General features: G+C 70.6%; 48 protein-coding genes, 1 tRNA gene and 1 pseudogene (1 of these 50 only partly in view). 28 read left to right on the forward strand and 22 right to left on the reverse strand.

Annotated features, from left to right (window positions below; translation table 11 throughout):
- Together ACWGO0_RS13590 and ACWGO0_RS13595 are read right to left on the reverse strand one after the other, a co-directional pair.
- Positions 1–2,916, reverse strand: the 5' portion of a protein-coding gene (locus ACWGO0_RS13590) for an FG-GAP repeat domain-containing protein (RefSeq protein WP_453532817.1). Its footprint begins 3 nt before the window's first position; 2,916 of the gene's 2,919 nt are visible here — the first part of the coding sequence; its start codon is at positions 2,914–2,916; its stop codon lies beyond the left edge, outside the window.
- Positions 2,916–5,474, reverse strand: a complete 2,559-nt coding sequence (locus ACWGO0_RS13595; RefSeq protein ID WP_453532820.1) for a S8 family serine peptidase — start codon at positions 5,472–5,474, stop codon at positions 2,916–2,918. The genes ACWGO0_RS13590 and ACWGO0_RS13595 overlap by 1 nt, the downstream gene beginning before the upstream one ends.
- Before the next feature lie 294 nt (positions 5,475–5,768).
- Here ACWGO0_RS13595 and ACWGO0_RS13600 point away from each other — a divergent pair, with 294 nt between their 5' ends.
- Complete coding sequence (locus ACWGO0_RS13600) at positions 5,769–7,163, forward strand: aldehyde dehydrogenase family protein (RefSeq protein ID WP_453532822.1); 1,395 nt, start codon at positions 5,769–5,771, stop codon at positions 7,161–7,163.
- 39 nt (positions 7,164–7,202) lie between these two features.
- The gene (locus ACWGO0_RS13605; protein WP_453532825.1) at positions 7,203–8,282 is read left to right on the forward strand and encodes a Zn-dependent alcohol dehydrogenase; all 1,080 of its coding nucleotides are present in this window, start codon (positions 7,203–7,205) and stop codon (positions 8,280–8,282) included.
- Between the two features lie 18 nt (positions 8,283–8,300).
- Here the strand turns inward: ACWGO0_RS13605 and ppk2 are convergent, their stop codons facing one another.
- From ppk2 to ACWGO0_RS13620, 3 genes are all read right to left on the reverse strand, one after another.
- Positions 8,301–9,218 (reverse strand): polyphosphate kinase 2, encoded by a 918-nt coding sequence (ppk2, locus tag ACWGO0_RS13610; RefSeq protein ID WP_453532828.1) that lies wholly within the window; start codon positions 9,216–9,218, stop codon positions 8,301–8,303.
- On the reverse strand, positions 9,184–10,173 hold the full coding sequence (locus ACWGO0_RS13615; RefSeq protein ID WP_453532831.1) for a DMT family transporter: 990 nt from the start codon (positions 10,171–10,173) through the stop codon (positions 9,184–9,186). The genes ppk2 and ACWGO0_RS13615 overlap by 35 nt, the downstream gene beginning before the upstream one ends.
- Before the next feature lie 76 nt (positions 10,174–10,249).
- On the reverse strand, positions 10,250–10,924 hold the full coding sequence (locus tag ACWGO0_RS13620) for a TetR/AcrR family transcriptional regulator (protein WP_453532834.1): 675 nt from the start codon (positions 10,922–10,924) through the stop codon (positions 10,250–10,252).
- Between the two features lie 65 nt (positions 10,925–10,989).
- On the opposite strand from ACWGO0_RS13620, the gene ACWGO0_RS13625 reads away from it, so the two are divergent.
- From ACWGO0_RS13625 to ACWGO0_RS13635, 3 genes are all read left to right on the forward strand, one after another.
- A complete protein-coding gene (locus tag ACWGO0_RS13625) occupies positions 10,990–12,141 on the forward strand; it encodes an acyl-CoA dehydrogenase family protein (RefSeq protein WP_453532837.1) in 1,152 nt (383 codons plus the stop codon).
- A 100-nt stretch (positions 12,142–12,241) separates the two neighbouring features.
- The gene (locus tag ACWGO0_RS13630; protein ID WP_453532840.1) at positions 12,242–12,532 is read left to right on the forward strand and encodes a YiaA/YiaB family inner membrane protein; all 291 of its coding nucleotides are present in this window, start codon (positions 12,242–12,244) and stop codon (positions 12,530–12,532) included.
- A gap of 73 nt (positions 12,533–12,605) precedes the next feature.
- Positions 12,606–13,226 (forward strand): TetR family transcriptional regulator, encoded by a 621-nt coding sequence (locus ACWGO0_RS13635; RefSeq protein WP_453532843.1) that lies wholly within the window; start codon positions 12,606–12,608, stop codon positions 13,224–13,226.
- On the opposite strand, the gene ACWGO0_RS13640 is transcribed toward ACWGO0_RS13635, so the two are convergent.
- On the reverse strand, positions 13,217–13,678 hold the full coding sequence (locus tag ACWGO0_RS13640; RefSeq protein WP_453532846.1) for a MaoC family dehydratase: 462 nt from the start codon (positions 13,676–13,678) through the stop codon (positions 13,217–13,219). The two genes, ACWGO0_RS13635 and ACWGO0_RS13640, sit on opposite strands and share 10 nt — an antisense overlap.
- 119 nt (positions 13,679–13,797) lie before the next feature.
- Here ACWGO0_RS13640 and soxR point away from each other — a divergent pair, with 119 nt between their 5' ends.
- Positions 13,798–14,304 (forward strand): redox-sensitive transcriptional activator SoxR, encoded by a 507-nt coding sequence (gene soxR / locus ACWGO0_RS13645; protein WP_453532849.1) that lies wholly within the window; start codon positions 13,798–13,800, stop codon positions 14,302–14,304.
- Positions 14,305–14,344: 40 nt separating this feature from the next.
- Here soxR and ACWGO0_RS13650 read toward each other — a convergent pair whose 3' ends face one another.
- Positions 14,345–14,956, reverse strand: a complete 612-nt coding sequence (locus ACWGO0_RS13650) for a hypothetical protein (protein ID WP_453532852.1) — start codon at positions 14,954–14,956, stop codon at positions 14,345–14,347.
- A gap of 159 nt (positions 14,957–15,115) precedes the next feature.
- Complete coding sequence (locus ACWGO0_RS13655) at positions 15,116–16,381, reverse strand: exo-beta-N-acetylmuramidase NamZ family protein (RefSeq protein WP_453532855.1); 1,266 nt, start codon at positions 16,379–16,381, stop codon at positions 15,116–15,118.
- Positions 16,382–16,555: 174 nt separating this feature from the next.
- On the opposite strand from ACWGO0_RS13655, the gene ACWGO0_RS13660 reads away from it, so the two are divergent.
- The 5 genes from ACWGO0_RS13660 (at position 16,556) to ACWGO0_RS13680 (ending at position 21,548) form a co-directional block, all read left to right on the forward strand.
- Complete coding sequence (locus ACWGO0_RS13660; RefSeq protein WP_453532858.1) at positions 16,556–17,320, forward strand: SDR family oxidoreductase; 765 nt, start codon at positions 16,556–16,558, stop codon at positions 17,318–17,320.
- Entirely contained in the window at positions 17,317–18,984 is a 1,668-nt protein-coding gene (locus ACWGO0_RS13665) for a class I adenylate-forming enzyme family protein (RefSeq protein ID WP_453532861.1), read from the forward strand. The genes ACWGO0_RS13660 and ACWGO0_RS13665 overlap by 4 nt, the downstream gene beginning before the upstream one ends.
- Positions 18,985–19,022: 38 nt before the next feature.
- On the forward strand, positions 19,023–19,616 hold the full coding sequence (locus ACWGO0_RS13670) for a TetR/AcrR family transcriptional regulator (protein WP_453532864.1): 594 nt from the start codon (positions 19,023–19,025) through the stop codon (positions 19,614–19,616).
- A gap of 44 nt (positions 19,617–19,660) precedes the next feature.
- Positions 19,661–19,804, forward strand: coding sequence for a hypothetical protein (locus tag ACWGO0_RS13675; protein WP_453532867.1), 144 nt, complete (start codon positions 19,661–19,663; stop codon positions 19,802–19,804).
- Between the two features lie 172 nt (positions 19,805–19,976).
- On the forward strand, positions 19,977–21,548 hold the full coding sequence (locus tag ACWGO0_RS13680; protein ID WP_453532870.1) for a class I tRNA ligase family protein: 1,572 nt from the start codon (positions 19,977–19,979) through the stop codon (positions 21,546–21,548).
- A 23-nt stretch (positions 21,549–21,571) separates the two neighbouring features.
- On the opposite strand, the gene ACWGO0_RS13685 is transcribed toward ACWGO0_RS13680, so the two are convergent.
- The gene (locus tag ACWGO0_RS13685; protein ID WP_453532873.1) at positions 21,572–22,627 is read right to left on the reverse strand and encodes a LuxR C-terminal-related transcriptional regulator; all 1,056 of its coding nucleotides are present in this window, start codon (positions 22,625–22,627) and stop codon (positions 21,572–21,574) included.
- 301 nt (positions 22,628–22,928) lie between these two features.
- On the opposite strand from ACWGO0_RS13685, the gene ACWGO0_RS13690 reads away from it, so the two are divergent.
- Positions 22,929–24,263, forward strand: a complete 1,335-nt coding sequence (locus ACWGO0_RS13690) for a M28 family metallopeptidase (RefSeq protein ID WP_453532876.1) — start codon at positions 22,929–22,931, stop codon at positions 24,261–24,263.
- A gap of 63 nt (positions 24,264–24,326) precedes the next feature.
- Here ACWGO0_RS13690 and ACWGO0_RS13695 read toward each other — a convergent pair whose 3' ends face one another.
- Both ACWGO0_RS13695 and ACWGO0_RS13700 read right to left on the reverse strand, forming a co-directional pair.
- Positions 24,327–25,541, reverse strand: a complete 1,215-nt coding sequence (locus tag ACWGO0_RS13695; RefSeq protein WP_453532878.1) for an acyl-CoA dehydrogenase family protein — start codon at positions 25,539–25,541, stop codon at positions 24,327–24,329.
- A gap of 8 nt (positions 25,542–25,549) precedes the next feature.
- Positions 25,550–26,572, reverse strand: coding sequence for a phosphotransferase family protein (locus tag ACWGO0_RS13700; RefSeq protein ID WP_453532881.1), 1,023 nt, complete (start codon positions 26,570–26,572; stop codon positions 25,550–25,552).
- A 143-nt stretch (positions 26,573–26,715) separates the two neighbouring features.
- Between ACWGO0_RS13700 and ACWGO0_RS13705 the strand changes: the two genes are divergently transcribed.
- Positions 26,716–28,005: a glucarate dehydratase family protein gene (locus ACWGO0_RS13705; RefSeq protein ID WP_453532884.1), complete on the forward strand. Its 1,290-nt coding sequence runs from the start codon at positions 26,716–26,718 to the stop codon at positions 28,003–28,005.
- A 66-nt stretch (positions 28,006–28,071) separates the two neighbouring features.
- A complete protein-coding gene (locus tag ACWGO0_RS13710; RefSeq protein ID WP_453532886.1) occupies positions 28,072–29,007 on the forward strand; it encodes an NADP-dependent oxidoreductase in 936 nt (311 codons plus the stop codon).
- Between the two features lie 22 nt (positions 29,008–29,029).
- On the opposite strand, the gene ACWGO0_RS13715 is transcribed toward ACWGO0_RS13710, so the two are convergent.
- From ACWGO0_RS13715 to ACWGO0_RS13735, 5 genes are read right to left on the reverse strand one after another with little or no spacing between them, the layout of a single operon-like run.
- The gene (locus ACWGO0_RS13715; RefSeq protein WP_453532889.1) at positions 29,030–29,341 is read right to left on the reverse strand and encodes a DUF202 domain-containing protein; all 312 of its coding nucleotides are present in this window, start codon (positions 29,339–29,341) and stop codon (positions 29,030–29,032) included.
- The gene (locus ACWGO0_RS13720) at positions 29,341–29,733 is read right to left on the reverse strand and encodes a YidH family protein (RefSeq protein ID WP_453532892.1); all 393 of its coding nucleotides are present in this window, start codon (positions 29,731–29,733) and stop codon (positions 29,341–29,343) included. The genes ACWGO0_RS13715 and ACWGO0_RS13720 overlap by 1 nt, the downstream gene beginning before the upstream one ends.
- A 45-nt stretch (positions 29,734–29,778) precedes the next feature.
- The gene (locus ACWGO0_RS13725) at positions 29,779–30,288 is read right to left on the reverse strand and encodes an NUDIX domain-containing protein (protein WP_453532895.1); all 510 of its coding nucleotides are present in this window, start codon (positions 30,286–30,288) and stop codon (positions 29,779–29,781) included.
- A 50-nt stretch (positions 30,289–30,338) separates the two neighbouring features.
- Positions 30,339–31,112 (reverse strand): glucose 1-dehydrogenase, encoded by a 774-nt coding sequence (locus tag ACWGO0_RS13730; RefSeq protein WP_453532898.1) that lies wholly within the window; start codon positions 31,110–31,112, stop codon positions 30,339–30,341.
- A 27-nt stretch (positions 31,113–31,139) separates the two neighbouring features.
- Positions 31,140–31,769 (reverse strand): TetR/AcrR family transcriptional regulator, encoded by a 630-nt coding sequence (locus tag ACWGO0_RS13735; protein WP_453532901.1) that lies wholly within the window; start codon positions 31,767–31,769, stop codon positions 31,140–31,142.
- A gap of 130 nt (positions 31,770–31,899) precedes the next feature.
- On the opposite strand from ACWGO0_RS13735, the gene ACWGO0_RS13740 reads away from it, so the two are divergent.
- Complete coding sequence (locus ACWGO0_RS13740; RefSeq protein ID WP_453532904.1) at positions 31,900–33,555, forward strand: FAD-binding dehydrogenase; 1,656 nt, start codon at positions 31,900–31,902, stop codon at positions 33,553–33,555.
- A gap of 161 nt (positions 33,556–33,716) precedes the next feature.
- On the opposite strand, the gene ACWGO0_RS13745 is transcribed toward ACWGO0_RS13740, so the two are convergent.
- Positions 33,717–34,151 carry an ASCH domain-containing protein gene (locus ACWGO0_RS13745; RefSeq protein WP_453532907.1) on the reverse strand — a complete coding sequence of 145 codons (435 nt, stop codon included), beginning with the start codon at positions 34,149–34,151 and terminating at the stop codon, positions 33,717–33,719.
- Positions 34,152–34,353: 202 nt separating this feature from the next.
- On the opposite strand from ACWGO0_RS13745, the gene ACWGO0_RS13750 reads away from it, so the two are divergent.
- The 4 genes from ACWGO0_RS13750 (at position 34,354) to ACWGO0_RS13765 (ending at position 38,357) form a co-directional block, all read left to right on the forward strand.
- On the forward strand, positions 34,354–35,340 hold the full coding sequence (locus ACWGO0_RS13750; protein ID WP_453532910.1) for a hypothetical protein: 987 nt from the start codon (positions 34,354–34,356) through the stop codon (positions 35,338–35,340).
- A gap of 35 nt (positions 35,341–35,375) precedes the next feature.
- On the forward strand, positions 35,376–36,944 hold the full coding sequence (locus ACWGO0_RS13755) for an APC family permease (protein ID WP_453532972.1): 1,569 nt from the start codon (positions 35,376–35,378) through the stop codon (positions 36,942–36,944).
- A 65-nt stretch (positions 36,945–37,009) separates the two neighbouring features.
- Positions 37,010–37,744, forward strand: a complete 735-nt coding sequence (locus tag ACWGO0_RS13760) for a molybdopterin-dependent oxidoreductase (protein WP_453532974.1) — start codon at positions 37,010–37,012, stop codon at positions 37,742–37,744.
- On the forward strand, positions 37,686–38,357 hold the full coding sequence (locus ACWGO0_RS13765) for a cytochrome b/b6 domain-containing protein (protein WP_453532913.1): 672 nt from the start codon (positions 37,686–37,688) through the stop codon (positions 38,355–38,357). The genes ACWGO0_RS13760 and ACWGO0_RS13765 overlap by 59 nt, the downstream gene beginning before the upstream one ends.
- Here the strand turns inward: ACWGO0_RS13765 and ACWGO0_RS13770 are convergent, their stop codons facing one another.
- Positions 38,358–39,755, reverse strand: a complete 1,398-nt coding sequence (locus tag ACWGO0_RS13770; protein WP_453532916.1) for a GntT/GntP/DsdX family permease — start codon at positions 39,753–39,755, stop codon at positions 38,358–38,360.
- Positions 39,756–39,766: 11 nt separating this feature from the next.
- Positions 39,767–40,276, reverse strand: coding sequence for a gluconokinase (locus ACWGO0_RS13775; RefSeq protein ID WP_453532918.1), 510 nt, complete (start codon positions 40,274–40,276; stop codon positions 39,767–39,769).
- A 130-nt stretch (positions 40,277–40,406) separates the two neighbouring features.
- Between ACWGO0_RS13775 and ACWGO0_RS13780 the strand changes: the two genes are divergently transcribed.
- Positions 40,407–41,108, forward strand: coding sequence for a FadR/GntR family transcriptional regulator (locus tag ACWGO0_RS13780; RefSeq protein ID WP_453532921.1), 702 nt, complete (start codon positions 40,407–40,409; stop codon positions 41,106–41,108).
- Positions 41,109–41,136: 28 nt separating this feature from the next.
- On the opposite strand, the gene ACWGO0_RS13785 is transcribed toward ACWGO0_RS13780, so the two are convergent.
- Positions 41,137–41,886 carry a TetR/AcrR family transcriptional regulator gene (locus ACWGO0_RS13785; protein WP_453532924.1) on the reverse strand — a complete coding sequence of 250 codons (750 nt, stop codon included), beginning with the start codon at positions 41,884–41,886 and terminating at the stop codon, positions 41,137–41,139.
- Between the two features lie 101 nt (positions 41,887–41,987).
- Between ACWGO0_RS13785 and ACWGO0_RS13790 the strand changes: the two are divergent.
- The 4 genes and pseudogenes from ACWGO0_RS13790 to ACWGO0_RS13805 all read left to right on the forward strand — a co-directional run bounded on the left by ACWGO0_RS13790 (position 41,988) and on the right by ACWGO0_RS13805 (position 47,042).
- Positions 41,988–43,504, forward strand: a pseudogene (locus ACWGO0_RS13790) (APC family permease).
- A gap of 56 nt (positions 43,505–43,560) precedes the next feature.
- A complete protein-coding gene (locus ACWGO0_RS13795; protein WP_453532927.1) occupies positions 43,561–45,210 on the forward strand; it encodes an amidohydrolase in 1,650 nt (549 codons plus the stop codon).
- A 117-nt stretch (positions 45,211–45,327) separates the two neighbouring features.
- Positions 45,328–46,413, forward strand: coding sequence for an S-(hydroxymethyl)mycothiol dehydrogenase (locus ACWGO0_RS13800; protein WP_453532930.1), 1,086 nt, complete (start codon positions 45,328–45,330; stop codon positions 46,411–46,413).
- Positions 46,413–47,042 carry an MBL fold metallo-hydrolase gene (locus ACWGO0_RS13805; protein ID WP_453532933.1) on the forward strand — a complete coding sequence of 210 codons (630 nt, stop codon included), beginning with the start codon at positions 46,413–46,415 and terminating at the stop codon, positions 47,040–47,042. The genes ACWGO0_RS13800 and ACWGO0_RS13805 overlap by 1 nt, the downstream gene beginning before the upstream one ends.
- 3 nt (positions 47,043–47,045) lie before the next feature.
- Here the strand turns inward: ACWGO0_RS13805 and ACWGO0_RS13810 are convergent, their stop codons facing one another.
- Entirely contained in the window at positions 47,046–47,981 is a 936-nt protein-coding gene (locus tag ACWGO0_RS13810) for an RluA family pseudouridine synthase (RefSeq protein WP_453532936.1), read from the reverse strand.
- A gap of 125 nt (positions 47,982–48,106) precedes the next feature.
- On the opposite strand from ACWGO0_RS13810, the gene ACWGO0_RS13815 reads away from it, so the two are divergent.
- Positions 48,107–48,946 (forward strand): pectate lyase, encoded by an 840-nt coding sequence (locus ACWGO0_RS13815; protein ID WP_453532939.1) that lies wholly within the window; start codon positions 48,107–48,109, stop codon positions 48,944–48,946.
- Positions 48,947–48,992: 46 nt separating this feature from the next.
- On the opposite strand, the gene ACWGO0_RS13820 is transcribed toward ACWGO0_RS13815, so the two are convergent.
- Positions 48,993–49,080 (reverse strand) — tRNA-Leu (locus tag ACWGO0_RS13820).
- A gap of 144 nt (positions 49,081–49,224) precedes the next feature.
- On the opposite strand from ACWGO0_RS13820, the gene ACWGO0_RS13825 reads away from it, so the two are divergent.
- The 3 genes from ACWGO0_RS13825 (at position 49,225) to ACWGO0_RS13835 (ending at position 51,893) form a co-directional block, all read left to right on the forward strand.
- On the forward strand, positions 49,225–50,589 hold the full coding sequence (locus ACWGO0_RS13825) for a M20/M25/M40 family metallo-hydrolase (RefSeq protein WP_453532941.1): 1,365 nt from the start codon (positions 49,225–49,227) through the stop codon (positions 50,587–50,589).
- 142 nt (positions 50,590–50,731) lie between these two features.
- Complete coding sequence (gene chpH, locus ACWGO0_RS13830) at positions 50,732–50,965, forward strand: chaplin ChpH (protein WP_362840617.1); 234 nt, start codon at positions 50,732–50,734, stop codon at positions 50,963–50,965.
- Positions 50,966–51,104: 139 nt separating this feature from the next.
- A complete protein-coding gene (locus ACWGO0_RS13835) occupies positions 51,105–51,893 on the forward strand; it encodes a chaplin (RefSeq protein WP_453532945.1) in 789 nt (262 codons plus the stop codon).
- Positions 51,894–51,954 lie beyond the last annotated feature (61 nt).

Consider the following 51,954-nt stretch of genomic DNA (forward strand, 5'->3'; position numbering starts at 1 on the left):
GGAGAGCGTGTTCACCGTCACCTGGGAGATGGCGGTGAACTGCTGGAGGTACCTGCCTCCGAGCAGCTCGGTCATGCGGTCGAAACCGGTCTCGTCGAACCCGAGGTTCACGAGCTCGTCGACGCCGTCACCGTCCAGGTCGCCGGAGAAGTACTCCCTGGCGCCCATGTAGGTGTTGGAGCCCACACTGGCCGGGTAGTTGCGGCCTGCCGTCAGTACGGCCGGGTCCCAGAGGTACGCACCGGCCTGGACACCCGCGACGAGCAGACGGCGTCCGCCGGGCCCGGTGAGGAAGCCGCCGGTCTCCGCCGTCGGCAGGGTGAACATGGTGTGGTCCTGGCCGTCGGCCGCGAAGGTGCGCATGCTTGCCGTGCCTGCGAGCACGAGCCCCTCGGGGCCGGTGAAGTAGTTCCCGACGCTCCAGGGGCCACCGGCTATGCCCTGGTGGAGGACCTCACCCGTGCGGCTGTCGCGGATCTCGACCACGGCGCGCAGACTGCTCGCGTCCGGCTCGCCCGACGCGGTCGTGGAGGTTGCCGCCAGCCATGTGTAGACGACGGCGTGCCCGTCGGCGTACGGGATCTCCGGCGAGGTGAAGACGGCCCGCTTCAGGACGGCCCCGTACAGCTTGCCGTCCACGCTCGCGGCGGGAGCCTTCGGGCTCGCCGTCCAGCGCACGGTGCCGGTCTCGGCGTCGAGCGCGACACCGTCCGTCGGCGGCGAATCCACGTCCAGCGCACCGACAGCGGTGTACTGCGCGTACACGCGCCCCTCGCCGACCGCCGCGTCCGAGAACACCACGTTGCCGGCGCTCTCGGGCGCCGCGTACGACCACAGCGCCGAGCCGTCACCGCGGTAGGCCCGCAGTTTGTCCGTCGGCACCACGATGTCGGCGCGCTTGTCGCCGTCGAGATCGGCGACCATGACCGAGCGTACGAACTGCCCGTTGCCCTCGATGCGGGCGATGACCTTGCCGGTGCGCCCGTCGAGGACCGCGACGGCCGTGTCCGCGGCCACCACGAAGTCCTCGTGGCCGTCGCCGTTGACGTCGCCCTTCTCGATCCGGTGCACCTGCCCGGGCACCGTGGCCTTCCACAGCAGCTCGGGCTTGCCCGCGGTCAGCGAAGGGCCCGAGTACGCCCACACGCCGTTGGACTTGCCGCCGACGACGAGGTCCTGCTTCTTGTCGCCGTCGATGTCGCTCGACTGCGCGGACGACAGGTCGCCCCGGAGCGGCACGAGCTTCTGCTGCCTGCCGTTGCCGAACGCGTAGGTGCGGACGTTCTGGTCCTGGTCGACGGTGCGCACGTGCTGTCCGGCAGCGTCCCTGTAGACCTCGTTGAACAGCGGCGACGCGCCGATGCCCTTCGACTGCCAGCGCACGGTGCCGTTGCCCGAGTACACGGTGAGGGAGCCGTAGCGCCCGGCTCCGGCGTTCTCGGCGGTGTTCATGCCGATGTCGTCCTGAGCGGATGTGACCAGACTCCCGTCGGCGACCTCCATGCTCCAGACGCTCGGTCCGTCGTGGGTGTTGTCCGCGTCGCGCTTCACGGTCGAGGACCACCGCACGCTGCTGGGGTCCGTGCCGTCGACGACCCTGACGGTGTTGGCGTTGATGTACAGCGTCGGGCTCAGCGTGGACTCGCTGACCACGTACTCGGGCTTCCGGTCGCCCCCGAGCTCACCGATCGTCATGTCGGTGGGGACGGCGTTGATCCGGGTGTCGAGCGTGGTGCGCTTCCCCTCGGCCAGGGAGTACGAGGCCAGCTCGTACTTCACGCCGTCGGTGGGGTCGGACTGCTCCAGGGCGACGAGCCGCCCTCGCGCGGAGTCCAGGTGCAGCTGGCGCGAGTAGAGAGAGGTGTCCGCCTCCCACTTCACGGAGCCGTCCTCGGTGTCGAACACGAGGGTGCGGGCCCGGCCCACGGCGGTCGCGGATGTCTTGCGCACGTTGTACGAGGCCGCGACGAGCCCGCCGCCGAGGTCCTCCAGGGAGCCCCAGGCCGTACCGGCGCGCAGACCGGTGTCGTACGACCAGGTGTCGGAGGGCGTCAGCTTCCCGTCGGCGTACGAGAAGCGGGTGCCCGTCAGAGTGGCGGTGGACGCCGCCGGGGAGTTGAGGTTGTAAACCGGCGCGTCCGCGACGACCAGCGTCTTGCCGACGAGCTTCACGTTGTAGGCGTAGGCGTACAGCTTCGACCACAGCGTCTTGCCGGTCCTGCCGTCGAGCACCGTGACGAACGTGCCGTTGGCCAGCGTCGAGCCGGGAGAGGTGAAGGGGCGGTACGGGGCCACGCCCACGCTCGCCGAGAACACCACGTCGTCCACGCCGTCGCCGGTCAGGTCGCCGGTCACGTATCCCTGGTCGGACGCCGGGGTGAACGGGCTCACCGCGTTGTAGCCCATCACGATGCGCGCCGGGTACGGCTCCGTCTGCCAGGGCCGGGTGTTCTTGACTCCCCAGTCCGCGTACAGCGAGGCGTTGTCGCGCCGCCACAGGGCGGTGCCGTCGGCCTTGCTGCGCTGGACACTGCCCAGGCTGTGCAGGGTGTAGTAGTCGCCGTCGCGGCCGACGGGCGCCGTGGCGGCCAGGCCGCGCACGCCTTCCAGCTTGGACTTGGGGGAGATGGTGACAGCGGCGTCGGTTCCGGCGTCGAGGTGGGAGCCCGAGCCCTCCTCCGCGGCGTCGGTGGTCGAGTCGGCGGTCGCGCCCTGCGGGTCGATCGTCTCGCGGTCGGCGTCCGCGTAGGCGTTCAGCTGGGCGTGGGCCTCCAGCTGCTCGGCCTGGCTGTCCGTGAGGGTGAGCAGGCCGTTGCCGTCGTCGGCGGCCAGCGCGTGCGGGGCGGCGCTCAGCGCCAGACCGGCCGCGACCAGCGCGGAGGCGAGCCGCAGTGCCCGCCGGGAGTTGGTTCTCATCACTTGGTCCCCTGCGCGATGCGGATGGCGGACCGGTCCTTGAGGACCGGCTCGTTGAAGGAGTACTGGAGGGCGTCGGTGCCGGCCTGGTTCTCGATGCCGACGGTCGCGCTCGCGCCGTTCTCCGGCGAGGTGGCGGCGAGGCCCTGGTACTGGAGGGTGACGGAGCCGGTGGCCTCGTCGAAGACGGCCTCGAAGGAGACGCGGGCCGAGGTGTTGCCGGCGAACGAGGCGTTGTTCCAGACGATCGCGAAGGTGCGGTTGCCCGTGCTGCCCGTGGTCGCCGTCTGCACGCTGGACTTCCTGTCCAGGACCAGGTCGTCCCAGAAGACCGCGATCGTGCCGTCCGGCTTGCCGGCCGACGGGAGCGCCACGTTGTCGTAGTCGCCGAGCCGCGGCGCGAGGAAGTTGATCAGACCGTTGGTGGTGATGCTCGCGCTGGAGTACGGGACTCCGTACAGCTTCACCGGGAACGGCAGCGCGATCGTCTTCACGTCCTCGTCACCGCTGAGCGCGACCTTGGTGCTGCCGCCGACCCAGGAGTACGTCGCCGGGGCGCAGCTGTTGCCCGCGGCGTCCGTGCGGTTCGGCAGCTTCGCGGTGACCGTCTCGTCGCCGTCGATCGCGACGGTGGTGCCGAAGACGCCGTTGCACAGGACGGGAGCGGTGGGCGTCGCGGTCAGCGAGAAGGAACCCTCGGCGACCGACGGGAAGCGGAAGACGCCGTTCGTGTCGCTCGTGACGGTGTCGAGAGGCGCGTCGGTGAAGCGCACCGTGGCGCCGGCCAGCGGCTTGCCGGTGACATCGAGAACGGTGCCGGAGACCGCGTGCACGGGGACGGCGTCGAGCGCGAGGTCCTTGGTGACGTGTTCGCCGGTGGAGACGGTGAAGTCCTGCACGGTGCCTGCCGCGTAGCCGTAACCGCTCACGGTCAGGGTGTACGTGTCCGCGTTCAGGTTCAGCTTGTACGTGCCGTCCGCGGCCGTCGTCACCGAGCGCTTCGCGGTGCCCGCGTGGGCCTGGACCGTCACGCCGGAGAGCGGCTTGCCGTCGGCCCTGTCCGTGACGGTGCCGGTCACCGTGGCCGCGCTGCGCGGGGCCGAGTCCACCGAGGCCAGGATGTCGAGCTTGCCCTCACCCCACACGTTGTTCATGTCGGCCGAGCCACCGCAGTGGGTGTCGTCGACGTCGATCGCGCCGTCGTTGAGGATCGCCCGGGTCTCGTCGATCTTGCCGATGAGGGAAGGGGCGGCGGACCACAGAAGAGCCGCGGCGCCCGCGACGTGCGGGGTCGCCATCGACGTACCGTTGATGGCCTTGTACGTGCTGCCCGGCCACGTCGAGCGGATGTTGACGCCCGGTGCCGAGATGTTCGGCTTGGCGGAACCGTCGACCAGCGAGGGGCCGAAGCCGGAGAAGCCGGCGATCTTCCCGTTCACGTCGTAGGCGCCGACTCCGTACGCAGGAGCCTGCGAGCCCGGGGCGTGCGCGGTCGAGCAGCTCGTGCCGTTGCCGTCGTTGCCCGCGGCGAACGCCTCGAAGATCCCGGCCGCGTTCCACGCCTCGACGATGTCCTGGTAGAAGGTCGTGTCACCGCCGCCCCAGGAGTTGTTGACGATGTCGGGCGCCAGCTCGGGCTTCGGGTTCAGACCGTTGTGGTCGGTCGGCGCCAGGATCCACTGACCGGAGGCGAGCAGCGCGGAGTCCGAACAGCTGCTGGACTCGCAGCCCTTGGCTGCGATCCACTTGGCACCGGGGGCGACCCCGACGCCGTCGGCGCCGACCATGGTGCCCATGGTGTGCGTACCGTGGCCGTTGTTGTCACAGGGATTGCCGCTGGTGCCGCACTGACCCGTGGGGTCGTACCAGTTGTAGTCGTGGCTGAAGGTGCCGTCGCCCAGGTTGCCCCGGTAGTTCGCCTTCAGCGCCGGGTGGTCGTACTGCACACCCGAGTCGACATTGGCGATGACGATGCCTTCACCGCGGTCGTCGTACTGCGACCAGACCTGATCGGCCTTGATGTCCTTGATGCCCCACTCGGGGTCGGCGGCGGTGTCGAGAGCGGGACCGGCGACGGCCGTCTGCTCCAGCTCGTCGAGCACGTAGGTGCGTTCCTGGCGGATGCTCTCCACGTCACCGCGTGCGGCGAGCTCGGCGACCAGCTGCTCGTCGCCCGTCACCTTGATGGCGTTGGCGATCCAGAACGGCTCGTAGCCGACCTTGGCCTTGTCCAGGTAGGACCGGATCGAGGTCTGACTGCGGGCCGCCTCCTTGCGCAGGGAGGAGAAGGCCGACTTCGCCTTGTCCTCGTGGGTGCGCTTCTCACGCGCGGCGGAGAGATCGGCCTGCTTCTTCAGCGTGACGAAGAAGGTCGACTCCTTGCCGTTCCCGACGGTGTCGAGAACGGCGGAGTCGACCTTGGCGGTGGCGGATCCGGTGACGGAGTCCGTGGCCGGCTGGGCGACGGCGGGGGCAGTGCCGGTGAGGACGGCTGCCGCCGTGATCGCGACCGCCGCCCACGCGGCGGTTCTGCGCCGGGGGGATCGGGGCAGATGCATGGGAGTGCTCCTCCAGGGGGTGGTACGGGGGAGCCCGGTCCGTGCCCGGGACCACGGGGGATGACCCGGGCACGGAGGGCTGATCCGGGACGCTAGGAGGTGGCCGTTACTGGGGAATTACTGGACGCCGGACCAACGGCGGACGAATGGCCCCCGGCGCGGTGGGGCCAGGAGTGACAGGGGTCTCCGGCAGGTCCCTGGCGCCCAAAAACTAACGGCGCTAGTTTGGGGTCGGACGACGGCCGTACGACGGACGACTTCGGCGGTACGCAGGGCGAACCCGGGAGGAAACCCATGAAGGCGCACGACGGGATGTACATCGGCGGCCAGTGGCGGCCGGCCGAGGGTCCGGACACGATCGCGGTCGTGAATCCGGCGGACGAGCAGATCATCGGCCATGTTCCGGCGGGCACGGCGGCGGACGTCGACGCGGCGGTACGCGCCGCTCGCGACGCGTTCCCCGCCTGGGCCGCCACCCCGCCCGCCGAGCGCGCCGCACGGATCGCCGCCCTGCGCGACGTCCTGGCCGCCCGGAACGACGAGATCGCAGCCACGGTCACCGCGGAGCTCGGCGCACCGCTCGCCCTCTCGCAGGCGGTCCACGCGGGGGTGCCTGTCCTGGTCGCCGGTTCGTACGCCGAACTGGCCGCCACGTACTCCTTCGAGGAGAAGCTGGGCAACTCCACCGTGCTGCTGGAGCCGGTGGGCGTGGTCGGCGCGATCACCCCCTGGAACTACCCGCTCCACCAGATCGTCGCCAAGGTCGCCCCCGCGCTCGCCGCGGGCTGCACGGTCGTCCTCAAGCCCGCCGAGGACACCCCGCTCACCGCCCAGCTCTTCGCCGAGGCCACCGAGGAGGCCGGGCTGCCCGCCGGTGTCTTCAACCTGGTCACCGGCCTCGGACCGGTCGCCGGACAGGCGCTCGCCGAGCACGAGGGCGTCGACCTGGTCTCGTTCACCGGGTCCACGGCCGTCGGCCGGCGGATCGGCGCGACGGCGGGCGCCGCGGTCAAGCGCGTCGCGCTGGAGCTCGGCGGCAAGTCGGCCAACGTGATCCTGCCCGGCGCCGATCTCGCCAAGGCGGTCAACGTGGGCGTCGCCAACGTGATGACCAACTCCGGCCAGACGTGCAGCGCGTGGACCCGGATGCTCGTCGACAGCGAGCGGTACGAGGAGGCGGTCGCCCTCGCTGCGGCGGCCGTCGCCAAGTACGTACCCGGCGAGCGGGTCGGCCCCCTCGTCAACGCCAAGCAGCAGGCCCGGGTACGGGGCTACATCGAGAAGGGCGTCGAGGAGGGCGCCAGGCTCGTCGCCGGCGGCCCCGAAGCGCCGCACGCGACGGGCTACTACGTCAGCCCCACCGTGTTCGCCGATGTCACTCCCGGCATGGCCATCGCCCAGGAGGAGATCTTCGGCCCGGTCCTGACGATCCTGAGGTACGAGGACGTCGACGACGCCCTCCGTATCGCCAACGACACCGTGTACGGGCTGGCCGGAGCGGTCTGGGCCGCCGACGACGCCGAGGCCGTCGCCTTCGCCCGCCGGATGGACACCGGGCAGGTCGACATCAACGGCGGCAGGTTCAACCCGCTGGCCCCGTTCGGCGGGTACAAGCAGTCCGGCGTCGGCCGCGAGCTGGGCCCGCACGGACTGGCCGAGTACCTCCAGACCAAGTCACTACAGTTCTGACCTGTCCTCCTTCCCTCCCGATCACCGAGGAGACCGTTCGTGGTCCGCGCCGCCGTACTGCCCGCCGTCGGAGCTCCGCTGGAGATCACCGACATCGAACTCCCGGAGCCCGGCCCCGGCCAGGTGCGCGTGCGCCTCGCCGCCGCCGGTGTCTGCCACTCCGACCTGTCCCTCTCCAACGGCACGATGCGGCTCCCGGTCCCCGCGGTCCTCGGCCACGAGGGCGCCGGAACGGTCGTCGCCGTCGGTGAGGGCGTCACGCATGTCGCCCCCGGCGACGGTGTCGTCCTCAACTGGGCACCGTCCTGCGGGAGCTGCCACCACTGTGGGATCGGCGAGGTCTGGCTCTGCGCCGACGCGCTGAAGGGTGCCGCCAACATCCATGCCCGCACCGCGGACGGCACCGAGCTCCACCCGGGCCTGAACGTAGCGGCGTTCGCCCAGGAGACGGTCGTCGCGGCGAAGTGCGTCCTGCCCGCTCCGGCCGGGATCCCGCTCACCGACGCGGCCCTGCTGGGCTGCGCGGTCCTCACCGGGTACGGCGCGATCCACCACTCCGCCCGGGTCCGCGCGGGCGAGAGCGTCGTCGTGTTCGGGATCGGCGGGGTCGGCCTCGCCGTGCTCCAGTCCGCCCGGATCGCGGGCGCGTCGAAGATCATCGCCGTCGACGTCTCGCCGGAGAAGGAGGATCTGGCCCGGCAGGCCGGAGCCACCGACTACGTCATCGCCTCCGACCGGACCCCGAAGGACATCCGCGCTCTCACCGGCGGGGTGGGCGCGGACGTCGCGGTGGAGTGCGTCGGCCGCCCCGCGACCATCCGCGCCGCCTGGGACTCCACGCGCCGCGGCGGCCGGACCACGGTCGTCGGCATCGGCGGCAAGGACCAGGAAGTCACCTTCAACGCCCTGGAGATCTTCCACTGGGGCCGGTCCCTGACGGGCTGCGTGTACGGCAACAGCGACCCGGAGCGCGACCTCCCCGTCCTCGCCGAGCACATCCGCGCGGGCCGGTTCGACCTCTCCATGATGGTCACCGAACGGATCGCCCTGGACGGCATCCCGGCGGCCTTCGACAACATGATCGCGGGCAAGGGCGGCCGGGCCCTGGTGGTGTTCTAGACCAGCACGGCCGAGGGCCTACGACCCCTGCTGCACCGCGGCCAGGCCGGGCGTGAGCAGCCGGGCGTCCATCTCGCCCTGCTCGAAGAGCCGGGAGGCCGGACCCACGATCAGCGGGTCCGGCACCCCGACCACGGACTCGTCCCTGCCCGGGTAGTCGAAACGGGCCAGGACGTGCCGCATCGCTTCGAGCCGGGCGCGCTTCTTGTCGTTGCTCTTCACCACGGTCCACGGGGAGTCCGCCGTGTCCGTGTGGAAGAGCATCAGCTCCTTCGCCTCGGTGTACGCGTCCCACTTGTCCAGCGAGGCGAGGTCGACCGGGCTCAGCTTCCACCGCCGTACCGGATCGCTCTGGCGGACCATGAACCGCTTGCGCTGCTCGTTGCGGGAGACCGAGAACCAGAACTTCACCAGGTGGATGCCGTCGCGTGCGAGCATGCGCTCGAAGCCCGGTGCCTGGTGCATGAACTCCAGGTACTCGCGGGTGGTGCAGAACCCCAGCACCCGCTCCACACCGGCCCGGTTGTACCAGGAGCGGTCGAACAGCACGATCTCCCCGGCGCTCGGCAGATGGGCCACATAACGCTGGAAGTACCACTGGGTCCGCTCGCGCTCCGTGGGCTTCTCCAGCGCCACCACGCGCGCACCACGCGGGTTGAGGTGCTCGGTGAACCGCTTGATCGTGCCGCCCTTGCCCGCCGCGTCACGCCCCTCGAAGAGGATGACGAGCCGTTCGTCGCGTTCCTTCACCCAGTGCTGGAGCTTGAGCAGCTCGATCTGCAGAGCGCGTTTGGCCAGCTCGTAGTCGCGCCGGGGGAGCTTGCGGTCGTACGGGTAGTTCTCGCGCCAGGCTTCCCCGGGCTGCACCCCGGGCGTCACCGGTACGACCGCTTTCGCCGCGCTACGGCCGCTCGGCCCGCTCTTGCTCCGCGTCATGACGAGGTCCCTCCACCGGCCGGGCCGGATTCGACGGCTTGACGCCAGTCTGGGGACGCCGCCGGGAGACCGCCACCCCGGCCAGGCAGAGCAGGCCGCCGCCGACGGTGAGCAGTGCGGGCACCTCGTCCAGGAACAGCCACGACATGAGAACCACCAGCGCGGGCACCGCGTAGGTCGTCGCGCCCATCCGGCCCGCGGTGGTGCGGGCCAGCGCGTAGGCCCAGGTGGTGAAGGCCAGGGCGGTGGGGAAGACGCCCAGATACACCATGTTCAGGGTCGCCGAGAGGGGAGCGTCGGCGGCCTCGGAGACCAGGACCCCGGTGAACGGCAGACACGCGACCGTGCCGATCAGACAGCCGAACGTGGTGATCTGGAGGGCGGAGCCGTGCCGCAGCGCGGGCTTCTGTGCGACCACACCGCCCGCGTACGCCACGGCGGCCAGCAGGCACAGCAGCACCCCGAGCACCGACGAACCACCGTGCCCCGACATGGAGAGCCCGACGACCGCGGCCCCCGCGAACGACACGCCCATGCCCGCCAGCAGCCGGCGCGGCAGTCCCTCGCCGAGCAGCCGTGCACCGAGCAGCGCGATCAGGATCGGCCCGATATTGACCACCATCGCGGCCGTCCCGGCGTCGACCTCCTGCTCGCCCCAGTTGAGCACCACCATGTAGAGACCGAACCAGAGCAGCCCCGACCCGATGATCCCGGGCCAGGCGGCCCGGGAGGGCAGTCCCTCGCGGCGTACGAGACAGATCGCGCCGAGCACCAGCGTGCCCGCGAGCAGCCGTCCCAGCGCCAGCGCGCCGGGGGAGTACGCCTCGCCCGCGCTGCGGATGGAGACGAAGGCGGAGGCCCAGAGCAGCACGGTGGTGCAGGCCGCGGCGGGGGCACGCCAGTCGCGTGCCGGCGTGGTCCCCGCGGCAGGCGGCGCGGTCGGTGTCGTTGTCATGAGCTCGACGGTAAGGCCAGGAAGCTCAGGCACCTACCGAATAGTCGCCGCACTGTGCGGAGCGGACCGGGATGCGTCAGTCACGCTTCGGTGACTGCCGAACCGTTCCGCCCCGCACCATCTGCTCGTACTGGAGGGCGAGGCCGTCGAGCAGCGCCCGCAGCCCGGTCTCGAAGGCGCCCTCGTCGACCTGCTGGCGGCGGTCGGCCAGCAGGTGGGCCTGGCCAAGGTGCGGATAGTCGGTGGGGTCGTACGCCGTCTCGTCGTCGACGAAGCCGCGGGCGAACGAACCGAGCGCCGAGCCGGTCACGAAATACCGCGTCAGGGCGCCGATGTACGTCGCCTGGGCGGGCGGCCAGCCCGCGCGGACCATGCCGCCGAAGGCCGCGTCGGCGACCCGGAGACCGGCCGGGCGGCGGCCGGGGCCCTGGGCGAGGACCGGAACGATGTGCGGATGCGCCGCGAGGGCCGCGCGGTAGGAGACCGCCCAGTCGTGCAGTGCGGCGGACCAGTCCCGGGGGTCGGACTCGTCGAACATCGACAGATCGACCTGCGCCGAGACGCTGTCGGCCACCGCGTCGAGGATCTCGTCCTTGTTGCGGAAGTGGTTGTAGAGCGAGGGCCCGCTCACCCCGAGTTCGGCGGCGAGGCGACGGGTCGAGACGGCGCCGAGCCCCTCGGAGTCCACGAGAGCGCTCGCCGCTTCGACGATGCGTTCTCTGCTGAGGAGGGGCTTGCGCGGTCGGGCCATGCGGCACATAGTAGGGCCTGCCAGCAAGAAACTAGCAGTGCTAATTTAAAGTGGAGTGGTGCGGGATGAACCTGGAGCTGAGCGAGGAGCAGGAAGCGGTCAGGCAGCTTGCCGTGGACTTCGTGGCGCGCGAGATCACCCCGCACGTCATCGAGTGGGACCGGGCCGAGAGTGTCGACAGGTCGATCGTGAAGAAGCTGGGCGCCCTCGGCTTCCTCGGGCTGACCGTCCCGGAGGAGTACGGCGGCTCCGGCGGCGACCATCTGGCGTACTGCCTGGTCACCGAGGAGCTCGGACGCGGCGACTCCTCGGTGCGCGGCATCGTCTCCGTATCGCTCGGCCTGGTCGCCAAGACGATCGCCTCCTGGGGCGACGAGGAGCAGAAGCGGCAGTGGCTGCCGAAGCTGACCTCGGGCGAGGCGATCGGCTGCTTCGGCCTGACCGAGCCGGGCACGGGCTCCGACGCCGGGAACCTGGCGACGAAGGCAGTGCGCGAGGGCGATGACTTCGTCATCAACGGAACCAAGATGTTCATCACCAACGGCACCTGGGCCGATGTGGTGCTGCTCTTCGCCCGCACCAACGACACCCCCGGCCACAAGGGCGTCTCCGCCTTCCTGGTGCCCACCGACACCCCCGGCCTGACCCGCCGCACCATCCACGGCAAGCTCGGCCTGCGCGGCCAGGCCACCGCCGAGGTGATCCTTGAGGACGTCCGCGTTCCCGCGTCCGCGCTCATGGGCCCCGAGGGCAAGGGTTTCTCCATCGCCATGTCGGCGCTGGCCAAGGGCCGGATGTCGGTCGCGGCCGGCTGTGTGGGTATCGCCCAGGCCGCCCTGGACGCGGCCGTGCGCTACGCGGGCGAGCGTGAGCAGTTCGGCAGGCCCATCGCGGGCTACCAGCTGGTCCAGGAGCTGATCAGCGACATCTCCGTGGATGTCGACGCGGCCCGCATGCTGACCTGGCGGGTCGCCGACCTCGTCGACCGCGGCCAGGACTTCGCCACCGCCGCGTCCACCGCCAAGCTGTTCGCATCCGAGGCGGCCGTCAGGGCCGCCAACAACGCCCTCCAGGTCTTCGGCGGCTACGGCTACATCGACGAGTACCCGGTCGGCAAGCTGGTCCGGGACGCCCGCGTCATGACGCTCTACGAGGGCACCAGTCAGATCCAGAAGCTGATCATCGGCCGCGCTCTGACGGGGGTCTCCGCCTTCTGAGCGCCGCGTACTCCGGCGCGCCACTCGAACGGCCGTCTGAGTACGGGGCTGAGTATCCGGACCGATGTGGTCCGCGTCACCGCCCCTGAAACTGGGGCACATGAGTGAGACAACTTCGGTCAAGCAGCAGAGCACCGCGGCCTTCTACGGCCAGGCCGTCGCCTCCTTCGGGGTGGCGATGGGCGCGGTGGCCCTGGGCATCATCTACCTCGACGCGGACGCCTGGGTGCGCGGCTTCCTCGCCATCGGCGTCCTCTACCTCGTCACGTCGTGCTTCACCCTGGCCAAGGTCATCAGGGACCGCCAGGAGGCGGGGCAGATCGTCAGCCGTGTCGACCAGGCCAGGCTGGAGAAGATCCTCGCCGAGCACGACCCCTTCCAGAAGCTCTGACCCACCAGACCCTAAGCGCTTGCTCAGGATCGGGGTATGGTGTGCGTCCTGCCGATCGAAGGGGCGAGTGACGATGAGCACGGCGGAGGACACCGGCGACGACATGCCGTGGGACGAGGTCACGCCCGAGGCGGCGCGGCGGCTTCTCGTCGCCGCCGTCGAGGCCTTTGCCGAGCGCGGTTACCACGCGACGACCACCCGTGACATCGCGGGCCGGGCGGGAATGAGCCCGGCAGCCCTCTACATCCACTACAAGACGAAGGAAGAGCTGCTCCACCGGATCAGCAGGATCGGTCACGACCGGGCCCTCGCTGTCCTGGAGGCAGCGGCCGGCAGGGACGGCTCATCGGCCGAGCGGCTCGCCGACGCGGTACGGTCCTTCGTCCGCTGGCACGCCGAGCGGCACACCACGGCGCGCGTCGTGCAGTACGAGCTCGACGCGCTCGCCGACGAGCACCGCACCGAGATCATCGAGCTGCGCAGGCAGAGCGACGCCGTGGTGCGCAGGATCATCAGCGAAGGCGTGGCCGCGGGGGAGTTCGACGTCCCCGACGTCCCGGGCACCACGCTCGCCGTACTGTCCCTCTGCATCGACGTGGCGCGCTGGTTCAACGCCCAGGGCAGCCGGACACCCGACGAGGTCGGCGCACTCTACGCCGACCTCGTCCTGCGGATGGTCGCGGCTCAGAAGTAGTAGCGCGACACCGACTCGGCGACGCAGGCGGGCTTGTCGCTGCCCTCGCGCTCGACGGTGACCACCGCGGTGACCTGTACGCCGCCGCCCGCCTCCTCGACGCTCTTGAGCACGGCGGTGGCGCGCAGGCGCGAGCCCACCGGCACGGTCGAGGGGAAACGGACCTTGTTGCTGCCGTAGTTGATGCCCATCTTCATACCCTCGACCCGCATGACCTGCGGTACGAGCGCGGGCAGGAGCGAGAGCGTCAGATAGCCGTGCGCGATCGTCGTACCGAAGGGCCCGGCGGCGGCCCGCTCGGGGTCCACGTGGATCCACTGGTGGTCGCCCGTGGCCTCGGCGAACTGGTCGATCCGCTTCTGCTCGATCTCCAGCCACTCGCTGTGACCCAGCTGCTCACCCACTCCGTCGCGCAGCTCCTGTGCGGACGTGAAGATCTTCGGCTCTGCCATGTTCCTGGTCCCTGCCTTCCGGCTCTCCGCCCTTGACGGGCCGCCTGATGTCTAAGCGCTTGCTCAGCATCCTTGGGTGAGTGCTCTCCTGTCAACGGAGGACCAGTAGGGTTCGAGGGGTGCCACAGATCCCGCAGACACTCCACGAACTCACGGTGGGCCAGCTCTCCGCGCGAAGCGGCGCCGCCGTCTCGGCCCTGCACTTCTACGAGTCCAAGGGCCTGATCAGCAGCCGGCGCACCAGCGGCAACCAGCGCCGCTACGACAGGGACGCGCTGCGCCGCGTCGCCTTCGTGCGCGCCGCCCAGCGGGTCGGTATTCCACTGGCCACCATCCGGGACGCGCTCGCCGAGCTGCCCGAGGAGCGCACCCCCAACCGTGACGACTGGGCGCGGCTCTCCGAGGCGTGGCGCACCGAACTGGACGAGCGCATCACGCAATTGGCCCGCCTGCGCGACCATCTCACCGACTGCATCGGCTGCGGCTGCCTGTCGCTGGACACCTGCGTGCTCTCCAACCCGAACGACATCTCCGGCGAGCGGATGACCGGCTCGCGCCTGATGTCCGAGGCCCGGAAGCCCCAGCGCGCGAAGGGCGCGAAGGACGCGGGGGAGGAGTGCGCGTAGAGGGTCGCGCCGCCCGCGGGCGGCGCCGCCCCCGTGCGGCTCAGGCCGCCGACGCCAGATCCCGCAGCCGTATCCGCCGGGCCTTCGCCAGTGCCCCCGGCGTCAGTACGTGCTGCGGGACCACGATCCCGCAGCCTGTGCACACCGGGCCCGACCACGGTTCCTGCTCCAGCTCCTGCAGCCAGGCGATTCCCTTCTCCGTACAGACGGGACAGGCCGTCCCCGGCGCCGATCCCAGGGCCGAGATCAGCCGCCCCAGCACCTCGGCGAGCGGCTCGGAAGGATGTACGCCCGGGTCCTCGCAGCGCGCGATCCCGTTGCCGCCCCAGGTGCGGCGGTGCCAGTCGTCGAAGGAGGCCGGGTGGCGCAGCCCGTCGCGCTTCTCCCGCCGCCGTCGCTCGGCGAATCCCGACTCGTAGGCGAGCCAGACGGCCCGCCCCTCTTCCAGTTCCTTCAGCGCGCCCACCAGGCGTGCCGGGTCGGGGGCCCTGTCCTCGGGCTCGATCCCGTGCCGGGCGCACAGATGGTCCCAGGTCGCCCGGTGACCGTAAGGGGCGAATCGTTCGAGGCACTTACGGAGCGAATATCTCCGCAATGCCAGATCGCCCCGCGGATCGCGGACCTGTCTCGCAAGACTCCGGAAACCGGCCATGAACTGCCACCTCCGTCGCTCGTACTTCGGCGTCACGTAATGGGACGTACGGCTGCCCCGATCGGATCCATTCAAAAGTGACGCGTCCAGAACGTGAGACGACGCACACGGAGCGGTGCGCGCGGACCCGGCAGACGGGCCCGCGCGCACCGGCCCGGCTCAGCGGTACTGGAGGTACTGCTTCCGGGTCGCCCGGAACTTCGCCAGGTCCGCCTGCCAGGCGCCCACGACCTCATCCGTACCGGCGCCCGCGTCGATCATCGTGCGGACCCGGGTGTTGCCGGTCAGCTTGTCGATCCAGTTGTCCGCGCGCCACGCGAAACCGCTCCAGGACTGCTTCGCCGTCACGAGCAGTGCGATGCCCGTACGGACCGGGTCGTAGACCGCCCGGTCCTGGACGTGCACCTGCACGCCGCCGACCGTCTTCCCCGCGAACTTGGAGAAGGTCGGAGCGAAGTACGCCTCACGGAACGCCACCCCGGGCAGCTCCAGCGCGTTGGCCGCCGCCGCCCACTTGCGGTCGACGCCCTCGGCGCCCAGCAGCTCGAACGGCCGGGTCGTGCCCCGCCCCTCGGAGAGGTTCGTGCCCTCGAAGAGACACGTCCCCGAGTAGACGAGCGCCGTCTCGGGCGTCGGCATGTTGGGGCTCGGCGGCACCCACGGCAGCCCGGTCTCGTCGAAGAAGTCCGAGCGCCGCCACCCCGACATCGTGACGATGTCCAGCTCCACCGGCCTCTCCGCCAGGAACTCCGCGTTGAAGAGCAGGGCCAGCTCGGTGACCGTCATGCCGTGCGCCTGGGAGATCTCCCTGCGGCCCACGAACGTCGCGAACGCCGGTTCCAGGACCGGTCCGAGCGCGGCCCGGCCGGTCACCGGGTTCGGCCGGTCCAGCACGACGAAGCGCTTGCCCGCGAGCGCCGCCGACTGCATGCAGTCGTACAGCGTCCAGATGTACGTGTAGAAGCGGGCGCCCGCGTCCTGGATGTCGAAGACGACCGTGTCCACACCCGACGCCGTGAAAATGTCGGCGAGTGCCTGACCGCTCTTCAGATACGTGTCGTAGACCGGCAGCCCGGTCGCCGGGTCGTCGTAACGGCCCTCGGAGCCGCCCGCCTGCGCGGTGCCGCGGAAACCGTGCTCGGGGCCGAAGACCGCCGTCAGGTTCACCCGCTCGTCGGGGTGCATCACATCGACGATGTGGCGTACGTCGGAGGTGATCCCGGTCGGATTGGTGACGATGCCGACCTTCTGCCCCTTCAGCAGCCGGTAGCCGTCAGCGGCCAGCCGGTCGAAACCGGTACGGACACTGCCGCGCCCGGAGCCGTGTCCCGTGAGGGCAGCCGCGCTCCCGGTCCCGGCCGCTGTGACCGCGAGGGCTCCCACCGCACCGCCGGCGTGAAGCAATCCACGTCTGGACAGGCTCATTCGTCAACCTCCATGATCGCGCCGACTGTCATGGTCACGCACGCTAGCGCGAGGGCGGGCCGCACGGAACGACCCGGACCCGCGTAGATTCTCCGTCCTGCCGCGTACCCCTTCCCCGATCACATACCGACTGGTTAGTCTGCCGGTGCAGTCGGCTGAGAGAGGCGGGATCCGATGAGTACGGTGCAGGGCGCTGGCGTAGTGGTCACAGGAGCCGGAGGGGGCATCGGGGCCGCCCTGGCCCGCAGGTTCGCCGCGGAGGGTGCGCGGGTCGTCGTCAACGACCTCGACACCGTCCGCATCAAGGCGCTCGCCGAGGAGATCGGCGGCACCGCGATCGCGGGCGACGCCTCGCAGATCGTCGACGCAGCCCGCGACGCGCTCGACGGCAGGGTGGACGTCTATTGTGCCAACGCGGGTCTGGCCTCGCCCGGTGACGTCTTCGCGGACGAGGAGGTCTGGGCGGCGGCCTGGGACGTCAACGTCATGGCCCACGTACGCGCGGCGAAGGCGCTGCTCCCGGACTGGCTGGAGCGCGGCAGCGGCCGGTTCGTGGCCACGGCGTCGGCCGCCGGACTGCTGACGATGATCGGCGCGGCGCCGTACAGCGTCACCAAGCACGGCGCGGTCGCGTTCGCCGAGTGGCTCTCGCTGACCTACCGGCACCGCGGTGTGAAGGTCCACGCGATCTGCCCCCAGGGCGTCCGTACGGACATGCTCACGGCGGCGGGCTCCGCGGGCGAGCTCGTGCTCGCCCCCAGCGCGATCGAGCCGGAGGCCGTCGCGGACGCGCTCTTCGACGCCATGGCCGAGGACCGCTTCCTCGTCCTGCCGCACCCCGAGGTCGCCGGGTACTACCGGGCCCGCACCAAGGACCCCGACCACTGGCTCGGCAATATGAACCACCTCCAGCAGAAGTGGGAGGAGACCGGCGCATGACCGAGTCCATCTACGCGGCCAAGCCCTGGCTCGCCCTGCTCAGCGAGGCCCAGCTCGCCCCCATAGCGCCGGCCGAGACGCTGGTGCACGCGTTCCGCGCATCCGTGGCCCGCGCCCCGGAGCACACGGCCCTCGCCTACTTCGACGGGCGCCTCGGCTACCGCGAGACGGACGAACTCTCGGACTCCATGGCCGGGCACCTCGCGGCCAAGGGCCTCAAGCGCGGCGACCGGGTCGCGATCATGCTCCAGAACAGCCCGCAGTTCGTCGTCGCGCTGCTCGGCGCCTGGAAGGCCGGCGCCACCGTCGTCCCCCTCAACCCGATGTACAAGTCCGGCGAGGTCGGCCACGTACTGAAGGACGCGGAGGTGACTGCGCTGGTCTGTTCGGACCGGGCCTGGGGCTCCTACCTGCGGGCGACAGCGGAGGCGGCCCCGAGCGTACGGATCGCCGTCACCGCCTGCGAGCTGGACCTCCAGTCGAAGAACGACCCCCGCGTCCTGGGCTTCGAGCGCCTCCCCGCGCCGGGCACCGACGACTGGGCCGACGACCTCGTGACCGTCGCCCGCCAGGGCCTCGACGCCCCGGCCGGCCGAGAGCTCAGTTCCGCCGACGTGGCGCTGATCAGCTACACCTCGGGGACCAGCGGCACCCCCAAGGGAGCCATGAACTCCCACGGCAACATCATGGTCAACGCCGAGCGGCAGCGCACCGGCCACCCCATCGCCGAGGGCTCCGCCTACTTCGCGCTCGCCCCGCTCTTCCACATCACCGGCATGGTGTGCCAGCTCGCCGCGTGCCTCACCAACGCGGGCACCCTCGTCCTCGCCTACCGCTTCGAGCCGAGCGTCGTCCTCGAAGCCTTCGCCGAGCACCGCCCCGCCTACACCGTCGGCCCGTCGACCGCCTTCATGGCACTCGCCGCCCACCCCGACGTCACACCGGACCACTTCGCCTCCTTCCAGGTGATCTCCTCGGGCGGCGCACCGCTGCCGCCCGCACTGGTCGAGAAGTTCCGCGCGGGCTTCGGCCCGTACATCCGCAACGGCTACGGACTCACCGAGTGCACGGCCCCCTGCGCCTCCGTACCGCCGGAGCGCGAAGCCCCCGTCGACCCGGTCTCCGGCACGCTCTCGGTGGGCGTCCCCGGCCCGGACACGGTCGTCCGGATCGTCGACGAGAACGGCCAGGAGGTGCCCTTCGGGGAGCAGGGCGAGATCGTCGTACGCGGGCCCCAGGTCGTCCGGGGCTACTGGAACCTCCCCGAGGCCACGGCCGCCGCCTTCCCGGACGGCGAGCTGCGCACCGGGGACATCGGCTTCATGGACGCGGCGGGCTGGCTGTACGTCGTCGACCGCAAGAAGGACATGATCAACGCCTCCGGCTTCAAGGTGTGGCCGCGCGAGGTCGAGGACGTGCTCTACACCCATCCGGCGGTCCGCGAGGCGGCCGTCGTGGGCGTCCCCGATCCGTACCGCGGCGAGACCGTCCGGGCCTACGTCAGCCTGCGGCCCGGTGCCGCGGTCGAGCCCGGCGAACTGGGCGCGTACTGCAAGGAGCGCCTCGCCGCGTACAAGTACCCGCGCGAGGTGGAGATCCTGACGGAGCTCCCCAAGACCGCAAGTGGGAAGATCCTCAGGCGGGAACTGCGTTCCCCCCGTTAGAACAGTTCACGCATCGTACGAAAGGCAAGGTGGCGGCAATGGCCAAGGCGACGGAGGGCAACGGAACTCCCGTCCCTCAGAGGCTGCTGGCCGCCGCCACCCGGCTCTTCGCCGAGCGCGGCTACGACCGCACCTCGGTCCAGGAGATCGTCGAGGCGGCGGGCGTCACCAAGGGCGCCCTCTACCACTACTTCGGCTCCAAGGAAGATCTCCTGCACGAGGTGTACGCCCGGGTGCTGCGGCTCCAGCAGGAGCGGCTCGACGCCTACGCGAACGCCGACGCGCCCATCGAGCGAAGACTGCGCGACGCGGCGGCCGACGTGGTCGTGACGACCATCGAGAACCTCGACGACGCCTCCATCTTCTTCCGCTCGATGCACCACCTGAGCCCCGAGAAGAACAAGCAGGTACGAGTGGAGCGGCGCCGCTACCACGAGCGCTTCCGGGCGCTGATCGAGGAGGGCCAGAAGACCGGGGTGTTCTCGACGGCCACCCCGGCGGACCTCGTGGTCGACTACCACTTCGGCTCGGTCCACCACCTGTCCACCTGGTACCGCCCGGACGGCCCGCTCGGCCGCCAGGAGGTCGCCGACCACCTGGCGGACCTGCTGCTGCGCGCACTGCGCCCCTAGGGCCACCGGGTGCCGGCCGTCGTGACATGGCCGAAGCTGGATATATGGCACACGTACCCGCCCTCTGGAACGCGGCGTACGGATCGCACCACGCGGCGGCCGTCCGCCTCTGCGCCCGGCTGCTGCTGCGCCTGCGGGCGTTTCTCAGGGAACTGGCCCTCGCGGACCACCAGCCCTTCGGCTACTGAAGCGGGCGCCGGCGGCCCGTGGCGTATCCACGTCACGGCGTGAGTCCGCAGCCTCCGCCACACGTCCGTACGCGATTCCCCTGCCACGCTGATGAGAACGGATGACCGCCAACACACGGCGGGTATCCGGGCGTTCGCGCGCCCCTCACACGACCCGGCAGAACGGACACCCATGCGAACCACAGCGTCCCTGTGGATCACCACGACACCGATCGCCACCCACGGCGAACTCCACCTCGGACATCTGGCGGGCCCCTACGTCGCCGCCGACACCCTCACCCGCTTCCTGCGCGCCGACGGCGAAAGCGTGCTGTTCACGACCGGTACCGCCGACCACGCCGCCTCGGTCGAGCTGCGGGCGCTGCGCACCGGAAGGCCACCGGCGGCGGTGGCCGAGGGGAACCGCGCCGCGATGGAGGCCGATCTGCGCCGGGCCGGGGTCGAGTTCGACCACATCGCGCGGCCCCGGCGCTCGGCCGGATACCGCCGCTGGGTCCAGGACGTCGTCTGCAGGCTGCACGCCGAGGGCATCGTCGTGCCGCGCGTACGTCCCCTGCCGTACTGCGAGCCCTGCGGGCGCTGGCTCCACGGCGCCCATGTCACCGGCGGGTGCCCGCACTGCGCGGCCCCCACATCCGCGGGCAGCTGCCGCACCTGCGGGCGCCCCAACGACGGCGGAGACCTGGCCGGACCGCGGTGCGTCCTGTGCGGGACGGCCGCACACCCCCGTCGGCTGCGCCGTCTGTATCTGCCGCTGGAGCCCTTCCGCGACGACCTCGTCTCCTACTGGGCGACCGCCGGAATGCCGCCCAGGATCGCCGCGCTGTGCGAGAGCCTGGCCGAGGACGGGCTGCCCGACGTGGCGGTGTCCCAGCCCGGCCGCTGGGGTGTGCCAGTGCGGGTGGAGGGCTTCGACGACCACGTCGTCGACGCCGCCTTCGAGGCCGTCGCGCTTCAACTGTCCGGACCCGGCTCGGGCTCCGACGCGCTGCCCGGCAGCGCGGTCCGGTTCAGCGGCGCAGGGCACGCGTTCCACGACGCCGTACTCCTGCCCGCGCTCCTGCTGGAACAGGGAGTGAAACCCGCACACGTGCACGTCGTCGGCGAGACGTACCGCCTGCCCGACGAGGACGGCACGGGCCTGTGGGCGCTGGACCTGCTCAACGAGTTCGGCTCCGACACGCTGCGCCGCCATGTCCTGGAGACCCGGGCCGCCGAGCGCCGCGCGGGGTTCCGCCGCGACCGCCTGACGCGCAGCCGCCAGGTCCTCGACGAGACCTGGAACACCTGGCTGACCGGCCTGTTCGGCGCCGTACGCGCCGAGAGCGGCGGCCGGGTCCCTGCCGCGGTGCCGGGCGGCGCCGGCTGGGACGTCCAGCTGCGCAGGCTGACCGGAGCCGTCGGTGACCTGAGACAGGCGTACGGCCCCGATGCCTTCGACCCGCGCCGGGCGGTGGCCGTGCTCGACGAGGTCGTCAGGTCGGTCGCGGGCTTCGGGGAGGAGGCGGCGTACGAGCGCTCGCGGCCGGGGCGCGGCGACGCGTACCTCGGTGTGCTCACGGCCCAGCTGAGCGTGGCGGCGGCGCTCACCGCTTGGGCGCGGCCGGTGATGCCGGAGGGCGCCGACCGGCTCGCCGCCGTGCTCGGAATCCCGCCGGGCGGCCCGGTGACCCTGGACGCGCTCGCCGCACCGCAGGCCGGAACCCCGCTGGCCTCGCTGACCGGGCCGGTATTCGGCTTTTGAAGAGGGCCGGACCGCGCGCCCGTTCAGTCCAGCAGGCCGAGCCGGGTCGCGCGGACCCCGGCCTCGAACCGGCTCGACGCGCCCAGTTCGTGCATCACCTCGGACAGCAGCCGGCTCACGGTCCGCAGCGAAACCCCGAGGCCGCGGGCGATCTTCTCGTCCTTCATGCCTGATGCGAGCATCCGCAGCGCCGCCCGCTGCTGGTCCGTCAGTCCGTCGGCGCCCGGCGCGGGGGACTGCTGCGCACCGTACGGGGCAGCCGTCTGCCAGCAGTAGTCGTACAGCGCCCGATAGGAACGCACCAGCGCCGGGCCGCGGGCGAGGACGGCGCCCGCGAGCGGGTCGTCGGGGTCGACGGGCAGCACCGCGTACCGCTCGTCCGCGACGATCATGTTCATCGGCACCACCGCCGACAGGCGTACCTCCACGCCCAGTTCGGCCTTCCTGCGCAGATGCTCGGCGACCCCGGGCGACGAGGCGAGCTGCTGGTTGTAGACCGAGCGGACCCGTATGCCGCGCTCCAGCTGGCGTTCGTCCCGGCTCAGCGAGCGCTCCGAGATCTCCCGGATCAGCGAGGTGGGGTGCATCGAGCACAGATCGTGCTGGACGACGTCGGTGATGTCCTCCAGCGCCTGCTGGATACGGCGGTAGTCGGTGATCACCTCGAACTCGACCTCGGCCTCGGATAGCGCCCCGGCCTTCAGGAAGCGGCCTGCGAGCGCTTCGAGCGTGCCGTACGCCTCGTCGGCCCGGCGCAGATGGTCGCTCAGCCTGGCCCGTTCCTTCTCCAGCAGCCTGAGCAGGGCGATCTCGGGGGCGATCACGGCGACGTCGTCGGTCTCCGCCTCCGGCCGGCCGCCGGCCTTGAGCGCGCTGCGGTCGTCGTGCTTGTTGTCCGTCTCGACGATGAGGCCCAGGGCCAGCAACTCGTCGCGGTACCGCGCGCGTTCCTCCGGAGTCAGGCCCGCGTCCGTGAGGACGGCGTCGACGCTGGAGGCGCCCCGCGCCCGCAGCTCCTGATACAGGGCGAGCGCGTGGTCGGCCGATTCGGACCGGGCTCTGTTGCGGACATTAACCACGGGCGGATTCCCCCTCGTTGATCCGTTCGCGCCCCGTCCATCCTACGGCTCCATGATCGTACGAGCCGGGCCACGGCCCGGGCCGACGGCCGGGGATGCCGCGTCGTCCGTATACCGAACGCGCATGTCCGGTTCCCGCTCTTGACGGTGCACGGTCATCTCATTGACCATCGGTCTCGCACGTCGCACCAGCAGCTCTTCGCACGTCGCACCAGCAGCTCCAGGACCCGGTCGGGCACGGCGCGGCCGGGTCACCCCCCGCACTTTCCGTCAGTCCCCGAACGGAATCCGGAGCACCGAAATGATCCCCAACCGCTTTGCGCTGCGCAGATCCCGGGCAGCCGCCGCACTCGCCTTCGTCGCCCTCCTCGCGACCGCCGCCCCCGCGGCGCAGGCCGCCGACGGGAGCGGGGCCCCGGCCCCGCTGGCCGCCGCAGCCCCCGACATCCCGCTCGCCAACGTCAAGGCCCACCTGACCCAGTTGCAGTCGATCGCCACCGCCAACGGCGGCAACAGGGCGCACGGCAGGGCGGGTTACAAGGCGTCCATCGACTACGTGAAGGCCAAGCTCGACGCGGCCGGCTACACCACGGCACTCCAGCAGTTCACCTCGGGCGGCGCCACCGGCTACAACCTGATCGCCGACTGGCCCGGCGGAGATCCGAACCAGGTCCTGATGGCCGGCTCGCACCTCGATTCCGTGTCCTCGGGCGCAGGCATCAACGACAACGGGTCGGGCTCGGCCGCCGTACTCGAAACCGCGCTCGCCGTGTCCCGCGCCCAGCTCGCACCGGACAAGCACCTCCGGTTCGCCTGGTGGGGCGCCGAGGAGCTGGGGCTCATCGGGTCCAAGTACTACGTCAACAACCTGCCGACGGCCGAGCGTTCAAAGCTCACCGGCTATCTCAACTTCGACATGATCGGCTCGCCGAACCCCGGCTACTTCGTCTACGACGACGACCCGGTCATCGAGCAGACCTTCAAGAACTACTTCGCCGGCCTGTCGGTACCCACCGAGATAGAGACCGAGGGTGACGGCCGGTCCGACCACGCCCCGTTCAAGAGCGCGGGCGTGCCGGTCGGCGGTCTGTTCACCGGAGCGAGCAACACGAAGAGCGCCGCTCAGGCCCAGAAGTGGGGCGGCACCGCGGGGCAGTCCTTCGACCGCTGCTACCACTCCTCGTGCGACACCACGGCCAACATCAACGACACCGCCCTGGACCGCAACAGCGACGCCGTCGCCCACGCGGTCTGGACCCTCTCCGCCGGTACGGTGACCCCGCCGGCCGGTGACGTCTACTCGACCACCACCGATGTGAGCGTGCCCGACAACGGGGCAGCCGTGACCTCCTCGCTCGTGGTCTCCGGACGCACCGGCAACGCCCCCGCCGCCCTCCAGGTGGGCGTGGACATCAAGCACACCTGGCGCGGCGATCTGGTGGTCGACCTGGTCGCCCCCGACGGCACGGCGTACCGGTTGAAGAACTCCAGCAGCAGCGACTCGGCCGACAACGTGATCACGACCTACACGGTCAACGCCTCGGCCGAGGCGGCGAACGGCACCTGGAAGCTCCGGGCGCAGGACGTGGCCGCACAGGACACCGGCTACATCGACAGCTGGAAGCTCACTTTCTGAGCCTTCCAGCCTTCTGAGCCGTCCGGGGAGGCGCGCACCGCGCGCCTCCCCGAGCATTCGCGCCTACAGGTACTTCTTGATCTCGCGCCGCGCCAGCGAGCGCTGGTGCACCTCGTCCGGCCCGTCCGCCAGGCGCAGCGTCCGTGCCGCCGCCCACAGTTCGGCGAGCGGGAAGTCCTGGCTGACCCCGCCCGCGCCGTGCAGCTGCACCGCCTGGTCGAGGATGCCGACGACCGCGCGCGGGGTGGCGATCTTGATGGACTGGATCTCGGTGTGCGCCCCGCGGTTGCCCACGGTGTCCATCAGCCAGGCCGTCTTCAGGACCAGCAGCCGCAGCTGCTCCACCGTGACCCGGGCGTCCGCGATCCAGTTCTGTACGACGCCCTGCTGGGCGAGCGGCTTGCCGAAGGCCGTACGGGACACGGCCCGCCTGCACATCAGCTCGATGGCCCGCTCGGCCATGCCGATCAGCCGCATGCAGTGGTGGATCCGGCCCGGGCCCAGCCGCGCCTGGGCGATGGCGAAGCCGCCGCCCTCCTCGCCGACGAGGTTCGTCGCGGGTACCCGGACATCGTTGAACACGACCTCGGCGTGACCGCCGTGGTAGTGGTCCTCGTAGCCGTACACCTGCATGGCGCGGCGCACTTCGAGCCCCGGGGTGTCGCGCGGGACGAGGATCTGCGACTGCTGGCGGCGGATGTCGGCGCCGTCCGGGTCGCTCTTGCCCATCACGATGAAGATCTTGCAGTCCGGGTTCATCGCCCCGGAGATGTACCACTTGCGCCCGTTGATGACGTAGTCATCGCCGTCCCGCGTGATCCGGGTCTCGATGTTGGTCGCGTCCGACGACGCCACCTCGGGCTCGGTCATCGCGAACGCCGAGCGGATCTCCCCGGCGAGCAGCGGCTCCAGCCACTGCTTCTTCTGCTCGTCCGTGCCGAACTGGAAGAGCACCTCCATGTTCCCGGTGTCCGGCGCCGCGCAGTTCAGCGCGGTCGGCGCCAGCTGCGGGCTGCGGCCCAGGATCTCGGCGAGCGGGGCGTACTGGAGGTTGGTCAGCCCGGCCCCGTACCCGGCATCGGGAAGGAAGAGGTTCCACAGGCCCTGCCTGCGCGCCTCGGCCTTCAGGTCCTCGACGATCCGCGGGGTGTCCCACGGCGACGCGAGGTGCTCGCGCTGCTCCTCCGCGGTCTTCTCGGCCGGGTACACATGCTCGTCCATGAAGGTGAGCAGCTTGGCGCGCAGCTCTTCGGTACGGGCGTCGAATGCGAAGTCCATGGGGTAACTCAGCCTTCCTGGAGGGTGGTGAGACCGTGCGCGATGAAGACGGGGACGAGATCGCCGATGGCGTCGAAGCCGGCGCCGACGGTCTGGCCCAGGGTGTAGCGGTAGTGGATGCCCTCCAGGATCACGGCGAGCTTGAACCAGGCGAACGCCGTGTACCAGGAGATGGCGGAGGTGTCCCGGCCGGAGCGGGCGGCGTAGCGCTCGATCAGCTCCGCGGGCGTGGGGTGACCGGCGGCGCCGCTCGTGGTGGACACCGGGGACTCGGGCAGGCCGAGGTCGGAGCTGTACATCACCAGCAGACCGAGGTCGGTCAGCGGGTCGCCAAGCGTCGACATCTCCCAGTCCAGGACGGCCTTGATCTCGTCGTCCGGGCCGATCAGGACGTTGTCCAGGCGGTAGTCGCCGTGCACGACGGTCGCCGCGGGGGAGACGGGCAGCGCGCGGCCGAGCGCGGCGTGCAGCTCGTCGATCCCGGCGAGTTCGCGGTTGCGGGAGGCGTCCAGCTGCTTGCCCCAGCGGCGCAGCTGCCGGTCGAGGAAGCCCTCCGGACGGCCGAAGTCGCCGAGCCCGACGGACTCGGGGTCCACGGCGTGGAGGTCCACCAGGGTGTCGACGAGACCGAGGACCGCGGCCCGGGTGCGTGCGGCGCCGAGCGGAGCGAGCTGGTCGGCCGTGCGGAACGGGGTCCCCTCGACGTACTCCATGACGTAGAAGGGTGAGCCGATGACCGAGTCGTCCTCGCAGAGGAGCACCGGCTCCGGGACCGGCACGGCGGTCGGGTGCAGGGCGCTGATCACCCGGTGCTCACGCTTCATGTCGTGCGCGGTGGCCAGGACATGGCCGAGCGGCGGTCTGCGGACGACCCACCGGTGGGTGCCGTCGCTGACGATGTACGTGAGGTTCGAGCGCCCGCCCTCGATCAGCCGGGCTTCGAGCGGTCCGCTCACCAGCCCCGGCCGCTCGCGGTCGAGAAAGCCGCGCAGCAGGTCGGGGTCGAGACCTGGCGGGTGGACTGAGCTCATGGTGCGCACCTCCGGGGCGGTAGGACGATCGGTGACCATGATGCCGACCAGTCGGTATGTCGTCCAGTGAACTCCCGGAATCGGGCTGTGCGAACTACGGCCGGACTCTGGCGTCGAGTCCCATCCATGAATATGGTTCACGTATGGATACAGCGCTGCTGATCGACGAAGTCCGCCTCACTCCGATCCTGATAGCCGACCCGCCACTGCTCAACACCCAGGGCGTCCACCAGCCGTACACCCCGCGCCTCGTCGTGGAAGTCGTCACGCGCGGCGGCGTGACCGGCATCGGGGAGACCTACGGCGACGGCACGTACCTGGATCTGGCCCGGCCGCTCGCCCAGGCCCTGCCCGGCCGCCCGGTCAGCGATGTGAACGGGCTGTTCGCCCTCGCCGACGAGGTGTGCGGCGATTCACGGTCCGCCGACGAGCGGGTCGACGCGGGCGGTCTGCGCGGGGTCCAGACCGCGGACAAGCTGCGGCTCTCCGTCGTCGCCGGCTTCGAGGTCGCCTGCCTCGACGCGCTCGGCAAGACCCTCGGCCTGCCCGTGCACGCTCTGCTCGGCGGCAAGGTCCGCGACACCGTCGAGTACAGCGCCTATCTCTTCTACCGCTGGGCCGCCCACCCCGGGGAAGGGGAGACGGACGACTGGGGCGCGGCCCTGGACCCGGCCGGAGTCGTCGCCCAGGCTCGGCGCTTCGCCCGCGAGCACGGCTTCTCCTCCTTCAAGCTCAAGGGCGGCGTCTTCGAACCGGACCAGGAGATCGCCGCGATCCGGGCGCTCGCCGACGCGTTCCCCGGACAGCCGCTGCGCCTGGACCCCAACGGGGCCTGGTCCGTCGAGACCTCGCTGTACGTCGCGGACCAGCTGAAGGGCGTACTCGAATATCTGGAGGACCCGGCGAGCGGTACGGACGCCATGGCCGCCGTATCCGCCGGTACGGATGTGCCGCTGGCCACGAACATGTGTGTGACGACCCTCGCCGAACTTCCCGGGGCCTTCGCCCCTGACGCCGTCCAGGTAGTCCTGTCCGACCACCACTACTGGGGCGGGCTGCACCGCACCCGGGAGCTCGCCGCGATCTGCCGCACCTTCGGCGTCGGACTCTCCATGCACTCCAACACCCACCTGGGCATCAGCCTCGCCGCGATGACCCACGTCGCGGCCACCGTCCCCAACCTCGACTACGCCTGCGACAGCCACTACCCGTGGCAGACCGAGGACGTCGTCACCACCCGCCATGTCTTCGAGGACGGACGGCTGACGGTTTCCGATGCCCCGGGGCTCGGCGTCGAACTGGACCGCGAGCGCCTCGGCGTACTGCACAGGCGCTGGCTCGACGACGACGGCACGATGCGTGAGCGCGACGACGCGGCGGCCATGCGGAAGGCCGAGCCGGAGTGGACCCGGCCGTCGTTCCCACGCTGGTGAGAGCGGCGCGCGGACCGCTGCCCGGCCCGAGTTGCGGCGACCCTGACCTGCACCGATGGTCGGAGGATGAAGGCGATCAGCTACAGCAGGTACGGCTCGGCCGACGTCATGGAGTACGGCGAGCTGCCGGACCCCAAGGTCGGCCCCGACTCGGTGCTGGTCAAGGTGCGCGCCGCGTCCGTCAACCCCGTCGACTGGAAGGCCCGCGAAGGCTACCTCCAGGGCGGGATCGAGGCCGTCTTCCCGGTGATTCCCGGCTGGGACGTCTCCGGAGTGGTCGTCCAACCCGGCGTCGCCGTCGACGAGTTCGCGGTCGGCGACGAGGTCATCGGATACGTACGGGAGGACTTCCTCTCCCGCGGTACGTTCGCCGAGTACGTCGCCGCACCCGTGCGCACCCTGGCCCGCAAGCCGCTCAGTCTGAGCTTCGAGGAGGCGGCGGGACTGCCGCTGACCGGCCTCACCGCCTACCAGGTGCTGCACCGCACGCTCAAGGTCCGCGGCGGGGAGACCGTGCTCGTCCACGCGGCGGCCGGCGGCGTCGGCTCGATGGCGGTGCAGCTCGCCCGGCACCTGGGCTGCCGGGTCATCGGCACGGCCGGCCCCCACAACCACGACCATGTGCGGCAGCTGGGCGCGGAACCCGTCGAGTACGGCGAAGGGCTCGCGGACCGGCTGCGGGCCCTGGTGCCCGAGGGCTTCGACGCGGCCTTCGACACCATCGGCGGCGAAGCCCTGCCGGCCTCGGCCGACACGCTCAAACCCGACGGCAGGCTCGCCTCCATCGCGGACGCCGAGGTCCTCGCGTACGGCGGCAAGTACGCCTTCGTACGGCCCGACGCCACGGACCTGACGCACCTCGCCGAGCTGGCCGAGCAGGGCATAGTCAGGGTCCATGTGGACCGGGTGTTCCCGCTGGAACTGGCCGCGGACGCCTACCGGCTCAACGAGGAGGGCCGCACCCGCGGCAAGATCGTCGTCGCCGTGGAATGGGAGACCTGAGCGCGCCCGCTTGCCCCTGCCTTCAGAACAGCATCGCCGCGGCGAACACCGCCAGCGCGACCGTGCACGCCGCCGACATCAGCGCGCTGCGCGACGACATCGCCTGCGGTCTGGCCGTGACCAGGGCCGTCACCCGCAGATGAGCCACCCGCAGAAAGCCCAGCCAGGCCAGCACGCTCAGCGCCACGGCGATCACCGCCGCCGGGCTCGTCCCTTCGTGCAGCGCCTGGCGTCCCGCCAGGACGGCCACCACCGTGCAGGACAGGGTGGTGCGGCGCCAGGCCAGCCTGGTCCGTTCCGGCTGGAGGCCGGGGTCGCGCTCGGCGTCGGACATCAGGAGTCCCAGCCGAACAGGACCACCACCACCATCGCCAGGGCGACGGCGGCGACCGCGAGACTCAGCAGGGTCGGGAAGCGGGACACCGGCAGATCCTCGCCGCGGCGCATGGCCCGCTCGCACCGGACCCAGTGGTTCACCGCGCGCAGCGCGCACAGCACACCCGAGGCGAGCAGGGCGAGCGCCAGAAACGTCCGCACGCCCCAGGCCAGATCCGGGAGGAACTGGTCGACGGCGAAACCTCCGCCGATCAGCGCGAGAGCCGTACGGAGCCAGGCGAGGAAGGTGCGCTCGTTGGCGAGGGAGAAGCGGTAGTCGGGGGTGTCGCCCTCTTCGCGGATCCGCTGCGGCGCGAACCACAGTCGAAGACCCTGCACAAAGTCGTTCACGTCGAGAACCCTATCTGCCGGTATGCGGCGTTCTGCCGGTCGGACTCAGCGCGCCCGGAAGTCCCTCAGCCGCCGGTACGTCTCCAGCCCGTCAGGCACCCACGTCCAGTCGCCGAGCCGCTGTTCCAGCTCGGCGTCCGTGAGGAAGGTGTGCCAGGCGACCTCCTCCACCTGCGGACGCACCGGCAGCTCGCACCGTACCTGGTAGACGTACGACCACCAGGTGTGGTGGCCGCCCTCGTACAGGAACTTGAAGAGCGGTTCGGGGCGGGGGAGTCCGCCGACCCCCAGCTCCTCCTCGGCCTCGCGCAGTGCCGCTTCGTCGTAGGACTCGCCCGCGCCCACGACCCCGCCGACGAACATGTCGTAGTGCGAGGGGAAGACCAGCTTGGTGGCGGTCCTGCGGTGCACGAACAGCCGGCCGTCCGCGTCCCGCGCCTCGATGAAGACGCAGCGGTGACGCAGGCCCCGCGCGGTCGCGTCGCCGCGCGGGGCCTGCCCGACGACCTCGTCGTTCTCGTCGACGATGTCCAGGATCTCGTCAGCAGCAGTCATGCCGCCCATCCAACATCACGCCACGGACACCGGTCACCGACGGGCTGCGACTACTGGCCCATGACGTACTTGACGGTCGGGCCGGTGGTCCAGCCGCCGTCGACGGCGAGTTCGGCGCCCGTGATGTACGAAGCGGCGTCCGAGAGCAGGAAGACCACGGCCTCCCCGATCTCCGGGGCCTCGCCGACCCGGCCCATCGGGGTGTTCGGGTAGCCGCCCTCGCCCTGCTGGATGCCGAGGGCGGCGGTCATCGGGGTGTAGATCATGCCGGGGTGGACGGAGTTCACCCGGACCCTGTCCGTGCCGAGCTCCACCGCTCCGATCTTGGTCAGCCCGCGTACGCCCCACTTGGAGGCGCCGTAGCTGGAGGTCAGGCCGAGGCCCATGAGACCGGCGGCCGAGGAGATGTTGACGATCGAACCGCCGCCGTTCGCCTTCATCACCGGGATCACGGTCTTCATGCCGATGAAGACCGCTGTGAGGTTGATGTCGATGACCTTGCGGAAGTGCTCCACGGTCTCGGTCTCCAGCGGCTGACCGGTCGATATCCCCGCGTTGTTCACCAGTCCGTCGATCCGGCCGAACTCGGCGAGCGTGAACTCGGCGACGCGCTGCCAGTCCTCCTCGGACGTCACGTCGTGGTGCTGGAAGCGGGCCTTCGCGCCGAGCGCCGCCGCGGTGGCCGCGCCCTCCTCGTCGAGCACATCGGTGATCACCACGTTGGCGCCGCCCGCGACGGCGAGGCGGGCGGCCTCGGCGCCGAGGCCGCGGGCGCCGCCGGTGATGACGACGGTCTTGCCGGTGAGGTCGGTCTTGTCGCTCATGAATATGTCCTTACGTATGTAAGTGGATCAGGTGTCGCGGCCCACGGGGGCGAGCAGAAACGCGGTGGTGGTCTCGACGAGATCGGCGCGGAAGAGTCCCTCGCCGGTCAGCGGCTCGGTGCCGTCGAGGTACTGGCGGGCACGGTCGGCCATCGCCGCGCCGATCAGGGTGAGCGCCAGATCGAGCCGCTCGAGCCGTACGGGCCGGGGGAGGGCGTCCAGGCAGTCGCCTATCCGGCCTATCAGCCGCCCGTAGGCGGTGGCGTCCAGCGCCGGGTGCGGGACTCCCGTACGCAGCCCTGTCTCATGAGTGAGCTGAGCCGAGACGCGCAGACAGCGCCGGCCCCGGTCGTCGGACAGCAGACCGGCCTCGGAGGTCACCAGCGCGGTCAGCAGCTCCCGTACGCCGGCGTCCTCGGCCAGCTCCGCCAGGAGCGGGGCCAGCACCTGTTCGGCGCGCTCCTGCCGGCCCGCCATCACGGCGTCGAGCAGCCCGGCGCGTGAGCCGAAGTGGTACTGCACGGCGGACGGGTTGCTCTGTCCGGCCAGCCGCACGATGTCCCGTATCTGGGCACCGTCGATCCCCTGAGCCGCGAAGAGCTCCTCGGCGGCGCGGAGCAGTTTGTCCCTGGTGTCGGTTCCTGACGTTCTCGCCACGACTCCAATGTAATGCTGCCCATTATTAATAATCCAGCACTGTGGGACGGAAGGTGCCGGACGGTTGACGTGGCAGCGGCCCGTACCCAAGATCTGACGCACGAGTAACTTCGTGACAAGGACGGAACCCATGGCGTACGACGCTGATGTGATCGTGATCGGGGCAGGGCTCGCGGGTCTGGTGGCCACCGCCGAGCTCGTCGACGCGGGACGTTCGGTGATCCTGCTCGACCAGGAACCCGAGCAGTCCATCGGCGGTCAGGCGCACTGGTCCTTCGGTGGCCTCTTCCTAGTCGACTCGCCCGAGCAGCGCCGGATGCGGATCAAGGACAGCCACGAGCTGGCCCTCCAGGACTGGTACGGCACGGCGGGCTTCGACCGCAAGGAGGACGACTGGCCACGGAAGTGGGCCGAGGCGTACGTCGACTTCGCGGCCGGCGAGAAGCGGTCCTGGCTGCACGCCCAGGGCATGCGGTTCTTCCCCGTCGTGGGCTGGGCGGAACGCGGCGGATACGACGCCACGGGCCACGGCAATTCCGTCCCCCGCTTCCACATCACCTGGGGTACGGGCCCCGGTGTCGTCGCCCCCTTCGAGCGCCGGGTGCGCGAAGGCGTCGCCAAGGGCCTCGTCCGCTTCGCCTTCCGCCACCGGGTCACCGGTCTCGGCCGCTCGACGGGGACGGTCGACACGGTCACCGGCGAGATCCTCGAACCGAGCAGCGCCGAACGAGGCACCGCGAGCAGCCGCGAGGCCACCGGCACCTTCGAACTGAAGGCCCAGGCGGTGATCGTCACCTCAGGCGGCATCGGCGGCAACCACGATCTCGTACGGTCGCAGTGGCCCGAGCGGCTCGGCACCCCGCCCGAGAAGATGCTCTCCGGGGTCCCCGCCCACGTCGACGGCCTGATGCTCGGCATCGCGGAGGACGCGGGCGCGCACCACATCAACCGCGACCGGATGTGGCACTACACCGAAGGCATCGAGAACTGGAACCCGATCTGGGCCAGGCACGGCATCCGGATCCTCCCCGGCCCCTCGTCCCTCTGGCTGGACGCCCGCGGCAAGCGGCTCCCCGTGCCCCTCTTCCCCGGCTTCGACACGCTAGGCACCCTCGACCACATCATGAAGTCGGGATACGGCTACACCTGGTTCGTCCTCGACCAGCGGATCATCGGCAAGGAGTTCGCGCTCTCCGGCTCCGAGCAGAACCCGGACCTCACCGGCAAGTCGATCCGCGACGTGATCGGCCGGGCGCGCGCCGATGTGCCGGCGCCCGTCAAGGCGTTCATGGACAACGGCGTGGACTTCGTCGTCGAGAACGATCTCGGCGCCCTCGTACGCGGGATGAACGCCCTGACCGGCGACACCCTCATCGACGAGGACGAACTGCGCCGCGAGATCACCGCGCGCGACCGGGAGATCGCCAACCCCTTCACCAAGGACCTCCAGGTCACGGCGATCCACGGGGCCCGCGCCTACCTCGGCGACAAACTGATCCGTACGGCGAAGCCGCACCGCATCCTGGACCCCAAGGCGGGCCCGCTGATCGCGGTGCGCCTCAACATCCTCACCCGCAAGTCGCTGGGCGGCCTTGAGACGGACCTGTCCTCGCGCGTACTCACCACGGACGGCACCCCGCTGCCCGGGGTGTACGCGGCGGGGGAGGCGGCTGGCTTCGGCGGCGGCGGGGTCCACGGCTACCGCTCACTCGAAGGGACGTTCCTCGGCGGCTGCATCTTCTCGGGCCGTGCGGCGGGCCGGGCGGCGGCGGAGGCGGTGGGCTAGGGGAGAGCACCTTCAGCCTCTCCGCCCCACTCAGCCCCTCAGCAGCTACCCCTTCCAGCCCCTCCGGCGTTTGAGGAGCGGGGTCCGGGGCGGAGCCCCGGTTTCGGGAAGGGGCGGGTAGGGGAACAGGCCCCGCACCCCCCCCCCCCCACCCCCCCCGCTCACCCCACCGGACCCCGAACCTCCACCACCCGAAACCGTTCGGCCACGATCATCGTGTCGTCGGAGACGGTGAACTCCGGGTCGCCCAGCGCCTCCCGCATCTCGTCGCTGTGCCAGAACCGCTCGTGCGAGGCCCGCCACTCCGCGACCGTCGTGTAGCCCTCGCCCTCGTCCACCGCGTGCTGGAGTCCGACATCGCCGAGCCGCACCACACGGACATCCGTCACCTCGACCACCGCGACCTCCCGGCCGTCCGAGTCGATCAGGGCGGAGCGCTCACCCACCGGCGGCAGCTCCTCCTTCTCCACCTCGTATTCGGCCAGCAGACCGGACGTGGACACCTTCGCACCGGCGAGCACCGCGGCGACCAACTGATCGCGCAGCGGCCCCGGGAAGACGAAGAGGAGCGGTTTGAGAGCTTCACGATTCTCCATCGAGCCAGTGTGGCACGCGTCACTCCGCGCACCCCCGGCACCCTCGGTGAGCTGCGCAAACCTCCCCCGACCCGGACGCCCCCAGCCAACTGTGGCGGAAGTGAGAGGAGTTGGAGAAGGTCCGCCCTTGACTCGGAGCGTTCCCTGCCGCTTTGCTGTGCGCGATCATTTGCTCGCACATCGCGTCGAAAGAAGCCTGCGGATGTCCCCGCCTCCGCCGCCCCTGGGCCGCTCCCGTCGAAGGGGCGGTCGCTCGGACCACCCCTTCGACCCGGCTCTCGACGACAGCGAACTCGTTGAAGTGCGAGGTCAGTTCGAGCAGGGCCGGTGGACCAGGGTGCGGACCCTCCTCGCCGCGACCGGCACCGACTGGGACCGCAGGGGCCACCGCGTCGTCGCTCTCGCCGATGCACCCACCGCCCTCGGCTGGGCCGGTGACTGGCTCATCGCCGAACCCGACAGCACCGACGCCACCACGCTCCTCGCCTGTGCCGCGGTCGCCCGCGCCCTGCGCCCCAAGGCCCCCGCCGATGCCTTCGACCGGGCCCGCGAGGCATGCCTGACCGCCACCCGGCTCGACCCCGCCGACCCGACCCCCTGGCTGGCCCTCCTCATGCTCGACGGCGCACGCGGCTCGCTGGGAGCGGACGGGGCGCGCGAGGAGGCCGCCCGGCACTTCGAGGAGATCCGCGCCCGCCACCCCGAACACCACCAGGCACACCACCTGATGACCGCCCAGCTCGCCGAATACCACCCCGAAAGCGGCCAGGACCCCCTGCACGAGGTCTACGACTTCGCCGCCTGGGCCGCCGAACAGGCCCCCGCGGACTCACCGCTCGCCGTGCTCCCCGTCGTCGCGCACGCCGAGCGCTACCGCGTCCTCGTCGCAGCGGGCAGCGAGTCCGGCGACCCGGCAGGCTCCGGGCACTGGTCCGGACGGCGGGCCAGACAGGTCATGAAGGCCGCCTTCGACTGGTGGCTGGAGTGGGAGCGCGAGGACCACCCCCGCCACCGCGCCGACCTCAACTTCCTCGCCCACGCCAAGGTGTGCGAAGGCCGGCCCGCCGAGGCCGCCGCCCTCTTCCACCGCATCGGCCCGCACGTCACCGCGGCTCCCTGGTCGTACTCCGGCCGCGATCCGTACACCGAGTTTCTCGCCGCGCGCCGCTTCGCGCTCGGCGCCCCGTGACCCGCTTCGCACTCAACGAAGGGACCAACCCCGCCATGTCGACGGGCAGTTCAGATACGAGACGGGCCGGCACCGCAACGGTGACCGGCGACACCGGCGGGATCAACACCTACAAGGGCGAGGAGCGCGCACTGCGCGCCGACCGGCTCGGCACCCCGGGGCTGCTGCTCTCGGTCCTCGCCGCCAGCGCCCCGCTGATGGTCGTCGCCGGTGTGATGCCCACGGTCTTCGGCGTGATGGGGATCGTCGGCCAGCCCCTGCTCTACGTCATCCTCGGCATCGTCCTCATGCTGTTCAGCGTCGGCTACGCGGAGATGAGCCGGCATGTGCACAACGCCGGTGCCTTCTACGCGTACATCGCGCGCGGGCTCGGCCCGACGGCCGGTGCCGGCGCCTCGCTCGTCGCCCTGGTCGCGTACAGCGCCATGCAGGTCGGCATCTACGGCATCCTCGGCTTCGAGGTCTCCGGGCTCTTCGCCACCTATCTGGACATCGAGATGAGCTGGTGGATACCGGCCCTCGTCGCCGTCGTGGTCGTCGGCGCCCTCGGCTGGCTCAAGATCGACCTCAACGCCAAGGTGCTCGGCGTACTCCTGGTCGTCGAATGCGCCCTCGTCGTGATCTTCGACATCGCCGCCGTCAGCCAGCCGGGCCCCGAGGGCCTGTCCTTCCAGGCGTTCAACCCCGACACCCTCACCGGCGCGGGACTCGGCACCGCGCTCTGCTTCTGCATCGCGGCGTTCGTCGGCTTCGAACAGGCCCCCGTCTACGCCGAGGAGACCAGCCGCCCGCAGATCGTCGTGTCCCGTGTGATGTTCATGGCCGTCGGGTACGCCGCCCTGTTCCTCGCCGTCAGCTCCTGGGCGCTGACCGTCGCGACCGGTCCCGGCTTCATCGCGGACACCTCGCTCAAGGAGGGCCCGGGGATGCTCTTCGGTCTGACCGAGGCGCGTCTCGGCTCCACATTCACCGACGTACTCCACGTCCTCTTCGTCACCGGCATGTTCGCCGCGCTCCTCAGCTTCCACAACGTCGTCGCCCGCTACGCGTTCGCGATGGGCCGCGAGGGCCTGCTGCCCGGCGCCTTCGGCCGTACGAACAAGGCCAGCGGCGCCCCGGCCACCGGCTCGCTGCTCCAGTCCGTCCTCTCCTTCGTCGTCGTGCTGGCCTTCGCCCTCACCGACGACAACCCGGTCGGCGACCCCACCGCACCGGTGCTGAACCTGTTCACCTGGATGGGCAACGTCGGCGCGCTCGGCGTCATCCTGCTGATGGCCGCCGCCTCCTTCGCCGTCATCGCCTTCTTCGTGAAGCGGGGCGCCGGCCGGGCGCAGGCGCCCCGCCTGGTGGCCTCAGGACTGGCCGGCCTCGCCCTGCTGGCCATCGCCTTCCTCACCGTCAAGGACTTCGACGTGCTGGTCGGCTCGGGTCCCGGATCGGTCCTCAACTGGGTGCTGCCCGGCATCATCGGCGTCGCGCTCGCAGGCGGCCTGGTGTACGGCGCGGTGCTGCGCTCCACCAAGCCGGAGGTGCACGCCAGGATCGGCCTCGGCAACGAGGCGTTCCAGCTGGAGAAGGCCGCCGAGGCCGACTCCGAGCGCTGAGGACGTTCTTACCGAACAGTGACGGACACCCGCGGCCCCTGGTGACAGCAGGCCGCGGGTGTTCTATTGGGGGCGTGAACACTCGCCCTCCCGATGCCGAAGGCCCGCCCGTCGGCCGCCGTCTGATCCTTGCCGTGCTCGGCGCGGGCGCGGCGGCGGTGGTGGCCGCGCCCGCGCTCCAGCGGGCCATGGAGACCGGCCTCGGCGCGGTCGCGGACAAGGACCCCACCGGTCTGACCGGACTGCTGCCCAACGGCGGTGGGTTCCGCTACTACTCCGTGGCCTCGTCCGTACCGAAGAAGAGCGCCGCCGACTACCGCCTCACCGTGGACGGCCTGGTCGACCGCCCGGCCACGTACACACTGGACTCCCTCAAGGCGCTGCCGCAGACCCGCATGGTCCGCGACGTCCAGTGCGTGACCGGCTGGCGGGTCCCCGAGACCCCCTTCGAGGGCGTACGGCTCTCGGCCCTGCTGGACGCGGCCGGTGTACGGCCCGGCGCGAAAGCCATCCGCTTCACCTGCTTCGACGGCGCCTACAGCGAAAGCCTCACGCTGGAGCAGGCGAGGCGCGACGACGTACTGGTCGCGCTCCGGATGCAGGACCGGCCGCTCAGCCACTCCCACGGCGGGCCGGTCCGGCTGTACGTGGCCCCCATGTACTTCTACAAGTCGGCGAAATGGCTCTCGGGGATCACCGTTACCGATTCCGTGCGCCCCGGATACTGGGAGGAGCTCGGATATGACATCGACGCCTGGGTCGGCCGGTCCAACGGCCGCGACGACGCACCCACCGTCTGAACCCTCCGCGCGCGTCGCCCGGTTCACCCCGGCGCAGCGCTGGACGCACCGCACCACGGCCTGGCTGACGCTCCTGTGCGTGGCGACGGCCGCCTGTCTGTACGTGCCCCAGCTCGCCGAACTCGTCGGACGCCGCCACCTCGTGGTCACCGTCCACGAGTGGTCCGGGCTGCTCATCCCCGTACCGCTGCTCGCCGGCCTCGCCTCACGGGCGCTGCGTGCCGATCTCTCCCGGCTCAACCGCTTCGCGCCGTACGACAGGCAGTGGCTGCGCGCGGCCCTGCGCCGCGACCACCGGGCCGCCTCCCGGCCCGCCGGGAAGTTCAACGCGGGCCAGAAGCTCTACGCCGCCTGGATCGCGGGCGCCGTGCTCGTGATGCTCGGCACCGGGCTGCTGATGTGGTTCACCGGCCTCGCTCCGCTGGTGTGGCGTACGAGCGCGACGTTCGTGCACGACTGGCTGGCACTGGCGATCGGCATCGTGCTGGCCGGGCACATGGCGAAGGCGCTCGCCGACCCGGAGGCACGCCGTGGCATGCGTACCGGGTCGGTCGAGCGCCAGTGGGCCGACCGGGAGCACCCGCACTGGCGGGACCCCGAAGACAGGCCGTAGCTACAACACGAGCGACAGCAGCAGGATGAAGCCGAGCCCGACGACGGAGATGATCGTCTCCATCACCGACCAGGTCTTGATCGTCTGGCCGACGTCCATACCGAAGTACTCCTTCACCAGCCAGAACCCGGCGTCGTTGACGTGGCTGAAGAAGAGCGAACCCGCGCCGATGGCGAGGACGAGCAGCGCCGCGTGGGAGGTCGACATGTCGGCTGCCAGCGGGGCGACCAGACCGGCCGCCGAGATCGTGGCCACCGTGGCCGAACCCGTCGCGAGGCGGATGGCGACGGCGATCAGCCAGCCGAGCAGCAGGGCGGGGATCGACCAGTTCTCGGAGAACTCCAGGATCATCTGGCCGACACCGGCGTCGATGAGCGTGGTCTTGAAGCCGCCGCCCGCACCGACGATCAGCAGCACACCGGCGATCGGCGCGAGGGACTTCTCGACGGTGGTGGAGAGGCGCGCCTTGGTGAATCCGGCGGCCCGGCCCAGCGTGAACATTCCGAGGATCACGGCGGCGAGCAGCGCGATGAGCGGCGAACCGATCACGTCGGTGACCCGCTGGACGTTGTTCTCCGGGTTGTCCACGACGATGTCGACGAAGGCCTTGACCAGCATCAGCACGACGGGCAGGAGCACGGTCGCCAGCGTGGCACCGAAGCCGGGACGGCGCTCCAGGTCCTCGGAGGGGCGCTGGGGGATCATCTTCTCGGGGGCCTGGATGTCGACCCAGCGGGCCGCGTAACGGGAGAAGAGCGGGCCCGCGATGATCACCGTGGGGATCGCGACGAGCACGCCGAGAGCCAGGGTGACACCCAGGTTGGCGTCAAGGGCGTCGATGGCGACCAGCGGACCGGGGTGCGGCGGAATCAGCCCGTGCATCACGGAGAGTCCGGCGAGCGCCGGGATACCGATCCGCATCAGGGAGTAGTTGCCGCGCTTGGCGACCAGCAGCACCACCGGGATCAGCAGCACGATGCCGACCTCGAAGAACAGCGGCAGCCCGATGATCGAGGCGATCAGCACCATCGCCCAGGGCATGGCACGCCCGCTCGCCTTCGCGAGGATCGTGTCGACGATCTGGTCGGCGCCGCCGGAATCGGCGAGCAGCTTGCCCAGGATCGCGCCGAGCGCGATGAGCACACCGACACTGGCCACGGTCGAGCCGAGGCCGGTGGAGAAGCTGGTGATCGTCTTGTCCAGCGGAGCCCCGGCGAAGGCGCCGAGCGCCAGCGAGCCGATGGTCAGCGCCAGGAATGCGTGCACCTTGAACTTGGTGATGAGCAGAACGATGAGCGCGATGCCCGCCAGGACTGCGATGCCCAACTGCGCGTTGCCTGCCGAAGTGATCGGTTCGACGGCGTCCGCTGCCAGCATCTCGACGCTGAGACTGGTCACGGTGAGGATCCTTAGCTATCGAGCCGGCGCAACGCGGCGACGGCTCGGTCGGATATTTCTTCGGGGGTGCCGGACACGTCGACAGAGACGCCCACTTCGTCCTCCTGCAAGGGCTGCAGGGTGGTGAACTGCGAATCGAGCAGCGCGGTCGGCATGAAGTGGCCCTTGCGGTCCGCCATCCGGCGCTCGATGAGGTCCCGGTCGCCGGTCAGGTGGAGGAAGACGGCACCGGGAGCCTCCGCCCGCAGGCGGTCGCGGTAGGAGCGCTTGAGCGCCGAGCTGCTGACGACTCCGCCGAGACCGGCCCGGCTGTGCGCCCACTGCCCGATCGCGTCGAGCCAGGGCCAACGGTCCGCGTCGTCCAGCGGGGTACCGGCCGACATCTTGGCGATGTTCGCAGCGGGATGGAAGTCGTCGCCCTCGGCGTACGGAACGCCGAGTTCGGCGGCGAGCAGAGGTCCGATCGTGGTCTTGCCGGTCCCTGCTACGCCCATCACCACGACGACGTGGGGGGTGCTCATTGGTGCCTCGCTGTCTTCTTCGACATCGGTCCGTCGCGCTACTGAAACCTATACGTACGACTTATTCAAGATGCTGTGACATAAACGTCGTACTTTTTGTTCCCGAACTGTGCCCCGTAGGCTTGTGGCCATGACCACACAGGGCCAGGGGCTGCATACACACGTGCTGGACACCCTGGGTCTGGAGATCGCCGCAGGGGAGTTCCCGCCCGGCAGCGTGCTGCGCACGGACGAGCTGGCCCAGCGCTTCGAGGTCTCCCGCACGGTCGTACGCGAAGTGGTCCGCGTCCTCGAATCCATGCACCTCGTCGAGTCCCGGCGCCGCGTCGGTGTGACCGTACGGCCCACCGAGGCGTGGAACGTCTACGACCCGCAGGTCATCCGTTGGCGGCTGGCGGGCTCCGACCGCCCGCGCCAGCTGCGCTCACTCACCGTCCTGCGCTCGGCGATCGAACCGGTCGCCGCGGGCCTGGCCGCGACCCACGCCACCCCGGAACAGTGCGCGGCCCTCACGGAGTGCGCCCTCGGCATGGTCGCCACCTCGCGCGGCCAGCAGCTCGAGGGCTATCTGCGGCACGACATCGCGTTCCACCGGATCGTGCTCAACGCCTCGGGCAACGAGATGTTCGCGCGGCTCGGCGACGTCGTGGCCGAGGTCCTGGCGGGCCGCACCCACCACCAGGTGATGTTCGAGGACCCCGACCCGGCCGCCGTCACCCTCCACGTACGCCTGGCCGAAGCGGTCCGCGAGGGCGACCCGGAGGCCGCGGAACGCCTGACGAAGGAGATCGCGGTGGGCGCACTCCACGAGCTGGACGTACTCGCGCCCTGACCTCCTGCCCTCAGTCGCCCCCATAGCCTTAAGGGCATGGGAGGGGCCCCCTCGGCAGGTTCGATCGTTCACGCACATGCGCCAACCGCCCCGCAGCCGCCGCCAGCACCATCTCCAGCGCCGCCGGATACCCGCTGCGGTCCATCTCGGCCACCAGCACCCCCGCCGTCGCCGCGATATGCGGATGCGTCTCCGCCGGCGCCTGCGCGTACGTCTCACGCCACGTCCGTACCTCCAGCTCCTGGGCCCGCACCGGCAGCACCAGAGTCGACGCGTCCAGCGCGGCGAACGACAGCGTCTGGTCGACGAACACGTGGTAGATCCGCACCGCCTCCGCATCCGGGAATCCCGCCCCGCGCAGCACCCCGAGAATCGCGTCCACCGACCGCATCTCGTGCGTCCGCCCGGTCACCCGTGCACAGGCCAGCATCGCCGCCTGCGGATGCGCCATGTATTCCGCGTGCATGCTCAGCCCCAGCGCCCGGAGATCGGCACGCCAGTCCCCGGTGGGACGCCACCTGTTCAACGTACGGCCGATCAACTCGTCGGCCACCGCCAGCAACAGCTCGTCCGTGTCCCTGAAGTACCGGTACACGGCGCTCGGATCACACCCCAGCGCCGCGCCGAGCCGGCGTACCGTCAGCGCCGCCGCCCCGTGCTCGCCGATCAGCCGCAGCGTCGTCTCCACGATGAGCTGCTCCGACAGCACCGTCCCCTGCTTGGTGGGACGCCTGCGCCGCCGCGCTCCCTCCGGCACCACCCGCTCACTCGCGCTCATGGCCCGCACCTTATGACAACAGCGTTGACGTGTGAACCCGTCGCGGAGTTCGATATGCCGCCATCGGGGCCCGCACGGCGCCCCACGGCGAAGGAGCGACTGTGACCGCCTCAAGAACCTCGTACGGCAGCGACCCACCGGCCCCGCAGGCCCCACCGGCCCTGAAGCGGAGCCTCGGTGTCGTCGACGGTGTGGCCATCGCCGCCTCCTCCACGGCGGCCACCACCAGCATCGGCATCGGCCTCGGTGTCACCGCGGGCGTCGTCGGCCTGCATCTGCCGATCATCATGCTCCTAGGGTTCCTGCCGATCCTTGCCATCGCGAGCGCGTACTCCCGGCTCAACAGGGTCGAGCCGAACATGGGCAGCGGTTTTACGTCTGGGTGGGCCGCTCCCTCAGCCCCTGGCTGGGCTTCCTCGTCGGCTGGATCGGCATCGTCGCCACGGTCGTCTTCCTCTCGTACACCACGACCGTCACCGGCTCCGCCCTCCTCCAACTCGCGGGCGAGGCAGGCCTGCACGAGCTCGCCGGCCTCCGCCTCGACCCCGACTCCACGGCCCAGGCGACCGCCCTCGGTATCGTCGTCCTGGTGGCGGTCACCTTCACCGCGGTCACCGGCCTCCGGTCCGCCGCCAACTTCCAGAAGTACCTGCTGGTCTTCGAGTACGTCGTACTCCTCGGCTTCTGCGGTTACGGACTCCTCTTCGGCCCGCACCCCTTCAGCCTCGACTGGCTCAACCCCTTCACCATCCCGTCGGGACAGCAGCTCGCCCAGGGACTCCTGCTCTCCGTCTTCTGTTACTGGGGCTTCGAGTCCACGTTCAGCGTCACCGAGGAGGTCCGCGACCCCGAGGACGCCTCCCGGGCCGGATTCATCACCCTCTTCACCATGCTCGGCCTCTTCCTGCTCGGCTCCTTCGCCTTCCAGCGCGTGCTCTCGCTCGACGAGTTGTCCGCCCACGGCGCCCAGGGCCTCACCTACTTCGGCGACCGGCTCGCGGACCAGCCCCTCGCCGCGCTCCCGCTGATCGCCCTCACGCTCTCCGCCGTCGCCTCCCTCCAGTCGGGAGTGATCCCCACCGTCCGCGGCATGTTCGCGATGGGCCGCGACCGTACGCTCGGCCCGCTCTGGACCAAGGTCAGCCCCCGTTACGGGACTCCGGCGGCCGGGACCGTCGCCATCGGCTGCGTCGCCGCCGCGCTGGCCGTCCTCTCCCTGGTCATCCCGAAGGTCGGCGACGTCATCCTCGCCTCGGTCAACGCGATCGGCGTCGTCGTCTCCCTCTACTACGCGCTGACCGCCCTGGCAGCCGCCACCCGCTTCCGCGGCGCGCTGCGAGAAAGCTGGTCCGAGGCTCTGCGGGCCGTGGTCCTCCCCGTCCTCAGCGCGCTCTTCCTGCTCGGCCTCGGCGGCTACCTGTGCTGGACCTTCTACACATCCGCCGACCACTTCGAAATCAGCCCGGACAACGGCTGGTTCATGCTCTTCTGCCCGGCCGCCATGGTGCTGACCGGCGTGGTCGCTGCGGCCTGGGCCAAGTGGGTAAGAAAGTCTCCGTACTTCATCACGGGGCGCTCCATCGCACCGGCCGACCCGCATATGGCCGAAGCGGCCTGACGGTCAGGGCCTGTCCCCACACCACCACCCTCGCAAGGAACGGAACGCAACCAGCCATGCACCACGCACCCGCCGACCTCGTCCTCACCGGCGGCCCCGTCCTCACCATGGACGCGGCCCGCACCTGCGCCACCACCCTCGCCGTCACCGGCGACCGCATCACCGCCGTCGGCCACGACGAGGTCCGCGAGCTCATCGGCCCGAAGACCGAGGTCGTCGATCTCGCCGGACGGCTGCTCGTCCCGGGCTTCCAGGACGCTCACATCCACCCGGTCGTCGCCGGTCTCGAACTCGCCCAGTGCGACCTGACGGAATGCCTTACGGCAGCGGCCACCCTCGCCGCCGTGCACACCTACGCCACCGCCCACCCCGACCAGGAATGGATCACCGGCGGCGGCTGGTCCATGGAGGCCTTCGAGGGCGGCGCACCCACCCGGGACCTCCTCGACACCGTCGTACCCGACCGCCCCGTCTACCTGGTCAACCGCGACCACCACGGCGCCTGGGTCAACACCCGGGCCCTGGAACTCGCCGGCATCGCCCGGGACACCCCCGAACCCGCCGACGGACGCATCGAGCGCGACGACCGGGGCGAGCCCACCGGCCTCCTCCAGGAGGGCGCCATGGACCTGGTCGCCCGCCTCACCCCCCGGTCCACCCCCGCCGACCGCCTCGCCGCCCTGCTGCGCGCCCAGCGGATTCTCCACGCGTACGGCATCACCGCCTGGCAGGACGCCCTCGTGGGCTCCTTCGGCGCCATGGACGATCCCGCCGACGCCTATCTCGCCGCCGCCCGCGACGGTTCGCTCACCGCCCGGGTAGTCGGCGCCCTCTGGTGGGACCGCGACCGGGGTGCCGAGCAGATACCCGAACTGGTCGCCAGGCGGGCCGAGCTGAGCACAGGACCCTTCCGGGCCGGGTCCGTGAAGATCATGCAGGACGGCGTCGCCGAAACCGGCACCGCCGCACTCCTCACCCCGTACCTCGATGCCTGCGGCTGCGCCACCACGAACACCGGCACCAGCTTCGTCGACCCGGTGGCACTGCGCGGGTACGTCACCGAACTGGACGCCCTCGGCTTCCAGGCCCACTTCCACGCACTCGGCGACCGCGCGGTCCGCGAGGCCCTGGACGCCATCCAGGCCGCACGCACCGCCAACGGCCGTACCGACACCCGCCCCCACCTCGCCCACCTCCAGGTCGTCCACCCCGACGACATCCCCCGGTTCCGCGAGCTGGGTGCCACGGCCAACATCCAGCCGCTGTGGGCCGCCCACGAACCGCAGATGGACGAGCTGACCATCCCCTTCCTCGGCGCCGAGCGGGCCGCCCTGCAATATCCGTTCGGCGCACTCCTGCGGTCGGGCGCCACCGTCGCCGCGGGCAGCGACTGGCCGGTCAGCAGCGCCGACCCACTGCACGGCATCCACACGGCGGTCAACCGGACCGCGCCCGATTCCGATGGGGACGGCCCGGTCTTCCTGCCCGCGGAGCGGATCTCGCTGACCGCCGCCATCGCCGCGTACACGGCGGGCTCGGCCTATGTGAACCACCTCGACGACACCGGCTCCCTGCGCGCCGGGGCCCTCGCCGACCTGGTGGTCCTGGACCGTGACCCGTACGCGGGCCCGGCCGGGGAGATCGGCGCCACGCGTGTCCTGCGGACCTACGTGGGCGGCCGGAAGGTCCACGACTCCGAGGACTGAGCACGACGCGCGGCCCCCGCGGAACGGCGCACACCGCGGGGGCCGGCGGTACATTCCCCTGGGCGTACGGTTGTCCGTGATCGATCTTCACAACGTCGGAGACAGGGAGACCACGGTATGGCGCAGCAGGTGCAAGGGGTCATCGCACCGGGGAAGAACGAGCCGGTACGGGTCGAGACCATCGTGATCCCGGACCCCGGTCCCGGCGAGGCCGTGGTGAAGATCCAGGCGTGCGGCGTCTGCCACACCGACCTGCACTACAAGCAGGGCGGCATCAACGACGACTTCCCGTTCCTGCTCGGCCACGAGGCGGCCGGGATCGTCGAGTCCGTCGGCGAGGGCGTCACGGACGTCGAGCCCGGTGACTTCGTCGTCCTCAACTGGCGGGCCGTGTGCGGCCAGTGCCGTGCCTGTCTGCGCGGCAGGCCCTGGTACTGCTTCGACACCCACAACGCCACACAGAAGATGACGCTGCTCGACGGTACGGAGCTGTCGCCCGCGCTCGGTATCGGCGCGTTCGCCGAGAAGACGCTCGTCGCCGCCGGGCAGTGCACCAAGGTCGACCCGAAGGTCTCCCCGGCCGTCGCCGGGCTCCTCGGCTGCGGCGTCATGGCGGGCATCGGCGCGGCGATCAACACCGGCCAGGTCGGCCGCGGCGACTCGGTCGCCGTGATCGGCTGCGGCGGTGTCGGTGACGCGGCGATCGCCGGTGCGCGGCTCGCGGGCGCGGCGAAGATCATCGCGGTCGACATCGACGACCGGAAGCTGGAGACGGCGAAGACGATGGGCGCCACGCACACCGTCAACTCCCGCTCCACCGACCCGGTCGAGGCGATCCGCGCCCTGACCGGTGGCAACGGCGCGGACGTCGTCATCGAGGCGGTCGGCCGCCCGGAGACGTACAAGCAGGCGTTCTACGCCCGCGACCTCGCCGGCACGGTCGTCCTCGTCGGCGTCCCCACCCCCGAGATGCAGCTCGAACTCCCGCTCATCGATGTGTTCGGCCGCGGCGGTTCGCTCAAGTCCTCCTGGTACGGGGACTGCCTGCCCTCACGCGACTTCCCGATGCTCATCGACCTGCACCAGCAGGGCCGCATCGACCTCGGCGCGTTCGTCACCGAGACCATCGGCCTCGGTGACATCGAGGAGGCGTTCGCCCGGATGCACGACGGCGACGTCCTCCGCTCGGTGGTGGTCTTCTGATGACCGCGCGCATCGACCACCTGGTCACCTCCGGCACCTTCGCGCTCGACGGCGGCGAGTGGGACGTCGACAACAACGTCTGGATCGTCGGCGACGACACCGAGGCCGTCGTCATCGACGCCGCCCACGACGCGGCGGCCATCGAGGCGGCACTCGACGGCCGTACGCTGCGGGCGATCATCTGCACCCACGCCCACAACGACCACATCGACGCGGCCCCGGCCCTCGCCGCCGCCACCGGCGCACCGATCCTGCTGCACCCCGACGACCTGCCGCTGTGGAAGCAGACCCACCCGGACCGCGCACCCGACGGCGAACTCGCCGACGGCCAGGAGCTGGAGATCGCGGGCATCCGCCTCCAGATCCTGCACACCCCCGGCCACGCGCCGGGCGCGGTCTGCCTCTACGCCCCCGAGCTGGGTACCGTCTTCACAGGTGACACGCTCTTCCAGGGCGGTCCCGGCGCCACCGGCCGTTCGTTCTCCGACTTCCCGACGATCGTCGCCTTGATCCGGGACCGGCTGCTCTCCCTGCCCGGGGAGACCACCGTCCGCACCGGACACGGCGACCCCACCACCATCGGCACGGAGGCCCCGCACCTCCAGGAGTGGATCACCCGCGGCCACTGAGGCTCACCGGTCCGGCCACTCGGAAAGCCGCAGCCCGCTCTCGAAGCGGCGCGGCTCTCCCGTGACCGGATCGGTGAACTCCAGCACCCGGGCCAGCAGTTGGAGAGGCCGCGCGTAGTCGTCGCCACCGCTCTCCTCGTCCACCACCACCGGATAGACCGGGTCGTGGACGAGCGGCAGCCCCAGGGCGTTCATATGGACCCGCAGCTGATGGGTCCGCCCGGTCGCGGGCAGCAGCCGGTAGCGCCCGAACCCCTCCCGGTGCTCCAGCAGCTCGATGCGGCTCTCACTGTTCGCCTCACCCGGCTCCTCACGGGCGGCCATCACTCCCCGTTCCTTCACGATCCGGCTGCGCACGGTGCGGGGGAAGTCCAGAAGCGGGTCGTACGGGGCCACCGCCTCGTACTCCTTGCGCACGAGCCGGTCCCGGAACAGCGTCTGGTACGCGCCCCGCTCCTCGGGCCGTACGACGAACAGGACGAGGCCAGCGGTCAGCCGGTCCAGCCGGTGCGCGGGCTGCAGGCGCTCGATGCCCAGCTCGCGGCGCAGCCGGGCGACCGCCGTCTCGGTGACGTGGCGCCCGCGCGGGGTGGTGGCGAGGAAGTGCGGCTTGTCGGCGACGACGAGATGAGCGTCCCGGTACACCACGCCCACGGGGAACGGCACCGGCTGCTCCGCCGCGAAGTCCCGGTGGAACCAGATGAAACGGCCGGTCGTGTACGGCTCGTCGGGTCCCACCGCGACGCCGTCTGCACCGACGAACCGCCCCTCGGCGAACATCGCGTCCACCCGCTCCGCCCCGATCGCGGCCCCGAACCGCACCAGCAGATGATCCCGGACCGTGCCCCGGCCGGCCTCGCGGTCCTCCGGCAGCCGGATCCGCACCGGATCGATGCCGTCCCGCTGAGGCAGCGGGGCTGCGGGCGGCTTCGAACGCACTGGTCGGTCCCTCTCGTGGGCGGGGTGTGACTTCGGCCCATCATCTCAATCCCGGCGGCAACCTTGTGCGCGGCGGCGGCGACCAGTGAAGGAGAGCTCACCCCCACACCCGAGGAACGGACCCCATGAGTCAACCGAGTCGACGATCCGAACTGCGCAAGTCGAACAACAGGCGCCGGACGCGCCGCCGTGGCATCGCCGCGCTGACCGCCGCGGTCGCAATGACCGGCGCCGCGCTCGCCACCAACATCATGCTGTCGCCGGCCGGCGCGGCCACCGCCTGGCCGACCCCCGAGGGCCGGCAGGCGGTGCCCGCCACGATCGAGGTGTCCGGCACCTACGACGGCGGCCTCAAGCGCTTCTACGGCAGCGGAGAGCTGGGCGGCGACGGCCAGGACGAGGGCCAGGACCCGGTGTTCCGGCTGAAGGACGGCGCGGTCCTGAAGAACGTCGTCCTCGGCTCCCCGGCCGCGGACGGTATCCACTGCGCGGGCAGCTGCACGCTCCAGAACGTCTGGTGGGAGGACGTCGGCGAGGACGCCGCGACCTTCAAGGGCAAGTCCGCCGGCTCCGTCTACACGGTGTACGGCGGCGGCGCCAGGAAGGCGTCCGACAAGGTCTTCCAGTTCAACGGAGCCGGCAAGCTCGTCGTCACCAAGTTCCAGGTGTCCGACTTCGGCAAGCTCGTCCGCTCCTGCGGGAACTGCTCGACGCAGTACAAGCGGACGATCATCGTGAACGACGTCGACATCACCGCACCCGGCAAGTCGATCGTCGGCATCAACACCAACTACGGTGACACCGCCGCGCTGCGCAACATCCGCGTCCACGGGGACAGCGGCAGGAAGATCGCCACCTGTGACCGGTTCACCGGCAACAGCACGGGCGCCGAGCCGCCGAAGACGGGCACCGGCCCCGATGGCACCTACTGCCGCTTCACGGCCTCGGACATCAGCTACCAGTAGCCACAGCCGTAAAACAAAAGGACCCCAGTTGAACTGGGGTCCTTGCTGGTGTCCGAGGGGGGACTTGAACCCCCACGCCCGATAAAGGGCACTAGCACCTCAAGCTAGCGCGTCTGCCATTCCGCCACCCGGACAAGGTGTCTGTCTCGCGGGCCCGGCCCGTTCCGACGTGGAAAACCATAGCAAACATTCGGGGGTGCTCGATCACGCCAGGTGCGGTGTGAAGGGTGGATGACAGGAGGCGGGCGCCCTTGGGCACGCGGCGCGGGCGCGGGAGGATGAGGGGGAGCACCACAGCGACAGTGGAAGGAAGCAGCGTGAGCGAGACCAACACGGCGCGGACCGTCTCCGGCGAGGACGAGGTCGTGGACCTCTGCCGTGACCTGATCCGGATCGACACCAGCAACTACGGGGACCACTCGGGACCGGGGGAGCGGCTCGCCGCCGAGTACGTCGCGGAGAAGCTCGCCGAGGTCGGGCTCGAACCGCAGATCTTCGAATCCCACAAGGGCCGCGCCTCCACCGTGGCCCGGATCGCGGGCGAGGACCGGTCCAGGCCCGCGCTGCTGATCCACGGGCACACTGATGTGGTCCCGGCCAACGCGGCCGACTGGACGCACGACCCGTTCTCCGGCGAGATCGCGGACGGCTGCGTATGGGGCCGCGGCGCGGTCGACATGAAGGACATGGACGCGATGACCCTCGCGGTCGTCCGTGACCGCATGCGCAGTGGCCGCAAGCCGCCGCGGGACATCGTGCTCGCCTTCCTCGCGGACGAGGAGGCGGGCGGCACCTACGGGGCCCGGTTCCTGGTCGACAAGCACCCCGGGCTGTTCGAGGGCGTCACGGAGGCCATCAGCGAGGTCGGCGGGTTCTCGTTCACCGTCAACGAGAATCTGCGGCTCTACCTCGTGGAGACGGCACAGAAGGGCATGCACTGGATGAAGCTGACCGTGGACGGCACCGCCGGCCACGGTTCGATGATCCACAAGGACAACGCCATCACAGAGCTCTGCGAGGCCGTCGGACGCCTCGGCCGGCACAAGTTCCCCGTGCGGGTGACCAAGACCCTGCGGCACTTCCTGGACGAGCTCTCGGACGCACTGGGCACCGAGCTCGACCCCGAGAACATGGACGAGACGCTCGCCAAGCTGGGCGGCATCTCCAAGCTCATCGGGGCTTCGCTCCAGAACACCGCCAACCCGACCCAGCTCGGTGCGGGCTACAAGGTCAACGTCATTCCGGGACAGGCGACCGCGCATGTGGACGGGCGGTACCTGCCGGGGTACGAGGAGGAGTTCCTCGCCGACCTGGACCGGATCCTCGGCCCCAACGTGAAGCGCGAGGACGTGCACGCGGACAAGGCGCTGGAGACCACCTTCGACGGCGCCCTCGTCGACGCGATGCAGACGGCGCTGGTGGCGGAGGACCCGATCGCTCGCGCCGTGCCGTACATGCTCTCGGCGGGAACCGACGCGAAGTCCTTCGACGACCTGGGCATCCGGGGCTTCGGGTTCGCTCCGCTGAAGCTGCCGCCTGAGCTCGACTTCGCGGGGATGTTCCACGGCGTGGACGAGCGCGTTCCGGTCGACGGCCTGAAGTTCGGCGTGCGCGTGCTCGACCGTTTCATCGACAACTCCTGAAGATCCGACCGGAGATTCGCCCGCGTGTGCGTACATAACCAGAAAGAGTGAAAGCGGTCGGTCGCTCGTAGCCCCACCACCCACTCCTCGTTACAAGTGATGCGGTCCGCGGCTGGGACCGCATTGCCAACTAGGAGGAATAATGATCAAGAAGGTTGCCGCCATCGCGGCTGCTACCGGTGGACTCGTGCTCGCTGGTGCGGGCATGGCCACGGCTGACTCGGGCGCCCAGGGTGCTGCCATCGGCAGCCCCGGCGTGCTCTCGGGCAACGTCGTTCAGGTCCCCGTCCACGTCCCGGTGAACGTGTGTGGAAACACCGTCTCCGTGATCGGGCTGCTGAACCCCGCCTTCGGCAACACCTGCGTCAACGCGTGACGTTGATCGTCAACCCGTAAGGGTTTGAGCTCGGTCGGCCCCGGAGTGCGCGCCATGCACTCCGGGGCCGCTGGGCATTCGGCCCTCGCGCGGTCGCGTCCGGGGGTATTTCGGAAGGCAAAAGGCAGGAAACGAACCTATGCGACAGGTCACACGTAAGGGCCTGATCACCATGGCAGCGGCGGGCGGAGTGCTCGCGCTGAGTGGCGGTTACGCACACGCCGACGCGGGAGCGGCCGGCTCCGCGTCGAATTCTCCGGGGGTGTTGTCAGGGAATTCCGTCCAGGTCCCGATCGACGTACCGGTCAATGTGTGCGGCAACTCGGTCAGCGTCGTCGGACTGCTCAACCCGGCAACCGGAAACGACTGCGGCAACGGATCGGCCGACACGCGGCAGGACTCCGGGTCCGGAGCGCACGGCAGTGCCCCCGGCGGCCCCGCGTCGGGTGGATCCACCGCCCACGAGAACGGCCAGGCCGCGGGGAGCGCCCCCGGTACGGGCAAGCACCGCGCCCCCGAGGCCACGGCCGGCGGAGAGGCCAAGGGCTCGCCGGGCATCGGCTCCGGGAACCACGTCGCGATCCCGGTCAACATCCCCGTGAACGTCTGCGGCAACAGCGTCACCATCGGTGGACTGCTCAACCCGGTCTTCGGCAACGACTGCGCCAACGACTCCGAGGTCGGCCCGCCGGCCGAGCAGCCGGAGACTCCCGGCACCCCGGGCAAGCCGGCCGAACCGGTCGATCCGGCGCACCCGCCCGTGTACGGGCCCTCCGAGCCCAACGCTCCGGAGACCCAGATCGTCTCGGACGAGCAGCTCGCCCAGACCGGCGCGGGAGGCCTCGACCTGCTGATCCCGGCGAGCGCGGGCCTGCTGCTCGCGGGCGCGGGCACGGTGCTCTACCGCCGCTCCCGCAGCGCCGCGTAACGGCACGACCACACCTGCGTACGAGTACGAGAAGGAGCGGGCCGCGCGACTCCCCGCGGCC

The sequence above is a fragment of the Streptomyces sp. NPDC055749 genome, from assembly GCF_053617235.1.

Bases quoted from the DNA above. Each gene is read 5' to 3' on its own strand.
- ACWGO0_RS13595 (WP_453532820.1), bottom strand. From the start codon at position 5,474: ATGCATCTGCCCCGATCCCCCCGGCGCAGAACCGCCGCGTGGGCGGCG.
- ACWGO0_RS13600 (WP_453532822.1), top strand. From the start codon at position 5,769: ATGAAGGCGCACGACGGGATGTACATCGGCGGCCAGTGGCGGCCGGCC.
- ppk2 (WP_453532828.1), bottom strand. From the start codon at position 9,218: ATGACGCGGAGCAAGAGCGGGCCGAGCGGCCGTAGCGCGGCGAAAGCG.
- ACWGO0_RS13615 (WP_453532831.1), bottom strand. From the start codon at position 10,173: ATGACAACGACACCGACCGCGCCGCCTGCCGCGGGGACCACGCCGGCA.
- ACWGO0_RS13620 (WP_453532834.1), bottom strand. From the start codon at position 10,924: ATGGCCCGACCGCGCAAGCCCCTCCTCAGCAGAGAACGCATCGTCGAA.
- ACWGO0_RS13625 (WP_453532837.1), top strand. From the start codon at position 10,990: ATGAACCTGGAGCTGAGCGAGGAGCAGGAAGCGGTCAGGCAGCTTGCC.
- ACWGO0_RS13630 (WP_453532840.1), top strand. From the start codon at position 12,242: ATGAGTGAGACAACTTCGGTCAAGCAGCAGAGCACCGCGGCCTTCTAC.
- ACWGO0_RS13635 (WP_453532843.1), top strand. From the start codon at position 12,606: ATGAGCACGGCGGAGGACACCGGCGACGACATGCCGTGGGACGAGGTC.
- ACWGO0_RS13640 (WP_453532846.1), bottom strand. From the start codon at position 13,678: ATGGCAGAGCCGAAGATCTTCACGTCCGCACAGGAGCTGCGCGACGGA.
- ACWGO0_RS13650 (WP_453532852.1), bottom strand. From the start codon at position 14,956: ATGGCCGGTTTCCGGAGTCTTGCGAGACAGGTCCGCGATCCGCGGGGC.
- ACWGO0_RS13655 (WP_453532855.1), bottom strand. From the start codon at position 16,381: ATGAGCCTGTCCAGACGTGGATTGCTTCACGCCGGCGGTGCGGTGGGA.
- ACWGO0_RS13660 (WP_453532858.1), top strand. From the start codon at position 16,556: ATGAGTACGGTGCAGGGCGCTGGCGTAGTGGTCACAGGAGCCGGAGGG.
- ACWGO0_RS13665 (WP_453532861.1), top strand. From the start codon at position 17,317: ATGACCGAGTCCATCTACGCGGCCAAGCCCTGGCTCGCCCTGCTCAGC.
- ACWGO0_RS13670 (WP_453532864.1), top strand. From the start codon at position 19,023: ATGGCCAAGGCGACGGAGGGCAACGGAACTCCCGTCCCTCAGAGGCTG.
- ACWGO0_RS13675 (WP_453532867.1), top strand. From the start codon at position 19,661: ATGGCACACGTACCCGCCCTCTGGAACGCGGCGTACGGATCGCACCAC.
- ACWGO0_RS13680 (WP_453532870.1), top strand. From the start codon at position 19,977: ATGCGAACCACAGCGTCCCTGTGGATCACCACGACACCGATCGCCACC.
- ACWGO0_RS13690 (WP_453532876.1), top strand. From the start codon at position 22,929: ATGATCCCCAACCGCTTTGCGCTGCGCAGATCCCGGGCAGCCGCCGCA.
- ACWGO0_RS13695 (WP_453532878.1), bottom strand. From the start codon at position 25,541: ATGGACTTCGCATTCGACGCCCGTACCGAAGAGCTGCGCGCCAAGCTG.
- ACWGO0_RS13700 (WP_453532881.1), bottom strand. From the start codon at position 26,572: ATGAGCTCAGTCCACCCGCCAGGTCTCGACCCCGACCTGCTGCGCGGC.
- ACWGO0_RS13705 (WP_453532884.1), top strand. From the start codon at position 26,716: ATGGATACAGCGCTGCTGATCGACGAAGTCCGCCTCACTCCGATCCTG.
- ACWGO0_RS13710 (WP_453532886.1), top strand. From the start codon at position 28,072: ATGAAGGCGATCAGCTACAGCAGGTACGGCTCGGCCGACGTCATGGAG.
- ACWGO0_RS13715 (WP_453532889.1), bottom strand. From the start codon at position 29,341: ATGTCCGACGCCGAGCGCGACCCCGGCCTCCAGCCGGAACGGACCAGG.
- ACWGO0_RS13725 (WP_453532895.1), bottom strand. From the start codon at position 30,288: ATGACTGCTGCTGACGAGATCCTGGACATCGTCGACGAGAACGACGAG.
- ACWGO0_RS13730 (WP_453532898.1), bottom strand. From the start codon at position 31,112: ATGAGCGACAAGACCGACCTCACCGGCAAGACCGTCGTCATCACCGGC.
- ACWGO0_RS13740 (WP_453532904.1), top strand. From the start codon at position 31,900: ATGGCGTACGACGCTGATGTGATCGTGATCGGGGCAGGGCTCGCGGGT.
- ACWGO0_RS13745 (WP_453532907.1), bottom strand. From the start codon at position 34,151: ATGGAGAATCGTGAAGCTCTCAAACCGCTCCTCTTCGTCTTCCCGGGG.
- ACWGO0_RS13750 (WP_453532910.1), top strand. From the start codon at position 34,354: ATGTCCCCGCCTCCGCCGCCCCTGGGCCGCTCCCGTCGAAGGGGCGGT.
- ACWGO0_RS13755 (WP_453532972.1), top strand. From the start codon at position 35,376: ATGTCGACGGGCAGTTCAGATACGAGACGGGCCGGCACCGCAACGGTG.
- ACWGO0_RS13765 (WP_453532913.1), top strand. From the start codon at position 37,686: ATGACATCGACGCCTGGGTCGGCCGGTCCAACGGCCGCGACGACGCAC.
- ACWGO0_RS13775 (WP_453532918.1), bottom strand. From the start codon at position 40,276: ATGAGCACCCCCCACGTCGTCGTGGTGATGGGCGTAGCAGGGACCGGC.
- ACWGO0_RS13780 (WP_453532921.1), top strand. From the start codon at position 40,407: ATGACCACACAGGGCCAGGGGCTGCATACACACGTGCTGGACACCCTG.
- ACWGO0_RS13785 (WP_453532924.1), bottom strand. From the start codon at position 41,886: ATGAGCGCGAGTGAGCGGGTGGTGCCGGAGGGAGCGCGGCGGCGCAGG.
- ACWGO0_RS13795 (WP_453532927.1), top strand. From the start codon at position 43,561: ATGCACCACGCACCCGCCGACCTCGTCCTCACCGGCGGCCCCGTCCTC.
- ACWGO0_RS13800 (WP_453532930.1), top strand. From the start codon at position 45,328: ATGGCGCAGCAGGTGCAAGGGGTCATCGCACCGGGGAAGAACGAGCCG.
- ACWGO0_RS13805 (WP_453532933.1), top strand. From the start codon at position 46,413: ATGACCGCGCGCATCGACCACCTGGTCACCTCCGGCACCTTCGCGCTC.
- ACWGO0_RS13815 (WP_453532939.1), top strand. From the start codon at position 48,107: ATGAGTCAACCGAGTCGACGATCCGAACTGCGCAAGTCGAACAACAGG.
- ACWGO0_RS13825 (WP_453532941.1), top strand. From the start codon at position 49,225: ATGAGGGGGAGCACCACAGCGACAGTGGAAGGAAGCAGCGTGAGCGAG.
- chpH (WP_362840617.1), top strand. From the start codon at position 50,732: ATGATCAAGAAGGTTGCCGCCATCGCGGCTGCTACCGGTGGACTCGTG.
- ACWGO0_RS13835 (WP_453532945.1), top strand. From the start codon at position 51,105: ATGCGACAGGTCACACGTAAGGGCCTGATCACCATGGCAGCGGCGGGC.